The following is a 42,429-nucleotide window of genomic DNA, read 5'->3' as shown; positions in this document are numbered from 1 at the left end:
TTCCGTAGAAGTACAGGATGGAACCTGGAACTTTGTATCGTATGATGAAGCCGAGAAAACAGTGAACCGCGACAATGTGGAATTTGTGGGAACCTGGACCTATACGCCAAAGACGTATAAAGCAAGTTATCGTTTTGAATCCGGAACCGATTCCATGGAACTGCCGGAAGAAGTCAAAGCACTGCTTCCAAGCGATGACAACGCATATGAAAACGAAGCCAAAGTAACGTCCAAGGCGCCAAGCCAGACTTCCGTAGAAGTACAGGATGGAACCTGGAACTTTGTATCGTATGATGAAGCCGAGAAAACAGTGAACCGCGACAATGTGGAATTTGTGGGAACCTGGACCTATACGCCAAAAGAATATCATGTGGTTTATCATTTTGGTTCGGGTAGTGATGACTATGATCTTCCACAAGAAGTTATGGATTTATTACCGGTAGATACACAGGGATATTCTAATCACGAAGTAGTATCGACTATTTTACCAGCTCAACAAAAGGTTACTGTTGAAAATGGAGAATGGGTCTTCAAGGGTTACGATGCTGATACAAAGACCGTTCAAAATGCTAATGTATCTTTTATTGGTACATGGGTGTTTGAAGCGAATAGATATCCGGTTTCCTATCGATTTGTGTCTTTGACTTCAGGATTAGATTTACCGGAAGAAGTGAATATCCTTCTGCCTTTCGATGAGAAAGATTATGAAGATCAGACGACTGTGCATGTAAAAGATTTACTGCAAGGACAGGTAAAAGTTGCGAATGGTACCTGGCTATTTGAAGGGTTTGATGCACAGGAAAAGGTAGTGAATCATGCTGGTGTGGAATTTGTTGGAACATGGAAATTTGTTGCAGAGAACGAAGAGAATCTAGTGTATTACCACGGTCACTATCAGTTTGTTTCAACGGATAGCCAGTATAACCTGCCGGATGTGATTTTATCTATGTTACCAAATGACCGCTCTGATTACCGAGATGGAGAAACTGTTCACGCTATCTTGCCGATGGGGCAGAAAGTTGTACTTGCCAATGGAACTTGGACTTTCTTGGGTTATGATGCTAGCGAAAAAGTCGTTCATGGACAGGATGTAACATTTGTAGGACGCTGGGAATATACACCGGCACCGACCGAGAAAACTCCTGGTAAAGAAAAAGGGCAGCCAACAAACAAAACATCTGCATCAACAAAAACAAAGCGTGTTAACACAGCTGTAGGAAGTATGATGTCATTATGGACTGCATTTGGCAGCCTCTCTGCCATGTTGGCTGTACTTTTGAAACGCAAGAAGAAATAACATCCTTGTCATTTTATCAATTATAATCGTATTTAAATACCCTCCCATCTGATTCTGTTAGTTAGGGAGGGTATATTGTTTTAGGGGCATTCTCTTTTGAGAAGCTGCATTTTACTGTACGGTGACTTTGTGAAATATAGAAAAGATAAAAAGTCTGTTAACGTTAAGCGATAATGTCACCTAATGTGATTTATTTCACATTAGGTGATTTTAATTTAGTTCTCTTTTCTAAGTTGATCTAATATTATTTGCAGATCTTTTTGATTATCTGCCATTTTAGACATTTTTCTTTTTCGGCTATGGATCATCTTTATAGGACTTTTTTTACCGTATCGAAGTACATATGCCTCCTGACTGAATACATTGATACGAATCTGTATCTTAGTACCATTGATGATGTGCTTGGGTTTATTTTGTTGATCCATTACGTGATAGTAGACTCCATTTAGACTGAACATATCGTTTTGTATCGTTCGTTCATATCGCAGCGTGAATATGTCGCTGATATCTGCACCGTCTAGAGGGATAAAGGCATCATTGGGATCTGTAGGAACAAACGCGAATTTCTTACTGATATAGGAAATATAAAAAGAATTAAACCATTCGTTCAATTCATCATAAGTTTGAATCTTGAATCGCCTGATGTCATTCGGCAATCTTCTTTGTACAGTTCCGTTATAGCGTTCTACACGGCCTTTTGCCTGGGAAGTGTTGGCGTAGATCATCTCAATGCCAAGATCCTCCATCATCATGCCAAATTGTGTAAGAGAATCTTCCTTATGCGATAAAAATATGGAATGTTTGTCGGAATACAGAGCCATGGGTATTCCGTATTTTAATAGAATGATTCTCAATAGTTGACAATATCCAAGCTGTCTTTCTGTGGGCATAAAGATACCTGCCAACACCTCAGATGTCGCATCATCGACGGCGAGATGGAGTGTCCATTGTTCACCGTTGCCAAACCAATCATATGGCGTACCGTCAATTTGAATCAACATTCCTCTTTGTGGCGAAGGGATACGTAATGGATGAATTGCACGAAAATCCCGGCGTAAGGGCCTTCGATTTTCAGGGGATTTCCAGCCCTGCTGAATAAAAAGATTTCGAAACCAGCTGGGGCTACGCTCTACCAGATGATGTTCTAAAACAAGATGGGCCATATTCGGATTTTGGATAAAATCTTCCATATAGATATCACGAAACTGTGCTATGGTAATAGCAGGGTAATCTTTTTAAGGCGGATCAAGAAATCGATTTCAGATGGATCAGCTTTATTGACAGGTTCTTTTCCGGTATTAGCGTGTTTGGAAAGAATCTGAAGATTCCCGTTATCGGACAGTTGATTGTAGAGTCGGATCAACTGTCTTTTTGAATAACCGGTACGTTTAGAAATACATTCATAGGTGAGAGTAGAATCTGCTTGTTTCTGCTTTAACAACTCTAAAGCGGATAGTTTGTCTTTTTTCATATAACTTCCTTTATTACAAGATAAAGAAGATTATATCTGCTCGGTTTATGATAGGTGACATTTTCGCTTAACGAAGGGTGACATTTTCCCTTAATGGCGACAGAAAAGATAAAAAGTCTTGACATCTGCATTGTGTTAGTTTAAACTAACTATAGAGTTAGTGATAACTAACAGGAGGTACGTTTTTATGAAATATGTATATGCTTCCCGGACAGGGAATGTACAAAGCATTGTATCAGAGTTGGGTTTAGATGCTTTATGTATTCAATCGGGTGATGAAGTGATGGAAGAGCCATTTATCTTATTTACGTATACCGATGGATATGGCGATATTCCTATGGAAGTTGAGTCTTTTTTGATGGCCAATGGGCAAAATCTGAAAGGTGTTATTGTTTCTGGGGACACGAGTTATGGAGAGGCATATTGTCAAGCAGGTGATAAAATTGCGGATGAATATGGCGTGGAATGTCTGTACAAAGTAGAAAATGCCGGTGAAGCAGCGGATATCGAAGCTATGCAAGCGATTTTATCCAATGTGTAAAACAGAACAGTATCAATTTGAAGAATTGTTAGCCTATCATTGTGCACCTACGCTCAAGGGGTACAAAATAGCGAATATGTTTCATGTGTCTAGAACATTGTTTCCTTGTGCTGAGGAGATAATTCTAGAATATAACGAAAAGTTTAGACAAAAAGGTTTGACTTTTCGTATCTTGCAGGCAGAACGACCGCGCATCACATTTTATTTATACTCGATCGACAGTTTTATAAAAATCCTGAAACAAGAAAAAATCCGAGTGTTTTTAGAACGTCTTGGGTATCCTACACACTCACCCACTGCCTGCCTGGATTTTTTGGAAAAAAGAATGGAAGAAGCGACGTATCCGCATGAAATCGGTATCTTTTTGGGATATCCGTTAGAAGACGTGCTAGGTTTTATTCAGAATAAACCATGTTGTTGTATGGGAGCCTGGAAGGTCTATGATCAAAATAGTGTTACCCGTTGCAAGGAATTATTTTCACTCTTTGAATATGTTCGTAATCAATTTATTCGAGGTGTAGAAAATGGATGTCGCATTGAACAATTGATGGAAACACAGGCTTAGCTGCTTTGATTCAATCGTTTGGCTTGACTTTCATAGAAAGTTAGAGTAATCTAACGTCATCAGTTAGAGGTTTATAACTGATAACTGCCGCGTTTCGAGATGACTCTCGAAAAGACTATAAAAAGACTGCTATTCATTCTGATTCTAGATATAAACTCATTCGACTCTTTTATAGAATAAGTAGTCTATGGTCAAATGGTGTTTTTCGGGATATTTTCCAGATATCTTGAAAGGATACAACGGCAAACAGTCGTTGTAAAGAAGTCTGAAATTAAGAATTTATTAGCACTCTTGATCGTATCTTTCTATGCAGCGCGCATAGGAGCTCTGATTTAAGAATTTCCTCAATATACCTATACCTTACCTTATTTAATTTCTAAGTACGATCAAGGATAGAAAAGCCCTCAGGGGCTTTTTGTGCGAAAGGAGAATATAGAAATGCAGGAATTGGGACAATCGTTAGAAGACTACTTGGAAGCTATTTTGATTTTAGAAAAGCAGTTGGATACTGTGCATAATATTGATATTGCGAGTTATCTGGGTTTCTCAAAATCCAGCGTTTCTCACGCATTAAAGATCTTACAGGCAGACAAGCTGATTCAGATCCATCCGGATAAATCAGTTAAGCTGACAAGGGAAGGACAAAAAACGGCCCAACATACGTACCAGCGGCATGAATTCTTTACCAAAATGCTTCAACAGATCGGAGTGAATAAGTTTACGGCTGAAGAAGATGCCTGTCGCTTGGAGCATGTCATCAGCGATGAGACGTTTCAGGCAATCAAGAAGTATTATGAGCTTCATGAATAATTGAAGAAAGGATATGTGTTTTGACATGTATTCTTTTTTTATGCACAATTCGCATAATTTTTCAAGTTAAATGCTTCTAATTAGACTTGACTTATTTCTGTGGTAAGTGTAAACTAACTTTGTGGTTAGATAATGCTAATTAGAAAGCGTTAACTTAGGAGGGATGCTATGCCATTAACATTTGCACAAATGAGCAAAGAATATGTCATTGTGAAAATTACAGGGCAGGATAAAATTCGAACCCATTTGCGAAACCTGGGAATCATGGAGAATGAAACAGTCTCTGTCGTTCAAAGCATTCGTGGTAACTTAATCGTGGAGATCAAAGGTGTTCGAATCGCATTGGATAAGTCTCTGGCCAATCGAATCATGGTATAGAATTCAGGAAAGGATGAGAGAATGAAGACACTCAAAGATTGCAAACCTTCAGAAACGGTTTTTGTTAAAAAGATCACAGGTACAGGTGCCGTGAAACGTCGCATTATGGATATGGGAATTACCAAAGGGGTAGAGATCCATATACGCAAGGTAGCGCCATTAGGCGATCCGATCGAATTGAATATTCGGGGCTATGAATTATCGGTACGTAAACAAGATGCACAGATGATCGAGGTAGAATAGGAAGGGTTTTGTATGGAAATAAAAATTGCTTTAGCAGGAAATCCGAACAGTGGAAAAACAACGTTATTTAATAATTTGACGGGTTCCAGACAACGGGTAGGAAACTGGCCTGGTGTCACGGTAGAAAAAAAAGAAGGAACATTAAAAGGACATAACGAGGTTACGATCCAGGATTTACCGGGTATCTATTCTCTTTCACCGTATTCGTTAGAAGAGGTCGTATCACGAAATTATCTGGTGAAGGAAAAACCGGATGCCATTTTGAATATCGTTGACGGTACGAATATCGAGCGTAACTTATATTTGACGACACAATTGTTGGAATTGGGTATTCCGATGGTTGTGGCTGTTAATATGATGGATCTGGTAGAACGAAACGGGGATAAGATCGACATTTCCAAGCTTTCACAGGAGCTGGATTGTCCGGTTATTGAAATCAGTGCCTTAAAAGGAAAGGGAACTAAAGAGGCAGCCTTAAAGGCTGTAGAGGTTGCCAAAAGTCATCGTGTCGCAAAGATTTCGCAATCTTATACGAAAGATATTGAAACGGTCTTAAAGAAAATTGAGGATGTCATCGAAAATCAGGTGAATCGTACCATGCTTCGCTGGTATGCGGTCAAGGTCTTTGAGCGTGATGAAAGAATCGATGAGTTTATTCAGCTTGATACGGCACAAAAAAGTCAGATTGAACCATGGATCCAATCTGTAGAAGAAAAGATGGATGATGATTCTGAAAGTATTATTACTTCACAGCGCTATGACTTTATTACGAAAATTGTTTCCCATGCGGTAAAAAAGAAAGGCTCTAAACATGAATTATCGATTTCAGATAAGATCGATAGAATCGTGACAAACCGTATTTTGGCCTTACCGATTTTTGTTCTCATTATGTATTGTGTCTATACGATTGCGATGGGAGGTACTTCTATTTCGATTGGTACCATGGGTACAGAGTGGGCCAATGATGTGCTGTTTGGCGAAATCGTTCCGAATTTCTTTGAGGGCATTTTGACAAGTCTGCATGTCAATGATGTGCTGTATGGCTTGATTATGGATGGAATTGTAGGAGGTGTGGGTGCCGTATTAGGTTTTGTACCACAGATACTTGTCTTGTTCTTCTTGTTGTCGATCATGGAAGATGTAGGCTATATGTCTCGTGTTGCGTTTATTATGGATCGTATCTTCCGTCGTTTTGGATTATCCGGAAAAAGCTTTATTCCGATGCTTGTCGCAACCGGATGTGGGGTTCCGGGTATCATGGCCAGTCGTACGATCGAACAAGATCGTGATCGTAAGATGACGATCATGACAACAGGATTTATCCCCTGCGGCGCTAAAATGCCGATCATCGGTTTATTTGCCGGTGCCGTCTTTGGCGGAAGCTCTCTTGTCGCAACCAGTGCTTTTGTGATTGGAATCGCAGCTGTTGTCATCAGCGGAATCATGCTTAAAAAGTTTAAGGCTTTTGCCGGTGAACCCGCTCCGTTTGTCATGGAGCTGCCGGCATATCATTTGCCAAGTGTCGGCAATGTGCTTCGTGCTACCTGGGAAAGAGGATGGAGCTTTATCAAACGTGCCGGAACGATTATCTTGTTGAGTTCTATCGTTCTTTGGTTCCTGCAGGGATTTGGCTTTACCGATGGTCAGTTTGGAATGGTTGACGATAATAACACCAGTCTTCTGGCTAGTCTGGGAAGTGCGATTGCATGGATCTTTGCTCCTCTTGGCTGGGTTGGCGATATGGCCTGGAAAGCAACAGTGGCCACATTTACCGGCTTGATTGCCAAAGAAGAAGTGGTCAACACATTTGGTGTACTGTATAACTTCTCTGAGGTTTCTGAGGAAGGAAATGAGATTTGGACATTGATTGCCCGTGATTTTACACCGATTGCCGCTTACAGCTTTATGATCTTTAACTTACTTTGTGCTCCTTGTTTTGCAGCTATGGGAGCCATTCGTCGAGAAATGAACAATAAGACCTGGACCGTGGCCTCCATTGGTTATATGTGCGTGTTTGCTTATGTTTCTTCTTTGATTGTATATCAGCTGGGCGGATTGTTGCTTGGAGAAGTCAGTTTTGGTTTCTGGACGATCATTGCCCTTGCATTATTGATCTTAATCTTATATCTTTTATTTAGACCAGGCTATAAGCCTAAATCAGAAGCTTTGAACATTAACCAAATTCAAGCTGTAAAATAGATTGGAAGGAGGAAACGATATGGGAAATCTGATTGTCATCGGCATACTTTCTATTATCGTTTTTCTGGTCGTACGCTCGATGTGGGAGCAACGAAAGAACCCTAAACAGTGTACTGGGGACTGCTCATCATGTGGCTCGACAGGCTGCCATCATGACTGGGAAGCCATTCGTAAAGAAATTAAACTAAAGGAGCAGATGAAGTGATCTGCTCTTATTTTTTAAGGAGATTCACATGGTAAAAACAATTCTAAAGATAGAAGGTATGATGTGTGGTATGTGCGAAAGCCATATCAACGCGGCCATCCGTAAGCATTTTGATGTAAAAAAGGTAAAGTCTTCGCATAAAAAAGGACAAACTGTGATCGTATCGTATGAAAAGATCGATACGAGAGCTTTGAAAAAAGTAATCGATGAAACGGGATATACCTTAAAAAGTGTGGAACAAAGCGAAGATGAATGATCTGCTGTGGATTCCGGAATCTGATTTGACGAAACTTACTAAAAAAGTGTAATATAGATATGATTTATGATTCGGAGTGATGAACATGGCAGATCAAAACAAGAAAGAAAAAAGTGCATTGGAACAGCTGAAAGCACTGCAGGAAAACGAGACGATTTCTTCTTTGCAGATCAAGGAACCGGATTTAAAGGGATTTGATGCCTCCAGTGTGTTTGAAATTGATACAACGCAAAAGGAAGAACCGAAGCACAAGATCTTTGGGAAACGTTCACAAAGACATGCCCAGGTGAAAGTAAAAGCTTCTGTGTTTGATAATGAAGATGTGGAAGTCCAAGATATTTTTGTGGCAGAAGGTTTGAAGCCACAGCCATTAAAACGTTCACAGAAAAAACAGGAGCCGCAGGAAGTTAAGCCGGAAGAGCCAAAACCAATCGTAGAAGAAGTAAAGGTGGAACCGATCCCTGTTGAAGACGAAGTGTTGGAACAGGAAGAAGAGCTGGTTAGCGAAGAAGCACAGGTTGATGAAGAACAGCCGGAAGAAGTGGCTGAAGTCGTAGAAGAAGAGGTCGAGGAACCAAAAGAAGTGGAAATGGAAGAGGAATCCGAAGTAGATGACTCGGAAATTGAAACATCTTTGGAAGATGAAAATCAATACGATGAAGATGATCTGTATGTGGAGAAAAAGAGATTTCTTCTCTCTCACTATGATAAAGAGGAAGCATATCTGGAAGAACAGTCAAAAGAAGGCTTCCACTATGTACGTAATGTAGGAAAGAAATATTTCTTTGTCAAAGAAGAGCCTAGAGACTATTACTATTCTATCTGTTATTTTGTAGTAGAACCTTCGGCTCATGAATGGCGTAAATGGGAAGCGGATGGATGGAAGCTGGTTTCTCGTGTGCCGGCTAAAAAGAAAAAAGATGCCGGATGGTTTGTTTTTAGAAATGAACTTCAGGGCGATGATCTGAAAAAAGAAATTCCAAATGAAGCCGAAAAGTTCAAATTCTTTAAAAAACATGCCAATTCTTGTCGTTCTACCATGTTTTTATTCTTCATCTGTATGGCGATTTGTGCCTGTGCGGCCTATCTGCAGTATTTGTTTAATGGATTTATTGCGGTCATTGCGGCCTGTGCCGTCTTATTCTTGATTTCCTTTATCTTCTTTTGTATGTATGGAAGAATGCTTGCATCTTCTAAGAAAAAGGTTCGTTTGTTGAAGGCAAGACTTCGTGTTCGCGAAAGAGAAGAAACATTCAAAAATGAAGGACTGATTCCAGATGATCAGACCGAAGATGATCTGGATTCACAATGGGAAGATTTAGATGAGGAAGGCGATGAAGTAGAAGAAGAGGATTCCTTTGAAATCGAAGAGGAAGAACCGGAAAAGAAACGGCGATTCGGCAAACGAAAAAATAAATAACATAAAAAAGGGAATGAAGCTACACCGCATCATTTCCTTTTTTCATGCGTTTCTGAATATAAGAGATTCTTTTATACATGCCAGGATGATCATACTCTATTAACTCAATCAATGGATGAGGGTTGATATCAATCAGTTCATCCGAAGAGATCTTTTTAAAGGTTTGAATCAAGGCTTGTCCATAGCCGTGATCAACGGCATTAAAATCAGCTTCCTGTTCTTCCTTACAGGAGACATAGTTTCTAAACAAGTTCCATAGAAACAAGAAGGGCTTACAAAATGTAAGAAAGATACTGAGTGTCAAATAGTAGTTGGTATAAGATAAATGAAACTCTGTATTGATCATTCCATTAAAGGTCAGTACGACTGGTGCATGGCTGATCAACCATACCAGTCCCAGAAACAATGCGATCCCAAAAGCGTATTGTGTGTAATTCCACAAATTTTTTTTATGTTTCAAATGCCCTATTTCGTGCAATAAAACGGCATAGAGTTCATCTTGTGAATTTTCTTCCAGAAAGTTATCCGCAATACCAAATTCTCGATAGCCTAAAAACTTTAACAAAAAGGCGTTTTTAGAGTTGGATTTTTTAGATTCATCATAAACTTTGATATGATGTACTTTCTTTCTGGATTCTTTTAAAAAGGTAAGAATCTGTTGGCGCAGGCTACCATCTTCCAATTCGGTAAATTTATATTGAAGGCGCATGGCTGCCAAACTGAATAGGCTCAATAAAGTCATGATGATAAAACCGGCTGCGACAATCAAAAGACCAATCAAAAAAGCTTGTGCAAAGGAGATGGAAAAGTGATGTGTCCAATCTTCTAAATGAGTGGCAACCCATATCAAAAAGGCAAAAAAGATCGACAACATCAAAAATTCAGTAATCTTTTCAATACAGACATCTTTAAAGAAGTCTTTTTTTGTCTGATGATTTAACCCATACTTTTCCTCAATGGTGAAGGTGCTGTAATAAGAAACAGGAAGATCGCTCACACACTCGATCGCAATGAATACAAGGACAGTCTTCAAAAGGCAGATATAGGGATTTGCATCCTGCAGCCAGGTATAAAATGGGGAAAGAATACAAAAAAGCTGCAGACAAAGAGTAAATACTTGCTCAAAGATAAAAATCTTACGATAGTCTTTCTTATAGGCTAAAAAAGTTTGATAACGTTTTTCTGGATAAATATCTTTGATCGTATCTGGCAGCGGCTTTTTTCTTTGATGAAGGATCAGGGCATAGGTCAACATTTCATAGAAGAAATTACCAAATGAAAAAATGATCAACAGTAGCTTTATCAAAATCATACTCTCCTTTTTTTACAGATAAGAAAAAGAGTGGACATCAGTCCAGCTCCAGTTCTTTCATGGTTTGTTCTAATGCTTCTCCTGCCAAAAGACAAGTTTTTAAACAACGCGATTCTTTGTCATGGTGGATCGGCTTAATGTCTTTACAGTCCATTCCACCCAGCTTTTCTTTGAAGTTTCGTACGCATTTTTGAATCTGTGGGCGAAATGTGTCGATTTCTTCATGCGCTTTTGACTGAATCACTTTTTTAGATACGGCTGCCACACTGCCGATGAGTGCCCCACAGGTAGAGCCGACAAACATACCGCCGCCAAAACCGGATAAGACTTTCATAGAGTCCTCGTCCAGCTTTAGATCGTAATACTCATTGGCGGCATGGATCAAGGTTTCTGAACAGTTGTAGTTTCCTTGTACGTAATACTTTTGAATTGTTTCTTGTAATGTCATTTTAATCACCGAATTTATTTTGACACAATTCCTTCAAAATCGCAATTATGCTAAAATGGAATCGACCTGGAGGAAAATATGACTGTATTAGATAAAAGTGTACCCTTTATCCGAGTATTGATGGTACTTCCTAAAAAGACGATTCGAAAAGAAGTGAAGCTGCATGAAGATTATCATTATGTACCTTATGACAAAAGCTTGAACGAGGACTGGTGCAAGGTGCAGTATGAAGCAGGCTTGTTTGATTCTATTTCAGAAGCCCGACAAAAGCTGGCATCTATGTTAGAAGAGGATGCTGATTTCTTTGCACAGAATTTTTTGTTTGTAGCCGATAAAACAGGAGAGATCGTCGCATCGGCTGGTCTTTGGTTTGGTCATGATTTTGAGGTTTCACGCTTACGCATCCATTTTGTGGCCGTTAAAGAAAAGGCGCAGCATAAAAAGATTGCCCAAAGCATGCTGACAAGGCTTTGTATGAAATACGATGAAACGCCAGGCAAATATCCCTTGTATCTGGTTACACAATCGCAAAGCTATGGAGCTATTGCCTTATATGCCCGATTAGGCTTTACTCCATATTTAGGGGCAACCGATCATGAGGATGCCGATCATACACAAGAGGCCTGGGAGAAGGTTACACGGATACTTCGAGAGAAGGCGATTCGACATTGAATCGCTTTTTTAGCAGATCAGTCTTGACAGTGCTAAAGCTGTATTGTACACTATATTAGCAGGTTAAATAGAAGAGTGCTAAAAGGAGTGGTAATATGACCAGAAAAAAACAATTTAAAGCCGAATCAAAACGATTGTTGGATCTGATGATCAATTCGATTTATACGCACAAGGAAATCTTTTTACGTGAATTGATTTCCAATGCCAGTGATGCGATTGATAAATATTATTATGAACATGCAGGACATGTCAGTCCGGATCAGTTTGAGATTCGTTTGGAACCCAATAAAGAAGCACGTACGTTAACAATCATCGATAATGGGATCGGTATGAACAAAGAAGAACTGGAAGAAAATCTGGGTACGATCGCAAAAAGTGGTTCTTTAGCGTTCAAAGAACAGATGGATGATGAGTCAAAGAGTGATGTTGACATCATCGGACAGTTTGGTGTCGGATTCTATTCTGCTTTTATGGTGGCAAAGGATCTGGTTGTCATTTCGAAAAAGGAAGAGGAACCAGCCTGGCGCTGGGAAAGTGATGGCGAAAGTGGTTATACCATGGAAGAAGCCGAAAGAGATGGACATGGTACAACTATTATCCTTTCCTTAAAAGAAGATACGGAGGAAGAAAAATACTCCCAATATCTGGAAACATATGAATTAAAAGAACTGGTACGTAAATATTCGGACTATATTCGTTATCCGATCCATATGAATGTAGAAACTTCCAAAGTTAAAGAAGAAACCAAAGATTCCGATAAACCGGAATATGAAACTGTCATCGAGGATCAGACGTTGAATTCCATGGTGCCTTTATGGAAACGTCAAAAATCAAAGATTACCGAAGAAGAATACAATCAGTTCTATAAAGATCATTTCTTTGATTTTCAGGATCCACAGCGTGTAATTCATTTCAGCGTGGAAGGAAATGTCAGCTTTACCGCTTTATTATATATTCCAAGCCATGTACCGCAGGGATTCTACCAACAGGATTATAAAAAAGGCTTGCAGTTGTATTGTAAAGGCGTATTCATCATGGATCATGCCGAAGAACTGCTGCCGGACAGCCTTCGCTTTGTTAAGGGGTTAGTTGATTCACAAGATTTGTCCTTAAATATCTCTCGTGAAATGCTGCAGCACGATCATCAATTAAAGACAATCGCTTCTCGTATTGAGAAAAAGGTCTTAAGTGAACTGACGACAATGTTGACAAAAGAAAGAGAAGAATACGAAAAATTCTGGAAAGAATTTGGCATCAATCTAAAATTTGGTGTCTATAACAACTATGGTATGGATAAAGACAAGTTCCAGGATTTATTATTATTCTATTCTTCTAAAGAACAAAAGCTGGTTACGTTAAACGAATATGTAAATCGTATGAAGGAAGACCAGAAGGATATCTACTATGTATCCGGTAAGGATGTGGCCTTGATCGATAAGTTACCAATCGTTCAAACCTTGAAGAAGAAAGAGTTTGAGGTTTTATATCTGACCGATGAAGTTGATGAATTTGTCATGAATACATTGATGAACTATCGTGAAAAGACATTTAAGAATGCGACACAAGGGGATTTGGATCTAAATACCGAAGAAGAGAAAAAGGAACTGGAGAAGACAAAAGAAGATAATAAAGATCTTCTGGACTTCATGAAAGAAAGCTTGAAGGATAAGGTCAGTGAAGTAAAACTTTCCAATCGTTTAAGTGAGGATCCGGTTTGTTTAACAGCTGGAGAAGGACTGTCTTTTGAGATGGAAAAAGTATTTGCGAATATGCCGGGTGACAATCCAATGGGGCCGATGAAGGCAACGCGTATTTTGGAAATCAATCCATCGCATCCGATCTTCTCTACATTAAAAGAGCTGTATGCCAAAGATAAAGAAAAGGTCAAAGAAGTAGCGGATGTATTGTATGATCAAGCCTTGCTGATTGAGGGCTTTACCATCGAAGATCCAATTGCTTATTCACGTAAAATCTGTGAATTATTAGTAGATAGTCATAAGTAGGATGCAAAATCCTACTTTTATTATCGGAAATATTCTTGGCGTAGGAAGGATTTATGCTTATAATGGTCAAGGGGTCTTACTATGGCAGTTCTACAAAAGACAATGACAAAAGGTGTAATTTGGAAGCAGATGGTTCTTTTTGCGCTGCCGATCTTCTTTAGTAATTTATTTCAACAATTATATAATGCAGCGGATTCTTTGATCGTAGGAAACTATTTAGGCAGTGAAGCGCTGGCTGCGGTCAGTTCTTCCGGTAATTTGATTTTTATGATGATTGGCTTGTTTAACGGTATTGCGTTAGGAGCCGGTGTTGTGATTGCCCGCTATTTTGGAGCACAGAATTATGAAAGATTGAAGATTGCCATTCATACCGATATTGCCTTTGGATTTATCATGTCAGCCGTATTGATGGCTGCCGGTATTCTTTTAGCACCCTGGATCTTAGAATTGATGGGTACGCCTGATACGGTGATGCCAGAATCACTGAAGTATTTTCGTGTATATTTTGCCGGAGGGCTGGGTCTTGTTATGTACAATATTTTTGTCGGCATCCTGCAGGCTCTGGGAGATAGTAAACATCCTTTATATTATTTGATCATCTCCAGTCTGATTAATATCGTTCTAGATTATATTTTGATCGCCTGGTGTGGTATGGGTGTCGAAGCGGCCGCCTTCGCAACAATCCTTTCGCAGTTTGTCAGCGCATTTTTATGTATGCGTCTTTTTCATAACAGTAAGGAAAGTTATCGACTGGTTTTTCGCGATATTCGAATTGAAAAAGAGATGTTAATGGAAATCTTACGCAATGGAATTCCCAGTGGGATTCAAAATTCCATTACCGGAGTTGCCAATGTGGTGGTGCAATCCAATATCAATATATTTGGTGCCATGGCGATGGCCGGCTGTGGGGCTTATTCAAAGATCGAAGGCTTTGCCTTTTTACCGATCATCAGCTTCAATAATGCGATTACGACCTTTGTCGGACAAAATTTAGGTGCCCGTCAAAAGGAAAGGGCCAAAAAAGGAGCTGTTTTCGGAATCATATGCAGTGTGCTGTTAGCGGAATTGATCGGTATTGGAACCGTGATCTTTGCCAAACCATTGGTTATGTTGTTTGATCAAAATCCGGAAGTGATCGCCTTTGGCGTGGATCGCGCGCAGATTGCCGGTTTCTTTTTCTGCTTGTTGGCATTTACCCATGCGTTCTCGGCCTTGCAGCGCGGCGCCGGAAAGCCTATGATACCGATGATGGTCATGATTTTATGCTGGTGCGTTGCACGAGTTGTCTTTTTAAGTGTGACCGGTTCTCTTTTTTATGATATTCAATTTGTCTATTGGGTCTATCCTTTAACATGGGGATTGTCTTCTTTGTATTATCTCTATTATATGATTCGACATAGAAGTCTCTTTTGATTCGGTCCTATAGAAACATATTCTTTTTTATGACTTTTTGATATACTTATGACTATGATAAAAAATATTGTATTTGATGTAGGAAATGTTCTGGCAACGTTTCAGCCAAAAGAATTTTTAAATGACTTTTATAAAGATGTGAAAACAGCACAGGATCTCTATACGCTCTTTTTTGAAGAAAGATTGTGGCATGCATATGATCAAGGGCTATATTCCGCTGCTACATTAAAAAAAGCGGCCATTAAACGTATGCCTTGTTACAAAGAAGAGATTGAAAGGCTGATACCGACATGGGCACGTTATGTGAAACCTTTTGATCGCAGCATACAATTGATGAAACAGTTAAAAGAAGAAGGGTATAAGATCTATATTCTCTCCAATATACCGGAAGATTCGTATCAATATTTTATTGAGCATAACAATATATTTGCGGATGTGGATGGTGGTATTTACTCGTATCAGGATAGATTGATCAAACCGGATCCGGCCATTTTTCAGCTTTTATTGTCGCGGTATGATTTAAAGGCTCAGGAATGTCTTTTTATTGATGATAAAGAAGAAAATACACAGGCAGCCAGGCAGCTGGGGTTTCATGTCATAACCTTACGAAACCCCGAAGAAATCAAACAGAAAGTTAGGGAAAAGATTCATGAAGTGTAAAGTCAGTAAAATTTGTGGGGGATGCAACTTACTGCATCTGGATTATGAAAAACAGATACAGGAAAAAAAGAACAACGTGGAAGCCTTGTTAAAGAGAAATCGGTTAAAGCTTCAAATTGAGAATGTATATAAAGCCAATCGCATCAAAGGCTATCGTAATAAGATAATCGTTGGTTTTGCCAAATACAAAGGGAAAGTGGTATCTGGATTGTATGCACCACATTCCCATGCCGTAGTGGCTACAAAGAATTGTTTAATGCATCCAAGAAATGTGGATGCGATCATCGGACGTATCACCGAACTGGTAGATTCCATGAAGATCGAGTTGTATAACGAAAAAACCGGAACCGGGCTTCTGCGCCATGTTCTGATTCGTTATGCCAGCCAAACCAATCAGGTTATGATCGTCTTTGTGACAGCCAAAAGAGCTTTTCCTTCCCGGCGAAATCTGGTGAATGCCTTAGTGAGTGAATTTAAAGAAATCAAAACGATTCTTCAAAGCGTGAATCCGCGAAACACATCCGTGGTCTTAGAAAATGAAGCTTTTGTCTTATATGGTGATGGTACGATTACAGACAAGCTTTGCGGTTTAGATTTTACGATGGGCGCTAATACCTTTTATCAGGTTCATCATGACCAGTGTGAGTTATTGTATAAGGTGGCCAAAGAAAAGTTGCAGCTGCAGGGACAGGAAACGGTATTGGATACTTATTGTGGTATTGGTACGATCGGTTTAAGCCTGGCAGATTTTTGTAAAATGGTGACAGGGGTGGAAATCAATGCGGACTCGATTGGGTTTGCCAAAGAAAATGCTAAACAAAATCGCATAAAGAACGCGCGTTTTGTTTCTATGGATTCCACACGTTTTATGGAAGAAGCCAAAAAGCATCACACTCATTTTGATGTGATCGTATTAGATCCGCCTAGAGCTGGAACGACACCGACATTTATTGAGAATGCCTGTGCTTTGCATCCTAAAAAGATCTTATATATCTCCTGTGATCCACGAAGTCTGGTCCGTGACTTACATCTGTTCTTTCGCCAGGGCTATAAGGCAAAAACCATGGATCTGGTGGACATGTTTCCGAATACGACCAATGTAGAAAGTGTCGTATTGTTGACAAGAAGATAAGTACATGACGTTAACGCAGTTGAAATATATCGTAGAAGTGGCTCGCTCCCAAACCATCAGCAAGGCCGCAGAAAAGCTGTATATCTCGCAGCCTTCTTTGACCTCGGCCATTCGAGAACTGGAAAATGAGTTTCAGATCACGATCTTTCAGAGAACCAATAAAGGCGTGATCCTAACGAAAGAAGGTGAGGAGTTTTTAGGCTATGCCAGACAAGTTTTGATGCAGACGCATCTGATGGAAGAGCGCTATGCCCTAGCCATGCCGGTTCGTCATTCTTTTTGTGTTTCCACACAGCACTATTCCTTTGCGGTCGAAGCCTTTGTCGAGCTTTTGAAAACAGTAGGCGATACGTATGATTTCAGTATTCGAGAAACGCAGACGTATGAGATCATAGAGGATGTAGCACGCTTAAAGAGTGAAGTCGGTATTTTGTATCTGAATGCCTATAATGAAGCGGTTTTGAAAAAAGCCTTTAAAGAACATCATTTACAGTTTGAGCGTCTTTTTATCGCCAGACCGCATGTATTTGTCGGTATTCATAGCCCTTTGGCCAAAAAGAAACTTGTCACGCTGCAAGATTTAGAGGCCTATCCTCGATTATCGTATGAACAGGGAGAGCACAATGCGTTTTATTTTTCAGAAGAAATTTTAAGTACGCTGGAAAGTAAAAAGGATATTCGTGTCTGTGACAGAGCGACTCTCTTTAATCTTTTGATCGGCTTAAACGGTTATACAATCTGCAGCGGTGTAATCAATGAGCAGTTAAATGGAAAAGACATCATTGCGATTCCATTAGATGTTGAAGATTATATGGAAATTGGATTTATTCATCATAGTCAGGTCGTATATAGTCGCTTTACGAAACAATATATTGAAATTTTAAAGCAGTTTGCCATAGATTGATCCTATGGTAAACTGCTTCTTTTTTATATTGTACGAATTCATTTGAATCAATTAAGATTAGAGTCATAAATAAGGAGGATGACACGATGCGTCAATTATATGGTCCATTTCGATATGATTTTGTGGGAAGCTTTTTGCGACCGGAACGCTTAAAACAAGCCAGAGCCGATTTCAAGGCAAAAAAGATCGATGCTCAGGCATTAAAGCAGGTGGAGGATGAAGAAATTACGAAGCTGATCCAAAAACAGAAAGCTGCCGGTTATCATGCGATCACCGATGGGGAATTCAGAAGAAGCTATTGGCATTTGGATTTTATGTGGGGATTGAATGGAATCGAAGAAATTGAACTGGATCACGGGTATTTCTTTCATGGTGAGGAAACAACACCGGGTTCTATCAAGCTGGTTGGGAAAATTTCCGGTGAAAATCATCCGTTTGTCGAACATTATCGCTTTGTAAAACAATTAGAGGATGAAAATACAGTGGCCCGTCAGACCTTTCCGGCACCGGCACAGTTGTTGGCAGAATTGTTCAGAGAGGATAATGGAAAACAGACACTGGCCATTTATCCAGATATGGAAGAACTGATCCAGGATATTGCCAGGGCCTATCAAACGGTAATTCAGGAGTTGTATCAGGCCGGCTGTCGTAATATTCAGATGGATGACTGCACATGGGGTATGTTTTGCGATACCAAATATTGGAGTGCCCGTCAAAATGGAGAAGTTTCCTTGGAAGATGTGGCTTCACAATATTTACGCTTAAATAACTTAGCGTTAGAAAATCGACCGGATGATCTAGTTGTCACAACACATGTTTGCCGAGGAAATTATCATTCCACCTGGGCCAGCAGCGGAGGGTATGATCCGATTGCTTCTTTCTTATTTGCGAGAGAAAATGTAGATGCCTTCTATCTTGAATTTGATGACGAACGCTCCGGTGGCTTTGAACCACTACGTTTTGTACCGAAGGATAAAAAAGTGGTATTGGGACTGGTGACTACCAAAGCGGCTGCCTTAGAAAAGAAAGAGGCGATCATTGATCGCATTAAAGAAGCATCGCAGTATGTCGATCTGGAACGTTTATATTTAAGTCCACAGTGTGGTTTCGCATCCTGTGAAATCGGAAATAAGCTGGTAGATCAGGATCAATGGGATAAACTGGCACTGGTGAAAGAGATTGCCGAAGAGGTATGGGGATAAATGGCTTGATAGAGCCATTTTTTTATGATGAACAAATAGAATGACATTTTTGGTGAGCTATCGTAGAATAAAACTATGAATTATTTTGAAAATGTGTGGCATGCGGCGATTCCCGCTCTTTTCTTCTGGTTGATTTTTATCTATTCGATGCATCGCAATCGAAGTCGGTATCGGAATACATTTTTTTTGATGTTGGCTGGCTGCTCCAGCATCCCTTTTCTTTGTTCATTAGCCGGTAAGTATGCGGCAACCACTTTTATCATACTGTTACTTTTGATCATTCTTTTGATTTTGTTTGTTCCTGTCGGATTGATTTGGAATGGTATTTTGATGTGGAGAAGAGAAGGGCATTCTCTGGGAAATCTTTTATCACTGGCTTTTGGGATCATTATCGGGATTGGGGAAATCGCAACCTTCATATTTGTTTTACTGACGGGATCGCTAGTTGTAGATCAATGGACTGCCTTTCTTTCGCACCTGTCGCAGGGGCTGATCTTTATTTCCATGTCGGTCATCTATGTATCACTGGTTTTTGTTGCCTTCATGTTTTATTGCCTGTTTCTGCAAATCATTCCGCATAAAAGAGATTTTGATTATGTGATCATTCATGGAAGCGGACTCAAAAAAGATGGAACCGTCACTAAGTTGTTGAAAGATCGCTGTGACAAGGCCATTGAAGTCTATCGCAAGGATCCAACACCGCCGATACTGGTTCCTTCCGGCGGACAAGGTGCTGATGAAGTTTGTTCAGAAGCAATGGCTATAAAGAATTATCTTCTATCGCAGGGAATCCCTGAAGAGAAAATAAAAATGGAGGATCAATCGACAACAACCTGGGAAAATTTAAAGTTTTCCAAAATGCTGATTGAATCTTTTCCGGGGCGACATTATGTTGCCCTTGTTACGAGCAACTATCATGTGTACAGAGCTTTGCGCTATTGTTCAAAATTGAATTTTTCCTGTACGGGAATTGGATCCCGTGTTGCTTCGTACTATTGGCCCAGCGCTTTGATTCGTGAATTTGTGGCTATTCATCGCGAACCAAAACATCTGATTTTATTTCTTGTTGGCTATATGCTTGTGCTTGCACCCATGTTGATAAGATGAAAAGGAGAGTATACGATGAAAAAAGTTTATGAATTTGATGCGATTCTTCATGAAATCCCAAAAAAGGGTGGGGCTTACGTTATTTTTCCCTGGGATATCAGAGAAGAATTTGGAAAAGGTCGAATACGCGTTCATACGACATTTGACGGCATAGAATACGATGGAAGTATAGTGAATATGGGTTTAAAGGATGATCAAGGCAAGATTATCTATATTCTCGGGGTTTTAAAACGTATTCGAAATGTATTGAACAAAAAAGAAGGAGATATGCTCCACGTAAAAGTTTGGCCCGCCGTATAATAAAAACCGAGATCATTGATCTCGGTCTTCTTTTTATCCTTTTGTCAATTCTTCCAATCGATCACCGTATGGACTTTCATCACAGTTGACCAGTGTGTTTTCATTGGCATACTTCTTAACGGCAGCACTGGATTTTGCGATTGGCTGTAAAGTACCGGCCCCGGCAACACATCCTCCCGGACAAGCCATACCTTCTAACAGGTATCCATCCAATCGTCCGGCTTTTGCCATCATCAACATCGTCTTACAATTTTTCAAACCTTCAGCCGCCTGTACTTTAACTTCTACTTCCGGATGTTTCTTGTTGATCAAAGACTTAACGGCTTTGGCAACACCACCGCTCACGGCAAATTCACGTCCACGGTTCGTTCCTTTTAACAGTGGATCATTACCTTCGATTTCTTCCAGTTTTACCCCTTTGGCAACGAACATACCCATGACTTCTTCAAATGTCAGTACGAAATCTACATCACTTCGTACCGACTTACGGCTGGCTTCCAGTTTCTTGGCCGCACATGGACCAATAAATACAACTTTGCAGTCTGGATCGTCTTTTTTGATCATACGTGCAGTTAATACCATTGGTGTTAAAGCCATGGAAACATAAGAAGCATACTGTGGGAAAAGCTTTTTAGCCATAACAGACCAGGCAGGACAGCAGGAAGTGGCCATCCAAGGTTGTTTTTCCGGCACTTTATCCATGAAGTCTTCTGCTTCTTCGATCGTACAAAGGTCAGCACCGATGGCAACTTCGACAACATCGCTGAAGCCTAATTCTTTTAATGCTGCTGTCAATTTTTCCGGTGTTACACTTGGTCCAAACTGTCCGACAAAAGCAGGGGCAACGGCCGCAACGACACGGTGTCCTTCCTTCATCGCATAAATAGTTTGGAAGATCTGTCCTTTATCGACAATGGCACCAAATGGACAGTTCACTAAACACATACCGCAGCTGACACACTTATCATAGTCAATAACGGCTTTTCCATCTTCATCACTGTGAATCGCATCCATACCACAGCTGGCCGCACATGGGCGTTCAATCTTTGTGATAGCTTTGTAAGGACAAGCTTCCATACAACGTCCACACTTGATACATTTATCCTGATCAATCAAAGAACGTCCGTTTACGATATGGATCGCATCTTTTGGACAAACCTCTGTACACTGATGAGAAAGACATCCCTGACAGGCATTTGTGACAAATACTTTCTTTTCCGGACAAGCATTACATGCGAATTTGATGATGTTAACTAACGGATCATCATAATACTTTTTCGCAATCGCACTTTCTTCAATACCGTCCGATAAGGCTTTAAACTCCTTTGCATCTCGTGTAGGAAGACCCATACCTAAACGTAAACGTTCACCGATAATGGCTCTTTCCAGGAAAATACTGTTACGATAGGTTGCTTTATCACCTGGTAACAGTTCATATGGAATCTGTTCGATTCGTTTGGCAAGATCGTCACAGTCCTCATAGGCCATGCTGGCGATAGCCGCAAAGACCTTACGACGCAAATCTGTAACTGAGTTGTATATACCGCGCATAGTTCCTCCTTAATATACTTTTTTACCCATTTCATTATATCGGACAATGCCTTTAAAAAAAAGAAGAAATTGCTAACAAATTCACAATACTGTTCACTTTTTGTAAGCATGCTATAATCATTACGGTGATCAAAATGAAAAAAATTGTATGGGACTGGAACGGAACTTTGCTTGATGATATCGATTTGTGTTTGGAATGCATCAATACTTTATTAGTTCATCATGGTTTGTCCTGTCTACCGGATAAAGAAGCCTATCGCAAAGTATTTGGCTTTCCGATTGAAAACTATTATCGCGCAATTGGCTTTGACTTCACAAAAACTTCTTTTGAAACACTGGCTCACGAATATATGGAATACTATCAGGAAAAGAGCTATGACTGCGCATTGGTACAGGATGCTTATCAAGTATTAACACAGGCCAGATCTTTACAAATGGAACAAACAATTCTTTCAGCCAGTAAAAAAGATTATTTGTTGGCGCAGATTCAAAAAAACGATGTACAGGAAAGAGTAGATCGCATTTATGGAATCGAAGACATTTATGCACACAGTAAACTGGAACTGGCAAAAGCATATATGAAGACATGCCAGAAAGAAGATGAAGTTTGGTTTGTAGGTGATAGCTTGCATGATTATGAAGTGGCCAGTCAGGCCGGCGGTAAATGCCTGCTGGTGACGACCGGACACCAATCAAAAGATCGTTTACAGCAGGCAGGTGTGCCTGTGCTGGATTCATTAAAAGAGTGTTTAGAGGTCATTTATGCAGGAAATTAAGGTCGGGGTAAATGATGCCGGACAACGACTGGATCGCTTTCTTCAAAAACATTATATGACATTGACAAAATCTATGATGTATAAAGCCATTCGCAATAAGAAAATCAAGGTCAATCGTAAGCGCTGTACATATGATCAAAAGCTGCAGGAAGGGGATTCGATCCTTTTATTTCTTCCTTATGAATTTTTAGAAACTAGACAGAAGGCTTGTCCTGTGAATACCGGAAGTATTGATGTTGTCTATGAAGATGATGATATTGTGCTGGTCAACAAGCCGGCAGGCTTGCTTTCACAAAGTGATGAAAAAGGCTTGCAGGATACATTGGTTAATCGCATACAGTATTATTTATATCAGAAAAAGGAATATGATCCGCAAAGAGAGAACAGCTTTGCCCCGGCAATCTGTCATCGTTTGGATAAAAATACATCTGGTTTGATCCTGGCGGCAAAAAATGCCAGAGCACTGCGTTTGATGAATGATGCGATCGCTTGTCATAAAGTTCGCAAGGTATATTGTGCCAAGATTGAAGGAACGCCTTTATGGGATACAAAGGAAGTTCTCTGTTACATTAAAAAACAGGAGACTAAGGCGCTTGTTGCGGCAGAGGCAAAGCCGGGCTATAAAGAGGCTCACATGCATGTAAAGGTATTAAAAAGACAAAAAGAGTATTCCATCGTTCAGATTTTTTTGGAAACAGGAAGATTTCATCAAATTCGTGCCAGTATGGCATATTTAGGCTATCCGCTTTGTGGCGATACCAAATATGGCTATAAGGGAAGCCGAAAGAGTTATTCTTTATGTGCGTATCATTTAGAGATCGGCGATGTGGATTTACCGATCGCAAACAAAGATTTTACCATACCAATATCTTTCTAGCTTGAAGGAAAGAAAGGATAGGAGTATAATCCCTTCTATGTGAGGAGAAATAGATATGAGTGATTATCGTTATTTATTAGATATTGCCTTGATTTTATTAGGGACAAAGGCATTTGGTTTATTCACAAGAAAACTAAGGATGCCGGCTGTTGTCGGTGCTCTGCTTGCCGGTATCATTCTTGGGCCGGCCGTTTTAAACTGGGTTCAGCCAAGTAATTTGATTTCTTCTCTTTCTGAGATTGGAGTCATCGTTTTAATGTTTGGTGCCGGTTTGGAAACCAGTATTACCGATTTGAAAAAAGCCGGATTAAAGGCTTTGGTGATTGCCGTTTTAGGTGTATTGGTTCCTTTAGGTCTTGGATATTGGATTGCGACATTCTATAACGTGGGGCCGGAAGCCTGGATCGGTAACTTATTTTTAGGTGTTATTCTGACGGCTACTTCTGTAGGTATCACGGTTGAAACCTTGAAAGAAATGGGCGCTATGAAAACGACCAGCGGTAATGCAATCCTAGCTGCTGCCGTGATCGATGATGTGTTGGGTATCATTGCGCTTACGATCGTCTCCGGTTTAGCTGATAGTTCGGTAAACGTAGGCATTGTCTTATTGAAGATCGTTTTGTTTTTCATCTTTGCCGTTATCGTTGGTGTTTTACTACATAAAGTTTTTGCCTGGTGGTTTGATCATGACTCCCGTGGCGGACTGCAAAGATATTCCATCATCAGTTTTGCGTTTGCCTTGATTATGGCTTTTGTCTCCGAGGAGTTTTTTGGTGTTGCCGATATCACCGGTTCTTTTGTGGCAGGCTTGATCATATCAGGAACCAGCCAATGCGCCTATGTGACAAAAAGAATCGGAACACTTTCTTATTTGTTGATATCACCGGTATTCTTTGCCAGTATCGGTTTAAAGCTGGAACCATTTAATTTTTCGGGATCTGTATTGCTGCTTATCTTATTATTGTGTGTGATTGCTTTATTGAGTAAAGTTGTTGGATGTGGACTTGGCGCATTGCTTTGCCACTATTCAAAATCACAGGCGATACGAATTGGCTGTGGAATGGTATCGCGTGGTGAAGTTGCTTTGATTGTCGCCAATAAAGGAATGGCGTTGGGAATCTTTCCAAATTTCTTTGTGACACCGGTTTTATTGTGTGTGGTCTTTACTACGATCATTACACCGATTTTACTAAAGGTTGTTTATAAGAAAAAGCCAAATGATCCGGATTATCTGGTAACGAGTTCCAACTAAAGTACATGAAAACTAGAGTAAAGAGATTCATTTCCATATTTTTATGCAGTCTTCTCGTCGTTGGATGCCAATCCGCTACGATGAAGGAAAATCCGGCTGTGCATGTTTTAGACAATAAAGATACATTGGTCGAGCTAAAGAATATGCCCGATCCCGATGATGAAAGTCTGAGTTTAGGACAACAGTTGGACGCACCGGAAAAGGGTGAAGAAATTGCTATCATCCATACCAGCATGGGCGATATTTATGTGCGTTTTTTTCCGGAGGCTGCACCTAAAGCAGTTTATAATTTTAAAAAACTGGCTTTAGAAGGATACTATGACGGATTGACCTTTCATCGCATCATTTCTGATTTCATGATTCAGGGTGGTGATCCTAACGGAGATGGCAGTGGCGGCCAAAGCATCTGGAAGGAAGAATTTGAAGATGAATTCAGCAGCAGGCTTGTCAATATTACCGGTTCTCTGGCCATGGCCAATGCCGGCAGCAACACCAACGGAAGTCAGTTCTTTATCAATCAGGCTCCAGTCGTTGATCCATCTTACTGGCAAAGTATGCAAGCCAACTATGATCAGCTCAAGGATATGAGCGAAAAAGAGAAACAATCTGTATTGAATTATTATGGATACAGTTTTTTAAATATGGACAAGGTGGATGAGAAGTATAAAGAACTATACCAGACACAAGGTGGTAATCCTTCTTTGGATGGGGCTTATAATGCATTTGATCCACAACGAGGACATACAGTTTTCGGTCAGGTATTCAAGGGCATGGATGTGGTCCGGGCTATTTCTAAAGTGCAGACAAACAGTCAAGATCATCCATTAGAAAATATTGAGATTGAAAAAGTGGAAATTGCTGAATATAAAGGTGAATAAGTAAGAAATTGGTAAGAAGAAGCTTCTATACTAAAGGGTATGGAAGCTTTTTTTATTCTTATATGTACATATGCTACATCCATTTTTGAAGGACGAGTATTACAAAGAACAAAAAAAATCGAGTGGATTACTTTTGGACTGTGTTCTTTTATGTTTCTGCCTCTTTTGTCCCGAGATACATTCTGGTTATCACAGTGTTTCTTTACCTTTTTATTTTGTCTTTTTGAACAAGATAGACACACTTATTATATTAGCTGGCATTGGTCGATCGCATGTGTATGCATTGCCATTGGTTTTATCGGCACCTTTCAAAGTCTGCATTGGCAAGGAGCACTTTTATACAGTGTGCCTGCTTTGTTTTTACATCGAAGAAAACCAGAGTGGATTGGTATAGCCGATGTATATTTTTTAGGCTTTTTCGGTTCTCTTTTAGGGATGCATCGTATGATGATTGCGGTATTGATTTCTGTTCTTTTTGGTCTTTTATGGTCCGCTTTCAGGCAAAAGAAGATGATCGCCTACGTGTCCTGTTTATGTATCGGAGTCTGGATTTCTTATGTAAAGGGGTATTATCTGTGGGATATTTTATTCAGTCTTTTAAGCACATTCTAGGCTCATCCGGACATTCTATCTGAAGACATTGTTTCTGAAAAGGAAGCTTAAAAGAGAGTTTATGGCTTTGCAGTAACAATCCCTTTTGATCTTTACGTACTCCATATAAAGGATCGTTATAAATGGGAAATCCCAAAGAAGCCAGATGTACACGAATCTGATGCTTGCGCCCGGTCGTAATTTCAATAGTCAGTTTGGATGTATTTTTATTAGATTCTATCGCAGTGATTTTTGTCATGCTTGGTTTTCCGTTTTTTGAAATACGCATCTTTTGTGCCTGATGTCTGTCTTTTCCGATCGGCTTACAAATTTCATGGATAGAAGAAGGGAACTTTCCTTCGACGATGCACTGATACTCTTTTTTGATCTGATGCTGCTGCATCTGAAAATCAAAGTAAGGCTGAAAAAAAGGATGTTTACTAAACAGCAGAAGACCACTTGCCTCGTAGTCAATACGATGAATGGCCTGACAGGGATACATAGCTCCCTGCATCATTAAATGAGCATCAATTCTTGCCTGTAATGTATCTTGTGTATGTCCATCATCATGAACGAGCAAAAAAGGGAGCTTAAAAGCTACGATCACAAAACAGTCTTCATACAGGATCGTAACATCATCAAAGGATACCGGATGTATAAACTCTTTTGGCTTAAAAGAAATTGTATAACATTGTCCTTTATACAGAATGGGTTCTTTAAAGTCCGTGCATTGATTCCAGTGCTTCCTGGAAGCATGAAAAAGAGACTGCAGTTCGAAAAGCGTAAGCTCTTTTTTGGCAATAAACTGCAGTCGATTTTCATCACAGTGCAAAAGTTTAAAGGAAGAAAGCATATTCATAGATTATTTTAGGATTTATAGATATAATGTCAATATAAAGGAGGTTTTCGAAATGAAAATTTTTAAATGTGATGATTGCGGTGCTGTATTTGAATTGGTTGTAGAACCTACAAAAGGTGCTATTGAAGGATTGCGCGAAGTAAAAGCCGGTGAAGTTGACGGGGCTTTGGAAAAACACGTACCTGTTGTAGAACAAGATGGACATAAGTTGATCGTTAAAGTAGGAAGTGTTGCTCACCCTATGACAGCAGAACACTATATCAATGCGATCTGGGTAGAGTTTGAAGACGGAACCTATGTGAAAAAAGCACTGACACCGGATATGGCTCCAGAAGCAGAATTCTGCATGAAGAATAAGTCCGGAAAAGTTACGGTGTATGAATATTGTAATCTGCACGGACTTTGGAAAACAGAGTTTACTTTAAAAGCTGAATAATTGAATAGCTCTATCGTAAAAAGAACTGGAATTTCTTGTATAAAGATTCCGGTTTTTTTGTTTTTACAGACTTTTCCTGCAAGGATCCTACAAGCTGTGGGTTGTAAGATGGGAAAGACTCTACTACAATGGTAGGTGGATTTTTTAAGAAAAGAGGGAAACCATGAAATTGGAAAATAATTATCATTCCCTTACCAATTCGGTATTCGATAATGTGATCCTTATTCTAAAAAGCATGCTTGTAGGCGTTTGTGCCGGAGGGATTGCGGTATTGTATCGACTGGTATTGGGAAAGGGCGAATCTTTTGCCTTTTCGTTGTATGATTTTGTGTCAGGAAATCTTTCCTGGATCTTGTTGTTGATTCCCGTCTTTGGAATCGTTGCGTATTTGATCGGAAAAATGGTGGATTACAACCCTATGATTTCCGGTAGTGGAATACCGCAGATCGAAGGTATTTTAAAAGGATACTTTTTAAAGCGGAAAAGTTGGTTTTCTACTCTGGTTTGTAAATTTGCCGGTGGTGCGATGGGGATTGCCGGAGGTCTTTCATTAGGAAGAGAGGGCCCATCGATACAATTAGGTGCCAATGTCGGAGAGGCTATCGGTAATCGGTTGGGAAACGGACGACTGGAAAAAAAGATTCTTATTGCCGGAGGGGCTAGCGCCGGATTGGCTGCAGCTTTTAACGCCCCTTTGGCCGGTGTCATGTTTGCCTTGGAAGAAATCTTTAAATATTTTACACCGGTGATTTTGTTGTCGATGATGTCGGCAGCCGTAGCTTCCGATTTTATTTCCAAACAGATTTTTGGCATGCAGCCTATTTTTGAATTGCCGGTGATTCAATCCATTCCCTTATCCGGCTATGGTTATCTGATCCTGTTAGGTATTTTACTGGGTGTTTTCGGCGCAATTTATAACTATGTATTGCTTCGAACAAAGGATCTGTACAAAAGCTTGTCAGTACCTACCTGGGTAAAAATCTGGATTCCTTTTTTATTGGCGATTGTTTTAGGAATTACCATGCCGCAGGTGTTGGGTGGCGGTCATGCCTTGTTTGAAGAAATGAACAGTGATCTGGTTTTGACCACCATGATCGTTTTCCTGCTTGTAAAGTTTTTGTTTTCCGTCATCAGTTTTGGTTCCGGAATTCCGGGTGGTATTTTCTTTCCTTTGATTGTTTTGGGTGCCGGTATCGGTTCTGTATATGCTAAAGCGATCATTTCATTTTTAGGTGTGGATCCTATCTTATTTCATAATTTTATTATTTTGGCCATGGCCGGTTATTTTACAGCGATTGTCAGAGCCCCTTTGACTGGTATCATCTTAGTTACGGAAATGACCAATTCTCTGGCACACTTGTTATCGCTGACGGTGGTTTCTTTGGTGGCCTATGCCGTTGCAGACTTATTAAAAAGTCCACCGGTTTATGAAGCTTTATTGGATGGCATGCTGGATAAAGAGCAGGGCGAGACTAAAGAAAGCGGAAAACGAATCGTATTTGAAATACTCGTACAACACGAATCCATGTTAGCCAACAAAATGGTAAAAGATATCTCATTACCTGAAGGTACACTGTTGGTGGAAATACGCCGAGGTGAATACAGGATATTGCCGAAGGGAAATACTAAAATAAAAGAAGGTGATACGATTTCTGTATTGACCGATGTAAATTTAGAATGCAGTGTGAAAGAAGCTTTGGAAGCACAGAATCAAAGCACCTAGGCTTCATTTGAGAAGAAATTGAGAATTAAAGGTCTGATATCTAAAAGGATATTGGACTTTTTTTGTCCTATATCGAAAGTCATAATAGAAAGGTTTGTTAGGAACAAAGAAGGGTTTACATATTGTTAAGTGACTTAATGAATGATATAATATTCGATATTTCAAGGAGGTTTTCATATGCTTGAAGTTAGACATCTTGTCAAAGATTATGATACAGGAAGTAATATCGTACATGCCTTAAAAGATATTTCTCTGACATTTCGCGACAGTGAATTTGTTTCGATTTTAGGACAAAGCGGATGCGGAAAAACAACATTTTTAAATATTATCGGTGGTTTGGATCAATATACCAGCGGGGATTTGATCATTAACGGTCGTTCAACCAAAAACTATACGGATAAAGATTGGGATACCTATCGTAATCACCGTGTTGGTTTCGTGTTCCAAAGCTACAATTTGATCATGCATCAAACGGTCCTCAGTAATGTCGAGCTGGCATTGACATTGAGCGGTGTCGATAAGCAGGAACGAAGACAAAGAGCCATCGAGGTCTTAAAACAAGTCGGTTTGGAAGATCAGTTGGATAAAAAACCGACACAGATGTCCGGTGGACAAATGCAGCGTGTAGCTATTGCCAGAGCCTTGGTCAACAACCCGGAAATCTTGTTGGCGGATGAGCCGACCGGTGCCCTGGATTCCAAGACCAGTGTGCAGATCATGGATTTGTTAAAGGAGATTGCCAAGGATCGACTGGTCATCATGGTGACACATAATCCAGAGTTGGCCAAGACGTATTCAACGCGTATCATTTCTTTATTTGATGGTGTGGTGCAAAACGATACTAATCCTATCGCACCGGAAGAAATTACTCCAATGACGGATTCTTTAAAAAAGCCAAGTATGTCTTTTAAGACAGCTTTATCGCTGAGTTTAAATAACTTGATGACAAAAAAAGGTCGTACCTTGTTGACAAGCTTTGCCGGAAGTATTGGTATCATTGGTATCGCTTTGATCCTTTCTTTATCCAACGGGGTGCAGGCTTACATCAATCAGGTTGAAAATGATACGATGGCCAGCTATCCAATTGAGATTCAAGATAACACCATGGATATGTCAACGATGATGGAAACCATGATGAATATGTCATCGGATGAGAAAGAAAAAAAGGAAAATAAGGATGAGGTCACATCCATGCCCTACATCAATGATATTTTGAATTCGATCTCAAAGTCTTCCAAGAACAATCTTTCTGCCTTTAAATCGTATTTGGAAAGTAAAGAGGGAGATCAACTCATGGATCATACCAAAGCTGTGGAATACGATTATGGCTTAAGTATGCATGTTTATAATGATTTAGGGGATCAAGGTCTGGTGCAGGTCAGTCCCAATGGTTTGCTGGATCGTCTTGGTTTCTCGGATTTGATGAATCTGCAAAATCAATTTATGTCTTCTTCTACATCGATGATGTCTAATGAAGTATGGCTTTCTTTACCGGATACCAAAGAACTTCGCGACGATGAATTTGAACTGGTCGAAGGAAAATGGCCGGATGCCTATAATGAGGTCGTGATCGAAGTCAATGATCAAAACGAGATTTCCGATTATGTACTCTATTCTCTGGGTTTGATGGATCAGGATGAGCTGGTCGAGAATTATAATCAGCTTTTAGCCGGTAATGTAGATCAAATTCAAACGAGTGAAGATGCCACTTACACATACGATGAATTATTAAATACAACGTTTAAGCTGGTCAATAACAGTGATTTGTATCATAAAGTCAATGGCGTATGGATCGATGGATCTCAGGATGAAACCTATGTCGATCAGATCGTGGATCAAGCCACCGATGTTAAAATCGTAGGGATCATCAAACCAGCCGATTCTACCGTATCAAAGACAACGATGGGCGGTGTGTATTATTCTTCGCAAATGCGTGATTACATGATCGAACAGTGTTCAAATTCACAGATCGTACAGGAACAAATCAATCATCCGGATACCAATGTATTAACCGGAACGGCATTTTCAGATGGGGAAGAAATGTCGATTTCGAAATTAACACCGGAGCAGCAAATGGCCATGGCTTCTATGTCACAGGAAGAATTGATGTCTTATATGAGCACATACAATGAAAATCTCAATGCGACCTATGACAGCAATTTACAAAAGCTAGGATATATCGACCTGGATAATCCGACAAAGATCAATATCTATGCATCAAGCTTTGAAGATAAAGAAGAAATAAGCAATTTGATCAACGAGTATAACGAAAAGGAAAAAGCAGCTGATCGTTTAGCCAATGTGATCACATACAACGATTTTATCGGTATGATGTTGTCCAGCGTGACCAGTGTGATCAATATGATCTCTTATGTTCTGATTGGATTTGTATCCGTATCGTTGATCGTATCCAGTATCATGATTGGTATCATTACGTATATTTCTGTATTGGAGAGAACCAAAGAAATCGGAATTTTACGAGCTATCGGTGCTTCCAAAAAGGATGTATCGCATGTCTTTAATGCCGAAACCTTTATCATTGGTCTGGCCAGTGGATGCATGGGTATCTTGATTACGATCTTGTTGAATATTCCCATCAGCATGATCGTAGAAAATCTGACTGGTGTTGCCCATATTGCCAGTCTTCCATGGCAGGGTGGACTGATCTTGATCTTGATCAGCTTATTATTGACAGTTATAGCCGGTCTAATTCCTAGTCGCTTTGCCTCGAAAAAAGATCCTGTAGAAGCTTTACGTAGTGAATAGTCTATTAGAGTTAAGCATAATGTTTAGCTCTTTTTTGTACAAAGAACTACTTGACATTCTCAAACCGGGGGGGGGGTAAAATTTTCTTAATGGAGGATTTTATATGAAGAAATTTACAAAAGTGGCATTGGCGGCAACGACAAGTCTATCTATGATCTGCACAATAGGTATGAGTGTATATGCACAAACTGAAACTGAGAGTATAGATACGGTGGATGTTTCTAATCATTTAGATGAATCGAATGTTGATAATTCAGAAAATTTAGATGAAACAAATAAAGAAAACATTGCGGATGATGCAGATGAAATTACAACAGAAAACAAAGAAACAACAGATGTAAATGGTTTAGAAGAACAACCTCTTGTTTCGGAGGATGCTACAAATTCAGCAACTACTCCGAATGAAGATGAAGTGATAGATTGGGGAACTTTTCATTTTATCTATGTTGATGCGGTTACAGGAGAAGTATTGAATACATATACTTTTAAGCCAAATGTAACAGAAACAATACAGGAAGCTATGGAAAATGGATTACCAGAGGGGTATTCTTTTCCACCATATTTAGGCGGTTTAGGATGGGTTGCTAAACCTGGCCAAGATTCTTTTTACACGTATCCAGTGCAAAAAGGAGAATGGGATAAGGAGAATGCTGAAAATGATTTGATACCTATTAAAATTAAGTACGTAGATGTTAAAGATGGAAATTTGGTAGGTGAAAGCGAAATACTATGGCCATCCAGTTATGAATATGTAACGATGAATCCTTATGGCTATTATATGGGGGAGATACCTGAAGAATATGTGATTACAGGAAAAGTATGGGAAATACAAAATGGCGAAATCGCAGTTCATGTGCAAAAAGATGATGGTGAAATAGAAGGCCATCTCTTCAACTTTACTTTCTTATCCGATAAACAAGCCTTTGATAAAAGCTATTTAGTTTTTGAAAAATTGGATATAAATTCAGATAATAAGATTGATTACAAAGAAATACAATCTCTACTTCCGGAAGGCTATCAATTAGATAATCAATATAAAGAAGGTGATATTTTCTTTGAATTAGTAACGGATGATACAGGAAGTACAAGTGTTCGTCCTGTCGGAGATGCTGTTGTGAATGCTTTTGGAAGTGTCTTTATTACAGACATAAAGGACGAAGACCCATCGGATACCGATTCATCAGATGATCAAACGGATGCATCCAATCCAGATGGATCAAAAGAAGATGAAAATACTTCATCACAAGATGAAACCAGCCATAAAACGACTCCCGATAAAGAAGCGAGTGTGAAGAAAGAAAAAACTACAAATACAGCTTATGAAACAAATCCAATCGTATGGGCTGGATTGATGTCACTAGCTTTAGTGCTCGGTATTGGCATGATATTGTGTTATAAATCTAAAATGAATCGATAAATTGTAAGAACCTGGTAAAAAATCAGGTTCTTTTTGTTACATAGTCTTTACATTGAAAACGCATACATTTTGATGTAAAAACATTTAAATTTTACGAAAAAGTGATATACTTTTAATTAAGTAAGACGCTTATGTTATATAGGAGGATGAGTATGGAACAAAATAATATGCTCGCAATGATTTTAGCGGGTGGGCGTGGTACGCGTTTATTGGATCTGACAAAGAAAAACGCAAAGCCGGCCGTTTATTTCGGTGGTAAGTATCGAATCATCGATTTTCCCCTGAGCAACTGTGCGAATTCAGGAATCAAAGTCGTAGGTGTTTTGACACAGTATGAATCCGTCATGTTGAATGCCTATGCCGGAGCCGGACAACGCTGGGGTCTGGATACAAGAGGAAGTGGCGTTTATGTACTTCCGCCACGTGAAAAAGATGGAACAAAATTTGATGTGTATCAGGGAACCGCAGATGCCATTACACAAAATATTGACTTTATCGATACATTTGATCCGGAACATGTTTTGATTCTTTCCGGTGACCATATTTATAAAATGGATTATGCGAATATGCTTTCTTTGCATAAGGAAAGTGGTGCTGCCTGTACGATTGCCGTACTTCCGGTTCCAATGAAAGAAGCAAGCCGTTTCGGTATCATGAATACGGATGAAGAAGGTCGTATCGTTGAATTTGAAGAAAAACCGGAATACCCAAAATCAAACCTGGCCAGTATGGGTATCTACATCTTTAACTGGAAGGATCTGCGTAAAGAATTGATTGCCGATATGAATGTAGAAGGAAGTCATCATGACTTTGGTAAAGACATTATTCCTTCTTTCTTAAATCAGGGCAAAAAGCTGCAGGCTTATAAATTTGAAGGTTACTGGAAGGATGTAGGAACGATTGATTCTCTGTGGGAAGCCAATATGGATCTGCTTACAAAATCCAATGAGTTGAATTTGGATGATCCGGAATGGAAGATTTATACAGAAGATATTCCGACACTTCCACATTATGTATCTCCAACAGGTTCTGTTAAGAACTGTTATATCAATCAGGGAGCCATCATTAAAGGAAATGTAGAAGGCTCTGTCTTGTTCCACAATGTAACCGTGGATAAAGATGCCGTTGTCGAACAGGCTGTTTTGATGCCGGGCGTAAGTGTTGGTGAAGGTGCCAAAGTCTATCGTGCTATTGTGGCGGATGGTGTTAAGATCGACCCGGGTGCTGTTGTGGGATCACCAGACAGTGAAGAGATCGCGTTGATTTCCAAACGCGTAAAGAAAGGGGAGTAACCGACGATGTGTAATGCTTTAGGTATCGTGACTTACAATGACCCGAATGTGTATGTAAGAGGTCTTCAAAAATATCGCCCAATTGCGGCATTTAACTTTATTGGACGTTATCGTCTGGTGGATTTTCCATTATCAAATATGGCCAATTCCGGCATTCATGATATCAAGGTTTTTGTCAATGGAAATCCTCGTTCCCTGATCGATCATATCGGCAGTGGACGTCAGTATAATATCAACTCCAAACATGGAAAGATCGAGCTGATTCCATTGTATCGTGAAGATGGGGCTGTGAAATATGTATCGGATGTACAAAGCTATTATGATCAGTTGTATTCTATCGAACAAAACAACAATGACTATGTGATCATTGCACCGGTCAATATGATTTACATGGCAAACTATGCCGATTTATTAGATCAGCATATGGAAAGTGGAGCAGAAATCACCATGTTGTATCAGAATGTGGACAACGCCAAAGATCATTACATCAACTGTGATGTGATTCAGATGAATCGTCAAAAAGGTGTGTTGAGCATTGAAAGCAACTTAGGAAATTATAAAAATCGTCAGTTGTCTTTACAGACTTATATCATGTCTAAAGAAATCTTTGTTTCGCTTGTAAAAGAGGCAACAAAGGTCAGCAGTATGTACTGGTTTAAGGATATTGTCAATGATCATTGTAAAGATATGGATATCCGTGGGGTAAACTTCCGTGGTGGTGTTTATTGCATCAATGATCTGAAATCTTATTTTGACAGTAATATGGCAATCTTGGATGAAGCTAATATGCGTGAATTCTCCAATCCAAAATGGCCGGCTTATACAAGAACCAACGACAGTGCACCGGCTATCTATTTGAACGGTGGAAGTGCGGTAGGCTCTTTTGTATCCAACAGTTGTGAAGTACATGGTCAGATTGTCAATTCGATCGTAGGCCGTGCCTGCAAGATCGGTAAAAATGCCGTTGTGGAAAATTGCTTGATCATGCCGGGTGTAACGATTGGAGATAATGCGGTTTTAAAGAATGTGATCGTGGATAAATACGCCAAGATCGTGAAGAAAAAAGATTTAGCAGGTACAGAAGAAGAACCTTTGTACATCGGAAGAAGGGAGAATATCTAATGGCATCAATTTTAATGGTTGCAGGTGAAGGGCTTCCCTTTATTAAAACCGGTGGACTTGCGGATGTAATCGGTTCTTTACCGGCTGCTTTGACACAACAGGGGCATGAAGTGAAAGTTGTTATGCCTTTATATCGTAAGATTGCGGAAAAATACATGGATGAATTGTATTTTGACTGTGAGTTTTCCGTTTCCATCGCGTATCATGAAGTACCGGTACGTGTCTATTCCAAGATGGAAGGGGATGTATGCTTCTTCTTCATTCAACATCAGGGATACTTTGAAAGAGATACGTTGTATGGCTATGACGATGATGGAGAACGTTTTGCGTATTTCCAAAAAGCTGTGATTGAAATGTTGAATCAACTGAATTACTGGCCAAATATCATTCATTGTCATGACTGGCATACCGGAATGATTCCTTGTATGGTCAAAGAAACGCATGATAATGATGCGCGTTATCGCAGTATTCGATTCGTTTATACGATTCATAATTTGGCTTATCAGGGAAACTTTGGTCCGGAAATGCTGGATAGTTGTTTAGGGCTTCCTTATTATCTGCTGGAGAATGGAAATGTTCGCTTTGATGGTGGAATTTCCTTTATGAAGTCCGGAATCTTATATGCGGATAAGGTGACAACTGTTTCTCCAACATATGCACAGGAGATTTTGACACCACAGTATGGGGAACACTTAGAAGCCATTTTGAATATGCGTAAATACGATCTGTGGGGTATCGTAAACGGAATTGATATCAATTTATGGAATCCAAAAACGGATCCGGAGATTCCGTATCACTTTGATAAGGTCAATATTGAGAAACAGAAAAAACAAAACAAACTGGCTTTACAGAAAGAGCTGGGCTTAAAAGAAGATGAAAACGTCATGTTGGTAGGATGTGTCAGTCGATTGACATGGCAAAAAGGCTTCTATTTAATGATGGAGCAGTTGGATGCCTTATGTTCGGCACCGATTCAGTTAGTCATCTTAGGTAGTGGCGAAAGCCAGATCGAAAACAAACTCAGAGATTTGGAAAACGGAAACAAAGGAAAGATTTGTTTCTACTATGGATACAACGAAAGCTTAGCACATCGTATCTATGCCGCCAGCGATCTGTTCTTAATGCCATCGTTATTTGAACCATGTGGTATTTCACAGCTTTGCTCTATGCGCTATGGCACATTGCCGCTAGTACGTGAAACCGGCGGGTTAAAAGATACGGTCAATCCATATAACGAATACGATAAGAGCGGAAACGGATTCAGCTTTGAGCATTATGATTCCAATGAATTGATGAACACGTTATATTATGCAATCGATGTTTATTACAACCGTAAAGAAGATTGGAAGATCTTACAGACTAATGCGTTGAATACGGATGTAAGCTGGGCCAACAGTGCCAAAACATATTCGTTGTTATATGATGAATTGATGGCTAATTCATGAGAGTTGCCGTCAGTGCATGTCTGGTCGGTCAAAAGTGTCGTTATGACGGAAACCACTGCAAAAGGGATATACTCGATACGTTCTTGAAAGAACATGAAATGATACCGGTATGTCCGGAATGCTTAGCCGGCTTTTCCATTCCACGAGAACCAATTGAAATTTTGGATGGCAAAGTGATTACTAAATCCGGAAAAGATGTAACGTCATCTTTAGAAAAGGGTGTAGAGAAAGCGCTGTCCATCTTAAGAGAAAACAAAATAGAGATCGTGATCTTAAAAAGTCGTTCGCCGAGTTGTGGTGTCGGCTTTACATATGATGGAACCTTTAGTGGTCGTCTGATCCAACAGGATGGAAAGTTTGCCAGGTCACTGAAAGAGAATGGTTTCTTCATTCTTCAAGTTGACTGAAATTGTATTGATTTATTGAGGGAAATGGACTAAAATATTTTTAGATTTACTTTAGGAGGATATTTATAATGAAACAAGTTACTGTAACTGTAGTTGATCCAGTAGGATTACATGCTCGTCCTGCCACTGTGGCTGTAAACGCTGCCAGCAAATTCAAAAGTGAAATCAACGTGGCTTTCAAAGGACGTGAAGTAAACATGAAATCAATCATGGGTGTTATGTCTTTAGGAATCCCAACACAGTCTGAAATCACAATCAGCTGCTCTGGTGAAGACGAAGAAGAAGCAATTGCTGCTATCGAAGAAGTACTTCGCGCACAGAAAATCATTGCTTAATTATAAAAAAGCCGAAAGGCTTTTTTTGTTATTATATAAAGAATTAGATCTGATCTTGATTACAAGGTAAGATCTTTTTTTTTGCATAGTTTTTAGCTATGGAAACATTATATATTGGTATTTCACATTTCATTTGTCCGGTAGTATTGTACAGATAGGAAGAAACAAAGGGCCTAACTGTTTACTTCAAAAGAAGAAAATTATCACGTTAATTTACAGATTTGAACATCATGAACATCACAGTATTCCTATATCAAAAACTATAGTTCAAACTGTAATGCAATAAGGATAGTTTCCTTACTGTTTGAAAGGAGCAAAGAAAAATGAACGAAGTTACTGTGAATCAGCTTAGAAATCAGGCAACAGACCTTCGTAAAAAAGTCATAAAAATGATTTATGAAGCGCAATCTGGGCATCCAGGCGGTTCATTATCTGCAGCTGAATTTGTAACAGCTTGTTATTTTAAAGAAATGAAAATAGATCCAAAAAATCCTAAATGGGAAGATCGTGATCGTTTTATATTATCAAAAGGACATGTATGTCCAATTCAATATGCTGCTTTAGCAACAAAAGAATATTTTGATGAAGCAGTATTAGATACACTCAGAAAAGAAGGATCCATTTTACAAGGGCACCCAGATATGAAGAAATGTCCTGGAATTGATATTTCAACAGGTTCTTTAGGACAAGGATTGGCTTGCGGAGTTGGAATGGCGATGGCTGGCAAAGCCGATGAAAAAAACTTTGATGTCTATGTTGTGATTGGTGATGGAGAGATGCAAGAGGGTGAAATATGGGAAGCTATGAATACGGCTCATAAATACCATTTAGACAATCTAATTGCGTTCATTGATGAAAATGGATTACAGTTAGACGGAACTACAGATCAAGTAATGCCAAACTTAGATTTAGGAAAGAAACTACAATCGTTTGGTTGGGATGTCTTTGAAATCGATGGTAATGATATGGAACGTGTTATTGTATCGATCGAAGCTTGTAAAAGCAAACGAAATGGAAAGCCAAAAGCTATTATTGGTAAAACTATTAAAGGAAAAGGAGTTTCTTTTATGGAAAATCAGGTAGGATGGCATGGAGTGGCACCGAATGAAGAAGAATATAAACAAGCCATGAATGAGCTTGATGCACAATATGTAAGAGAGTAGGAGTATGCCATATGAGTAATAGTAAAAAAATTGCGACTCGACAAGGGTTTGGTGATGAAATTGTCGAATTAGGCAAAGAAGACAAAAACATTGTTGTAATTGATGCCGATATCGGAAAGTCCTGTAAGACAGCACCTTTCAAGAAAGCTTTACCTCATCAATATTACAATGTTGGAATTGCTGAACAAAACTGTGCAGGTGTTGCGGCAGGTATGGCAACATGTGGAAAGATTCCGTTTGTGGTTACGTATGCCGTATTTGGATCTTTACGTATGTTAGAAATGATACGACAAGAAATCTGTTATCCTAATTTAAATGTAAAGATTGCGTGTTCGCATGGTGGAGTAACTCCGGCAAATGATGGAGCCAGTCATCAAAGCATTGAAGATATGGGTGTTTTTAGAACCATTCCAAATATGACAGTGATCATGCCTGCAGATTATCATTCTGCACGAAAGTTAGTTCGAGAATCTGCCCGTTGGAATGGTCCGGTATATCTTCGTTTTACTAGAGATGCAATTGAACAAATATATCCGGAAAATGAAAACTTTGAAATCGGAAAAGCAAAGCAGCTCAGTGCTGGAAATGATTTAGCCATCATTGCGAATGGTGATATGGTGCGTTTAGGTATTCAAGCTTGTGAACAACTCGAAAGAGAAGGAATACATGCGCAGCTTTATGATATGCATACCATCAAGCCACTTGATTATCATGCGGTAGATCAGGCACGAAAAACTGGAAGAATTTTAACGATTGAAGATCATAATATAATAAATGGATTAGGCAGTGCCGTTGCGGAGTATGTTGCGGAAACAGGCGATGTAATGGTACATCGAATGGGAATCCAAGATCAGTTTGGACAGTCTGCACCGTATGAACGCTTATTAGCTATGAATGGTATTACTGTAGAGAATATTGTAAAGAGTGCCAAACACTTATTGAATCAATAATACATAAAATAATAAGGAGGAGTCGATAATGTTTGATTTTACCAATCAAGTTGTCATAGTAACCGGTAGTGGTTCGCCAAAAGGAATTGGAAAAACAATTGCTAAAAGTTTCGTGGAACAAGGAGCCAGTGTTGTCATTGCTGATGTTAATAGTCAGGGAATTGAAAATACTGTTCGAGAAATAAAAGAGATGGGAGGCGATGCTTTAGGGGTTACTTTTGATGTGACATCAAAAGAATCGTGTGAAAGTCTTGTTGATCAAGTTATGCATAAATATGGAAGGATCGATGTATTGGTCAATAATGCGGGAATTTCTCAAAAAGTAACAGTAGCAGAAATGACGGTGGAAGATTATCAAAGAATCTTAAATGTAAATGTAATAGGTCTATTTCTAGTTACACAAGCAGTTATGAAAGTAATGAGAAAAGCAAAATACGGACGTATTGTAAATCTGTCCAGTGTTTCCGGCAAAAGAGGAGGGGGTGTCTTTGGCGGTGCTCATTATTCAGCTTCTAAAGCCGCTGTATTAGCTTTTTCAAAAAATCTTTCTCGCGAAATATCGAATGAAGGGATAACAATTAATAGTGTTTGCCCAGGGCTGATCAACACTGAAATTTGGAAATCACTACCAAGTGAAGATGCGAAAAAGGTGATTGATGGAATACCAATGGGAAGACCTGGAGAAACAAAAGAAGTAGCTGCAGCAATTGTCTTTCTAGCTAGTAAAGAAGCAAGTTATATCACCGGTGAGGAAATCGATATAAACGGTGGATCTCACATGGATTAGTGCCATATATCCACAGGCAGGTTTAATCTAATCATATACGTCAGTAAAATCCTTTAATCTTAAGCTCAACTTTTTGTCAACTGCCTGTGGACTATGTTGGTAACAGGAATTATCAAGTCCATAATTTGGTCCTAAATGGACCATTTTTTTGCGTGAGTCAAATAGAAAGGGTATAATAGTTGCGGAAATGGAGAAAAAATATGGAATTTCAAAAACTGATTTATTTGGAATCAATTTATCGTCTTCACAGTTTTACAAAAGCAGCTGAAGAAAATCACATTTCGCAACCTTCTATTACAAACGCTATACAAAAATTAGAAGAAGAATTAAACTGTGAATTAATTCAAAGAAAATCAAAACCGTTGCAGTTTACATCAGAAGGCCAACGATTTATGTCGCACGTATATAATATTTTACAAGCAGTAGATGATGCATACCGTGACATGAACCTTCTTAAGAGCAATCGAAACAATCGATTGAATATTGCCTGTTCTTCTTATGTTAGAAATTGGTTTTTACCTCTTGTTTATACAGGTTTTTTAAAAAGATACCCCCAAATAGATATCAATATTTCTGAGCCTACTCTAGAATCTTCTTTACTTGAATTGGAAGATGGGAGATTAGATTTTCTGTATACATTGTTTCCGGACCATCTAAATTTGGAAGAATTTGAAGTAAAATTGGTGCAAAAATGTCAACTGGGTTTGATTATGCGTAAAGGAGATGTTTTAGAATCTATGAATACGATTTCCTTAGATGTATTACGACACAAGAATGTTTATTTATATCCTAAAGGTAGTATTGTGCGATCAAAAATTGAAAAGGAATTTTCTGCTTGTCATATTGTTCCTCATATATTGACTATTTCTCAAAGTGATTTGATGCAGCAAATGACGGAAATGGGGATGGGATATTCATTTGTAGTGACAGATGCTTTTGGTAATATTAATTTAAGTGATGGCTTGACATTCCGTCCGTTAAAAAAGCCGGTGGAATTATGGCAGGCATTTATATGGAAACGTGGACATACTTTAAGTAAAAATGCATTAAATATGATTGAATATATTGAAAATTTTTTTAAGCAAAAATCATATTGATTAAATATATTATATAGTTTATTCTTGGGCTTTATAGCTTAAGGCTATCTAATCATAATATATTGATATTTCACCTTTTTAAATGTAAGCGGTATCATGATTACAGATTCGATCGAACTTCTATGAAAAGGAGAAAAACATAATGTTATTTGAAGAAGTACTCATTG

General features: G+C 39.3%; 44 protein-coding genes (1 of these 44 running past the window's edge). 38 read left to right on the top strand and 6 right to left on the bottom strand.

Annotated elements, in window-relative coordinates; translation table 11 throughout:
- On the top strand, positions 1–1,297 hold a 1,297-nt coding region (locus ACTQX6_RS05835), incomplete at its 5' end, for an SHIRT domain-containing protein (protein ID WP_441657340.1).
- A 215-nt stretch (positions 1,298–1,512) separates the two neighbouring features.
- Here ACTQX6_RS05835 and ACTQX6_RS05830 read toward each other — a convergent pair.
- Both ACTQX6_RS05830 and ACTQX6_RS05825 read right to left on the bottom strand, forming a co-directional pair.
- On the bottom strand, positions 1,513–2,487 hold the full coding sequence (locus ACTQX6_RS05830) for a hypothetical protein (protein ID WP_272000553.1): 975 nt from the start codon (positions 2,485–2,487) through the stop codon (positions 1,513–1,515).
- Positions 2,488–2,507: 20 nt separating this feature from the next.
- Complete coding sequence (locus tag ACTQX6_RS05825) at positions 2,508–2,768, bottom strand: hypothetical protein (protein WP_272000552.1); 261 nt, start codon at positions 2,766–2,768, stop codon at positions 2,508–2,510.
- 187 nt (positions 2,769–2,955) lie between these two features.
- On the opposite strand from ACTQX6_RS05825, the gene nrdI reads away from it, so the two are divergent.
- From nrdI to ACTQX6_RS05780, 9 genes are all read left to right on the top strand, one after another.
- A complete protein-coding gene (gene nrdI, locus ACTQX6_RS05820) occupies positions 2,956–3,309 on the top strand; it encodes a class Ib ribonucleoside-diphosphate reductase assembly flavoprotein NrdI (protein WP_117445152.1) in 354 nt (117 codons plus the stop codon).
- Positions 3,302–3,874, top strand: coding sequence for a DUF3793 family protein (locus ACTQX6_RS05815; RefSeq protein WP_168965184.1), 573 nt, complete (start codon positions 3,302–3,304; stop codon positions 3,872–3,874). The genes nrdI and ACTQX6_RS05815 overlap by 8 nt, the downstream gene beginning before the upstream one ends.
- Before the next feature lie 438 nt (positions 3,875–4,312).
- On the top strand, positions 4,313–4,684 hold the full coding sequence (locus ACTQX6_RS05810; RefSeq protein WP_117445154.1) for a metal-dependent transcriptional regulator: 372 nt from the start codon (positions 4,313–4,315) through the stop codon (positions 4,682–4,684).
- A gap of 168 nt (positions 4,685–4,852) precedes the next feature.
- Complete coding sequence (locus ACTQX6_RS05805; protein WP_022789268.1) at positions 4,853–5,062, top strand: FeoA family protein; 210 nt, start codon at positions 4,853–4,855, stop codon at positions 5,060–5,062.
- A 21-nt stretch (positions 5,063–5,083) separates the two neighbouring features.
- Entirely contained in the window at positions 5,084–5,305 is a 222-nt protein-coding gene (locus ACTQX6_RS05800) for a FeoA family protein (protein ID WP_022789269.1), read from the top strand.
- Positions 5,306–5,317: 12 nt separating this feature from the next.
- A complete protein-coding gene (gene feoB / locus ACTQX6_RS05795; protein ID WP_117445156.1) occupies positions 5,318–7,504 on the top strand; it encodes a ferrous iron transport protein B in 2,187 nt (728 codons plus the stop codon).
- A gap of 19 nt (positions 7,505–7,523) precedes the next feature.
- Entirely contained in the window at positions 7,524–7,709 is a 186-nt protein-coding gene (locus ACTQX6_RS05790) for a FeoB-associated Cys-rich membrane protein (RefSeq protein ID WP_022789271.1), read from the top strand.
- Between the two features lie 28 nt (positions 7,710–7,737).
- A complete protein-coding gene (locus ACTQX6_RS05785; RefSeq protein WP_022789272.1) occupies positions 7,738–7,965 on the top strand; it encodes a heavy-metal-associated domain-containing protein in 228 nt (75 codons plus the stop codon).
- An 85-nt stretch (positions 7,966–8,050) separates the two neighbouring features.
- On the top strand, positions 8,051–9,385 hold the full coding sequence (locus tag ACTQX6_RS05780; RefSeq protein ID WP_294689151.1) for a DUF2812 domain-containing protein: 1,335 nt from the start codon (positions 8,051–8,053) through the stop codon (positions 9,383–9,385).
- Positions 9,386–9,404: 19 nt separating this feature from the next.
- Here the strand turns inward: ACTQX6_RS05780 and ACTQX6_RS05775 are convergent, their stop codons facing one another.
- Entirely contained in the window at positions 9,405–10,691 is a 1,287-nt protein-coding gene (locus tag ACTQX6_RS05775) for a M48 family metalloprotease (protein WP_181965533.1), read from the bottom strand.
- 43 nt (positions 10,692–10,734) lie between these two features.
- Positions 10,735–11,145, bottom strand: coding sequence for a C-GCAxxG-C-C family (seleno)protein (locus tag ACTQX6_RS05770; protein ID WP_168965179.1), 411 nt, complete (start codon positions 11,143–11,145; stop codon positions 10,735–10,737).
- A gap of 78 nt (positions 11,146–11,223) precedes the next feature.
- Between ACTQX6_RS05770 and ACTQX6_RS05765 the strand changes: the two genes are divergently transcribed.
- The 9 genes from ACTQX6_RS05765 to ACTQX6_RS05725 all read left to right on the top strand — a co-directional run bounded on the left by ACTQX6_RS05765 (position 11,224) and on the right by ACTQX6_RS05725 (position 20,538).
- Positions 11,224–11,817: a GNAT family N-acetyltransferase gene (locus tag ACTQX6_RS05765; RefSeq protein WP_294689154.1), complete on the top strand. Its 594-nt coding sequence runs from the start codon at positions 11,224–11,226 to the stop codon at positions 11,815–11,817.
- A gap of 95 nt (positions 11,818–11,912) precedes the next feature.
- On the top strand, positions 11,913–13,820 hold the full coding sequence (gene htpG / locus ACTQX6_RS05760) for a molecular chaperone HtpG (RefSeq protein WP_294689156.1): 1,908 nt from the start codon (positions 11,913–11,915) through the stop codon (positions 13,818–13,820).
- Between the two features lie 81 nt (positions 13,821–13,901).
- A complete protein-coding gene (locus ACTQX6_RS05755) occupies positions 13,902–15,233 on the top strand; it encodes an MATE family efflux transporter (protein WP_229035688.1) in 1,332 nt (443 codons plus the stop codon).
- A gap of 54 nt (positions 15,234–15,287) precedes the next feature.
- Entirely contained in the window at positions 15,288–15,893 is a 606-nt protein-coding gene (locus ACTQX6_RS05750) for an HAD family hydrolase (protein WP_181965534.1), read from the top strand.
- The gene (rlmD, locus tag ACTQX6_RS05745) at positions 15,883–17,025 is read left to right on the top strand and encodes a 23S rRNA (uracil(1939)-C(5))-methyltransferase RlmD (protein ID WP_195222692.1); all 1,143 of its coding nucleotides are present in this window, start codon (positions 15,883–15,885) and stop codon (positions 17,023–17,025) included. The genes ACTQX6_RS05750 and rlmD overlap by 11 nt, the downstream gene beginning before the upstream one ends.
- 4 nt (positions 17,026–17,029) lie before the next feature.
- Positions 17,030–17,929, top strand: a complete 900-nt coding sequence (locus tag ACTQX6_RS05740; protein ID WP_441657341.1) for a LysR family transcriptional regulator — start codon at positions 17,030–17,032, stop codon at positions 17,927–17,929.
- An 86-nt stretch (positions 17,930–18,015) separates the two neighbouring features.
- Positions 18,016–19,131 (top strand): 5-methyltetrahydropteroyltriglutamate--homocysteine S-methyltransferase, encoded by a 1,116-nt coding sequence (locus ACTQX6_RS05735; protein WP_294689160.1) that lies wholly within the window; start codon positions 18,016–18,018, stop codon positions 19,129–19,131.
- A 75-nt stretch (positions 19,132–19,206) separates the two neighbouring features.
- Positions 19,207–20,238 (top strand): YdcF family protein, encoded by a 1,032-nt coding sequence (locus ACTQX6_RS05730; protein WP_195222688.1) that lies wholly within the window; start codon positions 19,207–19,209, stop codon positions 20,236–20,238.
- Positions 20,239–20,253: 15 nt separating this feature from the next.
- Positions 20,254–20,538, top strand: a complete 285-nt coding sequence (locus ACTQX6_RS05725; RefSeq protein ID WP_117445166.1) for a DUF1905 domain-containing protein — start codon at positions 20,254–20,256, stop codon at positions 20,536–20,538.
- Between the two features lie 33 nt (positions 20,539–20,571).
- Here the strand turns inward: ACTQX6_RS05725 and ACTQX6_RS05720 are convergent, their stop codons facing one another.
- Positions 20,572–22,089, bottom strand: a complete 1,518-nt coding sequence (locus tag ACTQX6_RS05720; protein ID WP_117445167.1) for a 4Fe-4S dicluster domain-containing protein — start codon at positions 22,087–22,089, stop codon at positions 20,572–20,574.
- 134 nt (positions 22,090–22,223) lie between these two features.
- On the opposite strand from ACTQX6_RS05720, the gene ACTQX6_RS05715 reads away from it, so the two are divergent.
- The 5 genes from ACTQX6_RS05715 (at position 22,224) to ACTQX6_RS05695 (ending at position 26,484) form a co-directional block, all read left to right on the top strand.
- Positions 22,224–22,865, top strand: coding sequence for an HAD family hydrolase (locus ACTQX6_RS05715; RefSeq protein WP_117445168.1), 642 nt, complete (start codon positions 22,224–22,226; stop codon positions 22,863–22,865).
- Positions 22,852–23,742 carry an RluA family pseudouridine synthase gene (locus ACTQX6_RS05710; protein ID WP_294689163.1) on the top strand — a complete coding sequence of 297 codons (891 nt, stop codon included), beginning with the start codon at positions 22,852–22,854 and terminating at the stop codon, positions 23,740–23,742. The genes ACTQX6_RS05715 and ACTQX6_RS05710 overlap by 14 nt, the downstream gene beginning before the upstream one ends.
- Positions 23,743–23,797: 55 nt before the next feature.
- Complete coding sequence (locus ACTQX6_RS05705; protein WP_117445170.1) at positions 23,798–24,994, top strand: cation:proton antiporter; 1,197 nt, start codon at positions 23,798–23,800, stop codon at positions 24,992–24,994.
- A 5-nt stretch (positions 24,995–24,999) separates the two neighbouring features.
- Positions 25,000–25,872: a peptidylprolyl isomerase gene (locus ACTQX6_RS05700; RefSeq protein WP_294689164.1), complete on the top strand. Its 873-nt coding sequence runs from the start codon at positions 25,000–25,002 to the stop codon at positions 25,870–25,872.
- 165 nt (positions 25,873–26,037) lie between these two features.
- Positions 26,038–26,484 (top strand): prepilin peptidase, encoded by a 447-nt coding sequence (locus tag ACTQX6_RS05695; protein WP_441657707.1) that lies wholly within the window; start codon positions 26,038–26,040, stop codon positions 26,482–26,484.
- Here ACTQX6_RS05695 and ACTQX6_RS05690 read toward each other — a convergent pair.
- Positions 26,462–27,322: an RluA family pseudouridine synthase gene (locus ACTQX6_RS05690; protein WP_117445172.1), complete on the bottom strand. Its 861-nt coding sequence runs from the start codon at positions 27,320–27,322 to the stop codon at positions 26,462–26,464. The genes ACTQX6_RS05695 and ACTQX6_RS05690 overlap by 23 nt on opposite strands.
- A gap of 52 nt (positions 27,323–27,374) precedes the next feature.
- Here ACTQX6_RS05690 and ACTQX6_RS05685 point away from each other — a divergent pair, with 52 nt between their 5' ends.
- From ACTQX6_RS05685 to ACTQX6_RS05620, 14 genes are all read left to right on the top strand, one after another.
- Entirely contained in the window at positions 27,375–27,758 is a 384-nt protein-coding gene (locus ACTQX6_RS05685) for a desulfoferrodoxin family protein (RefSeq protein ID WP_117445173.1), read from the top strand.
- 163 nt (positions 27,759–27,921) lie between these two features.
- Positions 27,922–29,481: a ClC family H(+)/Cl(-) exchange transporter gene (locus ACTQX6_RS05680; protein ID WP_272003251.1), complete on the top strand. Its 1,560-nt coding sequence runs from the start codon at positions 27,922–27,924 to the stop codon at positions 29,479–29,481.
- A 177-nt stretch (positions 29,482–29,658) separates the two neighbouring features.
- The gene (locus tag ACTQX6_RS05675) at positions 29,659–32,247 is read left to right on the top strand and encodes an ABC transporter ATP-binding protein/permease (RefSeq protein ID WP_294688911.1); all 2,589 of its coding nucleotides are present in this window, start codon (positions 29,659–29,661) and stop codon (positions 32,245–32,247) included.
- A gap of 103 nt (positions 32,248–32,350) precedes the next feature.
- Positions 32,351–33,664 carry a hypothetical protein gene (locus ACTQX6_RS05670; RefSeq protein ID WP_117445175.1) on the top strand — a complete coding sequence of 438 codons (1,314 nt, stop codon included), beginning with the start codon at positions 32,351–32,353 and terminating at the stop codon, positions 33,662–33,664.
- Positions 33,665–33,816: 152 nt separating this feature from the next.
- On the top strand, positions 33,817–34,956 hold the full coding sequence (locus ACTQX6_RS05665) for a glucose-1-phosphate adenylyltransferase (RefSeq protein ID WP_117445176.1): 1,140 nt from the start codon (positions 33,817–33,819) through the stop codon (positions 34,954–34,956).
- Between the two features lie 6 nt (positions 34,957–34,962).
- Positions 34,963–36,078 (top strand): glucose-1-phosphate adenylyltransferase subunit GlgD, encoded by a 1,116-nt coding sequence (glgD, locus tag ACTQX6_RS05660; RefSeq protein WP_117445177.1) that lies wholly within the window; start codon positions 34,963–34,965, stop codon positions 36,076–36,078.
- Entirely contained in the window at positions 36,078–37,523 is a 1,446-nt protein-coding gene (glgA, locus tag ACTQX6_RS05655; RefSeq protein ID WP_195223074.1) for a glycogen synthase GlgA, read from the top strand. The genes glgD and glgA overlap by 1 nt, the downstream gene beginning before the upstream one ends.
- Positions 37,520–37,930 (top strand): DUF523 domain-containing protein, encoded by a 411-nt coding sequence (locus ACTQX6_RS05650; RefSeq protein WP_294688907.1) that lies wholly within the window; start codon positions 37,520–37,522, stop codon positions 37,928–37,930. The genes glgA and ACTQX6_RS05650 overlap by 4 nt, the downstream gene beginning before the upstream one ends.
- Positions 37,931–37,998: 68 nt before the next feature.
- Positions 37,999–38,265, top strand: coding sequence for a phosphocarrier protein HPr (locus ACTQX6_RS05645; RefSeq protein ID WP_022789300.1), 267 nt, complete (start codon positions 37,999–38,001; stop codon positions 38,263–38,265).
- Between the two features lie 323 nt (positions 38,266–38,588).
- Positions 38,589–39,428: a transketolase gene (locus ACTQX6_RS05640; RefSeq protein ID WP_294688904.1), complete on the top strand. Its 840-nt coding sequence runs from the start codon at positions 38,589–38,591 to the stop codon at positions 39,426–39,428.
- Between the two features lie 11 nt (positions 39,429–39,439).
- A complete protein-coding gene (locus ACTQX6_RS05635) occupies positions 39,440–40,378 on the top strand; it encodes a transketolase family protein (protein WP_294688901.1) in 939 nt (312 codons plus the stop codon).
- Positions 40,379–40,406: 28 nt separating this feature from the next.
- Entirely contained in the window at positions 40,407–41,165 is a 759-nt protein-coding gene (locus ACTQX6_RS05630) for an SDR family NAD(P)-dependent oxidoreductase (protein WP_294688899.1), read from the top strand.
- 200 nt (positions 41,166–41,365) lie between these two features.
- Entirely contained in the window at positions 41,366–42,262 is an 897-nt protein-coding gene (locus ACTQX6_RS05625; protein WP_294688898.1) for a LysR family transcriptional regulator, read from the top strand.
- 142 nt (positions 42,263–42,404) lie between these two features.
- A protein-coding gene (locus ACTQX6_RS05620; RefSeq protein WP_320802777.1) for a sodium/glutamate symporter crosses the window boundary here: on the top strand, positions 42,405–42,429 show its 5' portion. The gene runs 1,298 nt beyond the window's last position; the window shows 25 of its 1,323 coding nt (coding positions 1–25); its start codon is at positions 42,405–42,407; its stop codon lies beyond the right edge, outside the window.

This window comes from Faecalicoccus sp. LCP19S3_E2, from assembly GCF_052121255.1.
Lineage (GTDB): Bacteria > Bacillota_I > Bacilli_A > Erysipelotrichales > Erysipelotrichaceae > Faecalicoccus.
The sequence above is the reverse complement of the archived record's forward strand: the minus strand, read 5'-3'. Positions and strand labels throughout refer to the sequence as shown.

Coding starts and splice junctions, on each gene's coding strand:
- ACTQX6_RS05825 (WP_272000552.1), bottom strand. CDS start 2,768: ATGAAAAAAGACAAACTATCCGCTTTAGAGTTGTTAAAGCAGAAACAA.
- ACTQX6_RS05830 (WP_272000553.1), bottom strand. CDS start 2,487: ATGGAAGATTTTATCCAAAATCCGAATATGGCCCATCTTGTTTTAGAA.
- ACTQX6_RS05740 (WP_441657341.1), top strand. CDS start 17,030: ATGACGTTAACGCAGTTGAAATATATCGTAGAAGTGGCTCGCTCCCAA.
- ACTQX6_RS05665 (WP_117445176.1), top strand. CDS start 33,817: ATGGAACAAAATAATATGCTCGCAATGATTTTAGCGGGTGGGCGTGGT.
- ACTQX6_RS05715 (WP_117445168.1), top strand. CDS start 22,224: ATGAAAAAAATTGTATGGGACTGGAACGGAACTTTGCTTGATGATATC.
- ACTQX6_RS05705 (WP_117445170.1), top strand. CDS start 23,798: ATGAGTGATTATCGTTATTTATTAGATATTGCCTTGATTTTATTAGGG.
- glgD (WP_117445177.1), top strand. CDS start 34,963: ATGTGTAATGCTTTAGGTATCGTGACTTACAATGACCCGAATGTGTAT.
- ACTQX6_RS05675 (WP_294688911.1), top strand. CDS start 29,659: ATGCTTGAAGTTAGACATCTTGTCAAAGATTATGATACAGGAAGTAAT.
- ACTQX6_RS05700 (WP_294689164.1), top strand. CDS start 25,000: ATGAAAACTAGAGTAAAGAGATTCATTTCCATATTTTTATGCAGTCTT.
- rlmD (WP_195222692.1), top strand. CDS start 15,883: ATGAAGTGTAAAGTCAGTAAAATTTGTGGGGGATGCAACTTACTGCAT.
- ACTQX6_RS05645 (WP_022789300.1), top strand. CDS start 37,999: ATGAAACAAGTTACTGTAACTGTAGTTGATCCAGTAGGATTACATGCT.
- ACTQX6_RS05725 (WP_117445166.1), top strand. CDS start 20,254: ATGAAAAAAGTTTATGAATTTGATGCGATTCTTCATGAAATCCCAAAA.
- ACTQX6_RS05750 (WP_181965534.1), top strand. CDS start 15,288: ATGATAAAAAATATTGTATTTGATGTAGGAAATGTTCTGGCAACGTTT.
- ACTQX6_RS05815 (WP_168965184.1), top strand. CDS start 3,302: ATGTGTAAAACAGAACAGTATCAATTTGAAGAATTGTTAGCCTATCAT.
- nrdI (WP_117445152.1), top strand. CDS start 2,956: ATGAAATATGTATATGCTTCCCGGACAGGGAATGTACAAAGCATTGTA.
- ACTQX6_RS05780 (WP_294689151.1), top strand. CDS start 8,051: ATGGCAGATCAAAACAAGAAAGAAAAAAGTGCATTGGAACAGCTGAAA.
- ACTQX6_RS05630 (WP_294688899.1), top strand. CDS start 40,407: ATGTTTGATTTTACCAATCAAGTTGTCATAGTAACCGGTAGTGGTTCG.
- ACTQX6_RS05770 (WP_168965179.1), bottom strand. CDS start 11,145: ATGACATTACAAGAAACAATTCAAAAGTATTACGTACAAGGAAACTAC.
- ACTQX6_RS05765 (WP_294689154.1), top strand. CDS start 11,224: ATGACTGTATTAGATAAAAGTGTACCCTTTATCCGAGTATTGATGGTA.
- ACTQX6_RS05670 (WP_117445175.1), top strand. CDS start 32,351: ATGAAGAAATTTACAAAAGTGGCATTGGCGGCAACGACAAGTCTATCT.
- ACTQX6_RS05690 (WP_117445172.1), bottom strand. CDS start 27,322: ATGAATATGCTTTCTTCCTTTAAACTTTTGCACTGTGATGAAAATCGA.
- ACTQX6_RS05625 (WP_294688898.1), top strand. CDS start 41,366: ATGGAATTTCAAAAACTGATTTATTTGGAATCAATTTATCGTCTTCAC.
- ACTQX6_RS05685 (WP_117445173.1), top strand. CDS start 27,375: ATGAAAATTTTTAAATGTGATGATTGCGGTGCTGTATTTGAATTGGTT.
- ACTQX6_RS05680 (WP_272003251.1), top strand. CDS start 27,922: ATGAAATTGGAAAATAATTATCATTCCCTTACCAATTCGGTATTCGAT.
- ACTQX6_RS05805 (WP_022789268.1), top strand. CDS start 4,853: ATGCCATTAACATTTGCACAAATGAGCAAAGAATATGTCATTGTGAAA.
- ACTQX6_RS05785 (WP_022789272.1), top strand. CDS start 7,738: ATGGTAAAAACAATTCTAAAGATAGAAGGTATGATGTGTGGTATGTGC.
- ACTQX6_RS05720 (WP_117445167.1), bottom strand. CDS start 22,089: ATGCGCGGTATATACAACTCAGTTACAGATTTGCGTCGTAAGGTCTTT.
- ACTQX6_RS05635 (WP_294688901.1), top strand. CDS start 39,440: ATGAGTAATAGTAAAAAAATTGCGACTCGACAAGGGTTTGGTGATGAA.
- ACTQX6_RS05790 (WP_022789271.1), top strand. CDS start 7,524: ATGGGAAATCTGATTGTCATCGGCATACTTTCTATTATCGTTTTTCTG.
- glgA (WP_195223074.1), top strand. CDS start 36,078: ATGGCATCAATTTTAATGGTTGCAGGTGAAGGGCTTCCCTTTATTAAA.
- ACTQX6_RS05710 (WP_294689163.1), top strand. CDS start 22,852: ATGCAGGAAATTAAGGTCGGGGTAAATGATGCCGGACAACGACTGGAT.
- ACTQX6_RS05730 (WP_195222688.1), top strand. CDS start 19,207: ATGAATTATTTTGAAAATGTGTGGCATGCGGCGATTCCCGCTCTTTTC.
- feoB (WP_117445156.1), top strand. CDS start 5,318: ATGGAAATAAAAATTGCTTTAGCAGGAAATCCGAACAGTGGAAAAACA.
- ACTQX6_RS05735 (WP_294689160.1), top strand. CDS start 18,016: ATGCGTCAATTATATGGTCCATTTCGATATGATTTTGTGGGAAGCTTT.
- ACTQX6_RS05755 (WP_229035688.1), top strand. CDS start 13,902: ATGGCAGTTCTACAAAAGACAATGACAAAAGGTGTAATTTGGAAGCAG.
- htpG (WP_294689156.1), top strand. CDS start 11,913: ATGACCAGAAAAAAACAATTTAAAGCCGAATCAAAACGATTGTTGGAT.
- ACTQX6_RS05800 (WP_022789269.1), top strand. CDS start 5,084: ATGAAGACACTCAAAGATTGCAAACCTTCAGAAACGGTTTTTGTTAAA.
- ACTQX6_RS05810 (WP_117445154.1), top strand. CDS start 4,313: ATGCAGGAATTGGGACAATCGTTAGAAGACTACTTGGAAGCTATTTTG.
- ACTQX6_RS05650 (WP_294688907.1), top strand. CDS start 37,520: ATGAGAGTTGCCGTCAGTGCATGTCTGGTCGGTCAAAAGTGTCGTTAT.
- ACTQX6_RS05640 (WP_294688904.1), top strand. CDS start 38,589: ATGAACGAAGTTACTGTGAATCAGCTTAGAAATCAGGCAACAGACCTT.